The sequence below is a fragment of the Rhizobium sp. NZLR10 genome, from assembly GCF_019685125.1.
Taxonomy (GTDB): domain Bacteria; phylum Pseudomonadota; class Alphaproteobacteria; order Rhizobiales; family Rhizobiaceae; genus Rhizobium.
This window is the reverse complement of the sequence record NZ_JABDWE010000004.1, coordinates 1-56170: the sequence shown is the minus strand read 5'-3', so window position 1 is coordinate 56170 and position 56170 is coordinate 1. Positions and strand designations below refer to the sequence as shown.

Below are 56170 nucleotides of genomic sequence, written 5' to 3'. Positions count from 1 at the left end.
TCCATTCCATCCCCTCCTCAGGCGCAGTAACGAGCGCCGAGAAGAAACCGCCGAACTGCTTCTGGCACATGCGGCAGTGGCAGATCGAGGGTCGCCCCAGTCCGCCTGAAATGCGGAAGCGCACGGCGCCGCATTGGCATCCGCCTGTTTTTATCGTGTCCGTCATGAGATTTCTCCGAGGGGCCAGCTTTTCGTGTCGTGGTCGGGGTGCTGATGGTTGCTTGCCGCAATCGCGTCCTCGCGGTCGGGTGTTTCAGCCTGTGGTTCCAGCGGCAGACCGTCCAGCGCGTGAAACCAGGACATCTTGCGGCCAGTGTTCGATTGCATCACGGGCTTGACCGTGTCGGGATTATCAAGCGAGCCGAGCGTGATGTTGATGAAATTCATCTCCGGAATGTCGTAAAACAGCGGCGTGCCGCAATCGCCGCAGAAGCCGCGCCGCACCAGATCCGATGACTGAAACCATTTCGGCGCGCCGCGCGTCAGCTCGAAATCTTGACGCTTCGCCGCTGCAAGCGGCATGAAATAATTGCCGGCCGCCTTCTGGCACATGCGGCAATGGCAAAGGTGGGGATAACCGAGTTCGCCTTCAGCGCGGTAACGCACCGCCCCGCATTGGCACCCGCCGCTTCTGTCTGCGTGCACTGTCATCTGGGCTCCTTGCGCGGCCATGCCAGCGACTCATGATCGGGATGCTGGAAGGAGACGAGTTCGAGCACGAAGGGGGCGGCTTGCGCATCCTCTTCCGTCCGGTGCCCCGGCAATTCGTGCAGATGATCGACGAAGCCGATCTTGCCCTCGATGCCGAATTGCACCACCGGCGGGAGCGCCGAAGGATCGTCGAAGGCACCCGCGGCAATCGCAACCCCGTCAGGCGCCTCGTAGGAAAGCGGCGTGCCGCAATCGCCGCAGAAGCCGCGCTCGACGAAATTGGAAGAGCGGAATCTTTTCCGCTCCCCGCGCGTCCACGCAAAATCGGCGCCACGCACCGACACCAGCGGCGCATAATAAGCCCCGAACGCCTTCTGGCACATGCGGCAATGACAGATCGACGAATCCTTGATCTCGCCGCTGACGCGAAAGCGCACCGCACCGCACTGGCAGCCGCCGGTATAGGTGGTCATGGACAATCCCTCCGCAACAATGTGGGGAGGGGTTGGGGAGGGGCCTTATCCCCAGACACCACTCTCACCGCTTGACCTCCCACGTCGTCACCCGCTCGCCGGTCGCCGTATTCTTGCCGTCCTTCAGCTGGATGCCTTTCGCGGTCAGCTCGTCGCGGATATTGTCGGCCTCGGCGAAGTTCTTCGCCTTCAGCATCTCCAGACGCATGGCGACCAGTGCATCGACTGCCGCTGCGACGACCGCGTCGATTTCTGCTTTCCTCGGCAGCAGCCCGAGGAGGGCAGCGGTTGCCGCGAAGGCGGCGCCGGCGGCGGGATCCGTATGGGCAGCTTGCGCCAGCGCATGCAATGCCTGCACCGCCGCCACCGTGTTGAGGTCGTCGGCCAGCGCATTGAGCACGGTTTCGTCGGGTGCGGTATCGCCGGCTTCGGTCGCCGGCCATTTGGCGAGCAGACGTTCGGCCTCTTCCAGCCGCTTGATCGAGAAATCGATCGGCTCGCGGTAATGCGTCATCAGCATGGCAAGGCGCAGCACCTGGCCCGGCCATTTCCGGCCGCCGAAAACCGGCGTGTACAGCAACTCGTGGATGGTGACGAAATTGCCTTCGGATTTCGACATCTTGCGGCCTTCGACCTGCAGGAAGCCGTTATGCATCCAGACATTCGCCATCACCTCGGTGCCGTGGGCGCAACGCGACTGGGCGATCTCGTTTTCATGATGCGGGAAGATCAGGTCCAGCCCGCCGCCATGAATGTCGAAGACATCGCCGAGATAGCGCTTGCTCATCGCCGAGCACTCGATATGCCAGCCAGGCCGGCCGCGGCCCCAAGGGCTCTCCCAGCCGGGCTCGTTGTGGCTCGACAGCTTCCAGAGCACGAAATCGCCCGGGTTCTTCTTGTGCGCGTCGACGGCGATGCGGGCGCCGGCCTGCTGCTCGTCGAGCGGGCGCTTCGAAAGTTGGCCGTAATCCGCCATGGACTTGGTGTCGAACAGCACTTCGCCGGCTGCGACATAGGCATGGCCGTTGCCGATCAGCTTCTCGATGATCTCGGTCATCCCAGTAATATTCTCGGTCGCCCGCGGCTCGAAGGTCGGCTCCAGGCAGCCGAGTTCGGCGACATCGGCGTGAAATTGCGTCTCGGTCTTTTCGGTGACCGCCCGGATCGCTTCGTTGAGCGGCAGGCCGGGATGATCCCGGAGCGCCCGCGCATTGATCTTGTCGTCGACGTCGGTGATGTTGCGGGCATAGGTGACGTGGTCTTGGCCATAGACATGGCGCAGCAGCCGGAACAGCACGTCGAAGACGATGACCGGCCGGGCATTGCCGATATGAGCGAAATCATAGACGGTCGGGCCGCAGACATACATGCGGACATTGTTGGGATCGATCGGCGAAAGAACCGATTCTTCCCGTGTCAGCGTGTTGTACAGCCTCAGTTCCGGCATGCCGCCCATTCCACTCTCCCATAAGTACAATCAGAAATATCGCGACCGGCGGGCCGGGGCGTTTCGCATCTTGACTATTTGGGAGACGAAAACGGCCGGGCCAGCGCTTGCGCTAGCGAATAATCTTTCCGCAGATAATGCAGATAACCGTTTTCATGCCGCGTTTTATGGCGTGGGAATGACGTTTGGTCAAGAGGGGCGAAGAACGATCCCGCGGTACGGTTCGTCCGCCATTTTCGCGGCACAAATCGTTTATCGTCAAGCTACTGAAAATGGGGGGAATGTCAGAAGCTTGGTTCGGTGGACGATTGCGGCGACTGCAATTCTGGCAGTCGCATTGGCTGCATATTTCGCATACGATTTCGGGATGCTTCGCTTCAACAATCCATCCTTGAGCCGCTATCCGATCCAGGGCATCGATGTCAGCCATCATCAGGGCGATATCGATTGGAAGATGGTGGCCGCGCAGCCGAATGTCCGTTTCGCGATCATGAAGGCGACCGAAGGCGGCGACCACAAGGATTCCAGGTTCGCCGACAACTGGCGGCGCGCCGGCGATGCAGGAGTGGTCAGGGGCGCTTATCATTTCTTCACCTTCTGCCGCCCGGGCAAGGATCAGGCGCAGAACGTCCTCGCCACCGTGCCGAAGGAACCGGGAACCCTGCCCATCGCCGTCGATCTGGAGTTTGTCGGCAATTGCAACAAGATCCCGACGCTCGAGGAGATGGCCACCGAACTGAACGCCTTCCTCATCGAGCTGAAAGGCACCTTTCCGGAAAAGCCGATCTTTTACGTCACGCAGGAATTCTTCGATCGCTATCTGAAAGGCAATGAATACCGCTTCCCCGACCATTTCCTGTGGCTGCGAAGCGTGTTCCAAGAACCGACGCAGGAAGATTGCGGTGGTTGGTCGATCTGGCAATTTGCCGACAACGGCACTGTCGACGGCATTCAGGGAGCGGTGGACCTCAATGCGGTGTGCCCGTCGGAAACGGGCTTCGCACATCTGTTCCCAGCCGTTGCTGTCAAATGACGCTACTCCGGCAGGCGGTAGTCGACGAGCTTGTTTTCCCGCACGATGAACAGTTTGCCCGTCTCGGTCACACCAGGCCCCGTCAATGGCAGGATCGCCTTGGCGATCTCGGAGGGATGCGGCAGCGTCTGCGGATCTTCGCCCGGTACCGCCTGGGCGCGCATCGCCGTGCGGGTGGCGCCCGGATCGACGCTGGTGATGCGCAGCGGCGTCGATTGGCTCTCGCCGGCCCAGGTCCGAGCCAGCGCCTCGACGGCCGCCTTGGAAGCGGAGTAGGCGCCCCAGAAGGGCCGGCACTTGTGGGCGGCACCCGAGGACAGGATGACGGCGCGGCCGGCATCCGAGCGGGTCAGCAGCGGATCGACCGACCGGATCAGCCGCCATGTGGCAGTGACGTTGATGGTCATCACCTTTTCGAACACCTTCGCCTCGATATGACCGATCGGCGAAATGACGCCGAGCACGCCGGCATTGGCGACGAGGATATCGAGTTTGCCCCAGCGCTCGAAGATCGAGCCGCCGAGCGCGTCGATCGCATTCATGTCGGCCAGGTCGAAGGGGACGAGCGTCGCCGTGCCGCCGACCGCCTTGATCGCATCGTCGAGATCCTCGAGCCCGCCGACCGTGCGGGCGCAGGCGATCACATGGGCGCCGGCTTTCGCAAGCTCCAGCGCCGTGAAATAGCCGATGCCACGCGATGCACCGGTGACGAGTGCGATCTTGCCCTCAAGATTGATGTTCATCTGTTCCGGTTCCGGATTTGCTTGCGATGGCGAGGGGCGCACGAGCCCCTCGGAAGGGAAGTCAAAGCAGCGGCGGCTCAGCCGTTGCTGGCAAGCATCGAAAGCTTGTTGCCCATCGACTCGCCGTTCTTGTCGAGCAGGCGGGTCGGATAGTCACCGGTGAAGTAGTGGTCGGTGAATTGCGGCCGGGCAGGATTGCGGTCCTCGCCGCCGACGGCGCGGTAAAGCCCGTTGATCGACAGGAAGGCAAGCGAGTCCGCGCCGATATATTTGGCCATGGCGTCGACATCGGCATACTGGTTCGCCAGGAGCTTTTCGGCATCGGGCGTGTCGATGCCGTAAAAGTCGGGGAAGAAGATCATCGGGCTGGCGACGCGGAGATGGACTTCGCGCGCGCCCGCTTCACGGATCATCTGGACGATCTTGAGAGACGTCGTGCCGCGCACGATGGAATCATCGACCAGCACCACACGCTTGCCTTCGATCATCGCCCGGTTGGCCGAATGCTTCAGCTTCACCCCAAAGGCGCGGATCTGCTGGGTCGGTTCGATGAAGGTGCGGCCGACATAGTGGTTGCGGATGATGCCGTATTCGAAGGGAATGCCGCTTTCCTGTGCGAAGCCGAGAGCCGCCGGCGTGCCGCCGTCCGGCACCGGCACGACAACGTCGGCCTCGACGGGCGATTCCTTGGCGAGGTTCATGCCCATATTCTTGCGCGTCGTATAGACGTTGCGGCCGCCGACGACCGAGTCCGGCCGGGCGAAATAGACATATTCGAACAGGCAGAGCCGTTCCGGCTGCCGCTTGCCGGGCTTGCGGGCATCGATGCTGATCGAGCCGTCGGGCTGGATTTCGCAGATGACGACCTCGCCATTTTCCACGTCGCGGATGAACTTGGCGCCGATGATGTCGAGCGCGCAGGTTTCCGAGCAGAAGATCGGCTTGCCGTCGAGTTCGCCCATCACCAGGGGGCGGATGCCGGTCGGGTCACGCGCGGCAATCAGCTTGGTGCGCGTCATCGCGAGCATCGAATAGCCGCCTTCCATCTGGCGAATGGCGTCGATGAAGCGGTCGGACGTGGAAGCGTGGCGGGAGCGGGCGATGAGATGGAGCACCACTTCGGTATCGGACGTCGACTGACAGATGGCGCCGGTCGCGATAATCTGGCGGCGCAGCGTCAGGCCGTTGGTGAAATTACCGTTATGGGCAATGGCGATCCCGCCTTCCTCAAGTTCGGCAAACAGCGGCTGCACGTTGCGCATGGCGACTTCGCCTGTCGTCGAGTAGCGGGTATGACCGATCGACATGCTGCCGGGCAGGCGGGCGAGCGTCATCGGATTGGTATAGTGGTCGCCGACCAGGCCCATATGGCGCTCCTGATAGAAGCGCTTGCCGTCGAACGAGACGATGCCGGCTGCTTCCTGTCCGCGATGCTGAAGCGCATGCAGACCAAGAGCCGTCAGTGCCGCGGCATCGGGATGTCCCAAAATTCCGAAAACCCCGCATTCCTCATGCAGCGTATCTCCGTCGAGCGGATCGTCGGTCGGGAAGGAATGGGACTGGTTCATTTCTGCGGGCCTCTGCTCTCACAAGAATGGATCGGCATTTCCAGAAATAACTGAAGCCCGGCAGAGCTGGAATGCCCGGCCGGACCCCTTATTTGACATCCCGCTCAAATGGCAATTGCCGGAGGGCGGGTCAAGCTCTTGAACACTGTGTCAATTCGCTGGCTGCTGTGCAGGCGCGGTCGGTGCGTCTTCTGCCGGTGCCTGGTCGCCCGTCGGCGGATTGGTGCCTTCGGCGCCCTGGGCCGGCGGCTGAAGCTTATCACGGATGCTCGCCGGTATCATCTGGGCAAATTGCTCCGGCAGAACCGATTTCAGCTTCACGACCATCGAATCCAGGAAGGGTTTCGATTTTGCTTGGTTGACCCAGGCCGGGCGGTGGTCGACATCGACCAGCCAGTTCCAGAAGGCGACGGCGACGACCAGCAGCAGCACGCCGCGCGCTGCCCCGAACAGGAAACCGAGCGTGCGGTCGAGCGCGCCGACGCGGCTGTCGATGATGAAATCGGCAATCTTCATCGTGATGAAAGAAATGACGATGAGCGCGATCAGGAAGACGACCGCTGCCGAACCGACGATCGCGATGCGGTCGTCATCGGTATATTTCTTCGCGTAGGGCAACAGGTACGGATAGAGGTAATAGGCCGCCGCCGCCGATCCGCCCCAGCTCGCGATTGAGAGGATCTCGCGCGAAAAGCCGCGGACCATCGCCAGCACGGCGGAGAAGAGCACGACGCCGATGACAATACCGTCGAAAATCGTAATGGGCATGTAAATCCAACTCCAGGACTGCCGCTTGGCGGCCGTGTCGTGCCTTATCGTGTGCCTCCTATATCATTACCAATCTTGGCAATGAAAGGATCAAACCTCGTCTTCCACACGCAGCGCTCCCTTCGAGCCGGCGATGCGCGCCACCAGATCCGGCAGGCTTTCGACCTCGCTCCACCGCCCGCCGGAGCCCTTCGGCAGTTCGGCGGAGGCGGATGGAAGCAGTGCTGCGGAAAAGCCCAGCTTCTCGGCTTCCTTGAGGCGCTGGGCGGTGTGCGCAACCGGCCGGATGGCGCCCGACAGGCTGACTTCGCCGAAATAGACGCAATCGGCGGGAAGGGCAATACCGGCAAGCGAGGAAACCAGCGCCGAGGCGACGGCGAGATCGGCCGCCGGTTCGGTGATGCGGTAACCGCCGGCAACATTGAGGTAGACGTCATGCTGGCCGAGCCTGACGCCGCAATGGGCTTCCAGCACCGCGAGGATCATCGACAGCCGGGCCGAATCCCAGCCGACCACGGCGCGCCGTGGTGTGCCGAGCGAGGTCGGCGCCACCAGCGCCTGCACCTCGACGAGAATGGGACGCGTGCCCTCCATGCCGGCAAAGACAGCGGCGCCCGGCGATTTTTCGTTGCGTTCGCCGAGGAAGAGTTCCGAGGGATTGGCGACTTCGCGCAGCCCCTTGTCGGACATTTCGAAAACGCCGATCTCGTCGGTCGGGCCGAAGCGGTTCTTGACCGTGCGCAGGATACGGTAGTGATGGCCGCGATCGCCCTCGAAATAGAGCACGGCGTCGACCATGTGCTCGACGACGCGCGGGCCGGCGATCTGCCCGTCCTTGGTGACATGCCCGACCAGCACCATGGCGGCGCCGGTCTGCTTGGCGAAACGGATCATCGCCTGCACGCCGGTGCGCACCTGCGTCACCGTTCCCGGCGCGGATTCGGCCAGTTCGCTCCACAGCGTCTGGATGGAATCGATAATGACGAGATCCGGCCGCTTGCCCTCGGCAAGTGTCGCCAGAATATCCTCGACATTGGTTTCGGCCGCCAGCATCACGTCGGTATCGGCCGCCGCAAGGCGCTGTGCCCGCAGCCGGACCTGCGCCACAGCTTCTTCGCCGGAGACGTAGATGATCTTGTGGCCACGCCGCGCAAGAGCGGCGGCCGCCTGCATCAGCAGCGTCGATTTGCCGATACCGGGATCGCCGCCGATCAGCACCGCCGACCCGCGCACGAAGCCGCCGCCAAGCGCCCGGTCGAGTTCCGACATGGCGGTATGGATGCGCGGCGCCTCCTCGATTTCACCGGACAGCGCCGTCAGCGCCACCGGCCGGCCCTTCTTCGGCGTCTTGCCGGGGCCGGAGCCGATCCCGCCCATCGGGTCCTCTTCGACGATGGTGTTCCACTCGCCGCAGTTCTCGCATTTGCCGGCCCAGCGGTTGTGGATCGTGCCGCAACTCTGGCAAATGAATTGTGTCCTGGCCTTCGCCATCAATCACTCTTTCAGTCCGGGTTCCCGAGTGAAGCAGTCGCGCCGCTTCATCGAATCATTGTCGTGCTTGAGATAATGGCTATCGCGACGGATCAAAACTAATGATTTTCCCATCAGTGCCTCCCGTGCCTATGCTTTGCCTCTGCTCATTCTGAACGGTGGAAGATGTTCGATTATTCGTTTGCGCACTGGTTTGCATTTTTCTCGGCGGCGGTCCTGCTCAACCTGTCACCCGGCCCCGACATCGCCTTCATCCTCGGTCACACGATGAAAAGCGGAAAACGTGCCGGTTTTTCCGCGCTGTTCGGCGTCTGGTCCGGCGCCTGCCTGCATGTTCTGATGGCAGCGCTCGGCCTTTCCGCCGTGCTCGCCGCTTCGGCCGTCGCCTTCTCCGCGGTCAAATGGATCGGCGCCGCCTATCTCGTCTGGCTGGGCATCCAGGCTTTGCGCGCCGGCGGCGGCAATGGTCTGATAAAGACTGCCGGTGAAAAAATGCCGGCAGCAAGGATCTACCGACAGGGCATTCTGGTTTCATTGCTCAATCCGAAAGTGGCGATTTTCTTCCTGGCCTTCCTGCCGCAATTCGTCGTTGAAGGGGCAGGGCCGGCATGGGCCCAGCTCATGCTGCATGGCGGGCTGATCATCGTCGTCGCTGCCTTCATCGAGCCGCCGCTCGTCCTCCTCGGAGGGCGCCTTGCCGATGCGCTCAGGCATAATCAAAAAATTGGGTTATGGCTCGATCGCGGCCTCGGCGCGCTTTTCCTGGCGCTCGGCGTCCGCCTTGCGCTCAGCAGCCGCTGACGGGTAGGTTATTCCTCGTCGACGACATAGCGCCGCTCGTGGCGGAGCCCCATGCTGGTCAGGATCTCGTATCCGATCGTGCCTGCCGCCCGCGCCACATCGTCCAGGGCCATGTTCTTTCCGAACAGCTCGACATAATCCCCGGCGCGCACGGCGTTGTCAGGCAGATCCGTCACGTCGAAGATCGTCAGGTCCATCGTGATCCTGCCCGCGACCGGCACCTTACGTCCGGCGATGAAGCCTTGCCCACCCTGCGGTACGGTCTGGCGCAGCGGCACGCCGCCGCTCGACAGGCTGCGCATGTAGCCGTCGGCATAACCGGCCGAAGCGATCGCCAGCCGGCTTTTGCGGCCAAGCTGCAGCGCCCGCCCGTAGCTGACGGTCTCGCCGGCCTCGACGCTGCGCACCTGGATGATGCGGGCTTCCGCGGTTGCCACCGGCCGCATCGGATTGGCCAGGCCGCAGACCGCCTCGGCGCCATAAAGCGCGATGCCGGGACGGGTCAAGTCGAAGTGATAATCCTCGCCGAGGAAAATGCCGGCCGAGGCGGCAAGGCTTGAATCGATGCCTTCATAGGCGGCGCTAACCCTGTGGAATGATTCGAGTTGCTGCCGGTTCATCGCATGGCTGGGATCGTCGGCGCAGGCGAGATGGCTCATGACAAGCACCGGTGCGAAGCTCGCCGGACGTGAGACGTCGTCGGCGAGCGCGATCGCATCGTCCATATGCAATCCGAGCCGATTGAAGCCGGTATCGACATGCAGCGCGCAGGGGTAGTCACCGTAATCGGCAAGTACCGCCATCCAGAAGGCGAGCTGCTCGTCAGAGGAGATCACCGGAACCAGATCGTTTTCGAAGAAGCGCCGCTCGGTGCCCGGCCATATGCCCGAGAGCACGAAAATGCGCGCCTCGGGCGCATAGAGGCGAAGCGTCACACCCTCGTCGACGGTCGCGACGAAGAAGTCGCGGGCGCCTGCCATGTAGAGCGCTTCGCCGGCATCCTCGATGCCCATGCCGTAGGCATCCGCCTTGACGACCGCCGAGGCGCGCGCCGCACCGGAGCGGCGCGCCATGTCGCGCCAGTTCTCCGTCAAGGCCGTCAGGTCGACGGTCAGTCGCAGGCCTGCCGAGGCAAATTTATCGTCTTCGGGGGCGTCGAGAAAATCGCTCATGATCCACATCGAAAAGAGGCCGGAGGAGGATTCTCCGGCCAGTTTAAAGGTCGATTTTGTCAATGGAAAGCCCGGCGCTGCAGCATCGCTGCGCGATCAGTGCTCTTCATATTGGGTGAAGGACGGATCGGCGAGATCGGCAAAGCGGGTGAATTCCGCCTGGAAGGCGAGCTTCACCGTGCCGGTCGGCCCGTGGCGCTGCTTGGCGATGATGACGTCGGCGGTACCCTTCACCTTGTCGAACAGCGCTTCCCATTCCGGATATTTCGGATCGTGGATGTCGCGCGGTTCCGAATTCTTGACGTAGTATTCCTCGCGGAACACGAAGAGCACAACGTCGGCGTCCTGCTCGATCGAGCCGGATTCGCGAAGGTCGGAGAGCTGCGGCCGCTTGTCGTCGCGGCTTTCCACCTGACGCGAGAGCTGCGACAAAGCGATGATCGGAACGTTGAGTTCCTTGCCGAGCGCCTTCAGGCCGGTGGTGATCTGGGTGATTTCCTGCACGCGGTTGTCGCTGGATTTGCCCGAGCCGGTCATCAGCTGAATGTAGTCGACCACAAGCACGTCGAGGCCGCGCTGGCGCTTGAGACGGCGCGCGCGCGCCGAAAGCTGGGCAATCGAGATACCACCGGTCTGGTCGATATAAAGCGGCACCTTCTGCATCATCATCGAGCAGGCGACGAGCTTTTCGAAATCGGCATCGTTGATGTCGCCGCGGCGGATCTTCGAGGAGGAGACTTCCGTCTGCTCGGAGATGATACGGGTGGCAAGCTGTTCCGACGACATTTCCAGCGAATAGAAACCGACGACGCCGCCGTTCTTCGCCTTCGTGCTGCCGTCCGACTGGACTTCGCCTTCGTAGGCGGCAGCGATATTGTAGGCGATATTGGTCGCAAGCGAAGTCTTGCCCATGCCGGGACGTCCGGCAAGAACGATCAAGTCCGAACGCTGCAGGCCGCCCATCTTGGAATCCAGCGAATGGATGCCGGTGGAAATGCCGGAAAGCCCGCCGTCGCGTTCCTTGGCGACGGCTGCCATGTCGATCGCCAGCGCAACCGCATCATTGAAGGCCTGGAAGCCGCCGTCGTAGCGGCCGTTTTCCGCCAGTTCGAAGAGGCGGCGTTCGGTATCCTCGATCTGCGACTGCGGCGGCATGTCGAGCGGCGCGTCGTAGGCGATGTTGACGACATCTTCGCCGATGGTGATCAGCGCCCGGCGCAGCGCCAGATCGTAGATCGCCCGGCCGTAATCCTCGGCATTGATGACGGTGACGGCATTGCTGACGAGGCTCGCCAGATATTGCGAAACCGTCATGTCGCCGACCTTCTCGTCGGCCTTCAGGAAGGTCTTGATCGTCACCGGATTGGCGATTTTGCCCATGCGGATGATATCGCCGGCAACCTCGAAGATCTTCCTGTGCAGCGGTTCATAGAGATGAATCGGCTTCAGGAAGTCCGACACCCGGTAATAGGCGTCGTTGTTCATCAGGATAGCACCCAGAAGCGCCTGCTCGGCTTCGATATTGTTGGGTGCTTCGCGATAATGCTGCTCCGAGGGAGCAACGGCTGCAATCTTTCGAGCGGCGTCGTTCATCATCATCCGTTCTGTCTTTTTCCAGCTCCGGATTTGCAATTCCGGACGCGAAAATCAAGAGGCTGCGAGGGGAGCGGGGGCTCGCTTCGCTTAAATCCTGAACGCTGTGCACGTTGTTCGACTTCTCCACAGTCCTGGGCGACGCAAAGGAGAAATACCGGCAGTGTCACCCGCACGACACGGTATGGCGCCGACTCAGCCCATCCGTTTCGGAGAACTCTATTTTAGCGCGATGCGATAAGGCTCGCAGCAAAAACATCCGAAACATCCCCAACGAAAAAGCCCGGCGCTGTGGCCGGGCTTCCTGTCGTGGATTGCTCCGACGATATTATGCTTCGTCTTCGTCGACGCCGTCGGCTTCCGGATCGAAGAAATCTTCAGGACGCAGAGCGTCTTCGTCGACGCCGTAGATGGCGTCGACCGAGGTGAGTTCTTCGCCCTTGGACTGGCGCTCTGCCTCTTCGGCAGAACGGGCAACGTTCAGCTGGACGTGGATTTCGACTTCGGCATGCAGCTGCAGCTCGACCTTGTGCAGGCCGATCGCCTTGATCGGCGTGTTGAGGTGAACCTGATTGCGCCCGATGTTAAAGCCTTCGGCGGCGAGAATATCGACGACGTCACGGGCAGCGACCGAACCATAGAGCTGGCCGGTTTCGCCGGCCGAACGCACGACGATGAAGGACTTGCCGTCGAGAACGTCGGCAACCTTCTGGGCTTCCGACTTGCGCTCGAGGTTGCGGGCTTCGAGTGTCGAACGCTCGGCTTCGAAGCGGGTCTTGTTGGCGGCGTTGGCGCGCAGCGCCTTGCCGAGCGGCAGCAGGTAGTTACGGGCAAAGCCGTCGCGAACCTTTACGGTTTCGCCCATCTGGCCGAGCTTGGAGATGCGTTCGAGAAGGATGACTTGCATTTTCTTTTGCCTTTCTTGTGTCTCAAATTTTCGTGTCGGATTGTTTGGGGGCATCAGCATCTTTCGTCGGGGTCAGCGCGATCGCCTTGCGCGTATCGCTGAGACCGAGGACGAGGATGAGGAGAGCTGGCAGCAGCATGAGCATCGAAGCCAGGTAGCTAAGGATGAGGGCCGGGATGCGCCAGTCCTTGCCGCGCGTGCGGAAATGCAGCGAGGCGAAACCGGAAAGCACGAAGCCGGCGCCGAAGGTGCCGATCACCGTCGCGCCGACCAGCGCCGGAACGCCGCCGAAGAAGCAGGCGGCAAGCCCGGCGAGGAAGATGAAGATCGAGTTGCGGTTCATGCGCAGCGACGAGGGAATGTCCTCGCGCGGGCGAAGGCCGCGACCTGACGCTGCGACGATGCGCACGGCGAAATAATAGGCGGCAAACAGCATGCTGACCCACATGCCGCCCTGCAAAGCCGGCAGCATCAGCAGGATCAGCGACTTGGTCTGCGCGGTGGCTGCCGGATCGGGCATGAATTCCGGCTGCTGCTGCTTGACCGAGGTGATCAGCAGATCGACGATCGGATCGGTGATCTCCGGCCCATAGCCGATCATCACGCCGATGACGATGACGGCGATCGTCACCAGGCCGCAGAGATGCAGCAGAATATCGGAGAGCGGATACCAGGCAAGCAGGTGGTCAGGGCCGCCGAGTTCGGAGGCGGGGCGAGCGAGATTGGCGAGGTGGCTGAGCCAGCCGGCCGGCAAGAGCGTCACCAGCGTCATGATCAGCGCAAAGGAAGGCGAGATGAAGATCGCGCCGAGCGCCGCTGCAGTGGCAACGGCCGAGATCGCCGCGGCATTGCCCCAGCCGAGCCCGACGATCAGGATCGGCAGCGCCGAGGCCGTGTAGAGGAGCGCGCTGAAAAACGACGGCTGCACGCTCGCGCCCAGCACCAGCAGGGCGGCGGTCAATCCGGCGAGTGCGCCGATCAGCAGCGTTTTAAGATCCGGTCGTTTCAAGGTCGCTGTCCTGCTTCATCAAGCAGTTAGAGGATGTTGCTGAATCGAATTCAGAAACGTCTCAACATGGGTTTTAAGAGTTCCGATCCGCGCCCATCGCAGAAGGGAGGCAACCCCCAGATCAGGAATCCGGGGGTCACATATTCTATTAGGCTACGACGTACGGCAGCAGGCCGAGGAAACGGGCGCGCTTGATCGCCTGGGCGAGTTCGCGCTGCTTCTTCTGGGAAACAGCCGTGATGCGCGACGGAACGATCTTGCCGCGCTCGGAAATGTAGCGCTGCAGCAGACGTACGTCCTTGTAGTCGATCCGCGGCGCGTTGGCGCCGGAGAACGGGCAGGTCTTGCGGCGGCGATGGAACGGGCGGCGGACCGGAGCGGAGGAAGTTTCAGACATATCTCGGATCTCCCTTATACACGGTCTTCGCGCGGACGGCGCGGACGGTCGTCGAAGCCACCTTCACGCGGCGGACGCGGGCCGCGGTCACGATCGCCGAAGCCGCCTTCACGCGGGCCACGGCCGCCTTCGCGCGGACGGTCGTCGCGGTCGCGCTTCTGCGTCATGGCAGACGGCCCTTCTTCATGCTTCTCGACGGCGATCGTCATGTAGCGAAGAACGTCTTCGCTGATGCGCATCTGACGTTCCATTTCCTGGACGGCAGCAGCCGGTGCATCGATGTCCATCAGGGCGTAGTGCGCCTTGCGGTTCTTCTTGATGCGATAGGTAAGGGACTTGAGGCCCCAGTTCTCGATACGCCCGACTTTACCGCCGTTAGCTTCGATCACACCCTTGTACTGTTCTACGAGGGCATCGACCTGCTGAGCGGAAATATCCTGCCGGGCAAGGAATACATGTTCATAAAGAGCCATGACAGCTTTGCCTTTCTTGCGTTTGGTTCAACCCGATATTCGGCGGCTAAGCCTCAACGACTGCTCCTGATTGGGCGGACCCAGGCAAGAAAGCGTTTCCGAGACGGTCGAGAGCGGAGACACGGGAGGCTGGAACGCTTCCGTTCCGAACGATTTCCAACAGGAAACCGGCCCTCCGTTCAGCCACCAGCCAGAAGACCGGGTTAACGAACAGGGCGGCTTATACGGATTTTTCGGGCAAACGCAAGCTCAATCGGACACTCGAGCCCGACGCAGACCAATCGGTAGCGTCTGGCTATTGCATAATTCCTTAAATCGAAATCAAGGAATATAATCAGAGCGGCAGCGGATACTGCCGATGCACCTTGGCGATCTCCGCCAGCACGTCGTTAGAAAGCGTCAGCTCGGCCGCGCCGATATCGACTTTCAGCTGCTCCATCGAGGTTGCGCCGATGATGGCCGAGGCCATGAAGGGCCTCGACAGGCAGAAGGCGATCGCCATGGCCGTTGGGTCGAGGCCGTAACTGGCCGCGATCGCCAGATAGGCTTTGGTCGCCGGCTCCTGCAGCGGCTGCAGGCGGCCGCCGATATCGTGGTTGATCGAGCCGCGCGAACCTTTCGGCCTGAGGCCATCGACATATTTACCGGACAGGATGCCGCCGGCGAGCGGCGAATAGGCGAGCAGCCCGACATCCTCATGGTGCGAGAGTTCGGCGAGATCGAGGTCGAAATGGCGGTAGAGCAGATTGTATTCGTTCTGGACGCTGGCGACGCGCGGCAGGCTCTTCTGTTCTGACAGTGTCAGGTATTTCTGGATGCCCCAGGTGGTTTCGTTGGAAAGGCCGATCGCCCGGATCTTGCCTTCCTTCACCAGTGCGCCGAGGGTTTCCAGGATGTCGAGCATATTGGCGACGGTCTGGTCGCGATCCTGGTTGAAGGGATTGTAGCTCCAGTTCTGGCGGAAATGGAAATGACCGCGGTTCGGCCAGTGGATCTGGTAGAGGTCGACGTAATCCGTCTTCAGCCGCGTCAGGCTGGCCTCGAGCGCCAGCCGTATATTCCTGGCATCCGCACCTTCGCCGCCGCGCAGATAATCGCGGCCGCGGCCGGCGACCTTGGTGGCGAGCACGATATCTCCTCGCTTGCCTGATTTGCCGAACCAGCTGCCGGTATAGTCTTCGGTCCGGCCCTGTGTTTCCGGCGAAACGGGCGTGGTTGGGTAGAGTTCGGCGGTATCGAAGAAATTGACGCCCTTTTCGACGGCGTAATCCATCTGCGCGTGAGCGTCGGTTTCGCTGTTCTGCGAACCCCAGGTCATGGTGCCAAGGCAAATCTCTGAAACGGAAATGCCGGTGCGGCCTAGTGAATTGTACTGCATGGGAAAACCTTGGGAGAGAGGTGAAGCCTTAGGGAGGGTCCGCGCAAATCTAGGCTCGATTTGGCGGAGCGCAAGAGCAAAAACCTGGCTTTTGCGCCGGGGAGAAAGGCTTTGCGGAGAATGAGCCGCCACTTGACTCTGCCCGAAAGAATGTCAATTGGAGGCAAAACAGCCTCATGGGGCGCAATCAGGGGCATCAGCCAGGGACACGAGAATGACCATTGCTTTCACTTTTCCCGGTCAGGGCAGTCAGGCCGTCGGCATGGGCAAGGATCTCGCCGAGAATTTCGCCGAAGCCCGCGTCGTTTTCGAAGAGGTCGATGCGGCGCTCGGTGAAAAGCTTTCGGACGTCATGTTCAGCGGTCCCGAGGATACGTTAACCCTGACGGCGAACGCCCAGCCGGCGCTGATGGCTGTCTCGATCGCCGTCGTCCGCGTCCTGGAGGCCAAAGGGCTGGATCTGAAGTCCAAGGTCGCCTACGTCGCCGGTCACTCGCTCGGCGAATATTCGGCACTTTGCGCCGCCGGAACCTTTTCGCTCGCCGACACCGCGCGGCTGTTGCGCATCCGCGGCAATGCCATGCAGGCGGCCGTCCCTGTCGGTGCCGGTGCTATGGCCGCGATCATCGGCCTCGAACATGCCGACGTCGTCGCCGTCTGCGAGGCAGCGGCCGTCCTCGGCGCCTGCCAGATCGCCAACGACAATGGCGGCGGCCAGATCGTCATCTCGGGTGAGAAGACAGCTGTCGAAAAGGCCGCCGGCCTGGCGACCGACAAGGGCGCCAAGCGCGCCATTCTGCTGCCGGTCTCCGCTCCGTTCCATTCGACACTGATGGCGCCCGCCGCCGAGGCCATGCGCGAAGCGCTGGCAACGGTCGCCAAGGCCGATCCCGTCGTGCCCCTCATTGCCAATGTCCGTGCCGCGCCCGTGACCAGCGCCGATGAGATCGCCGGCCTCCTAGTCGATCAGGTGACCGGTCAGGTGCGCTGGCGCGAGACGGTGGAATGGTTCGCCGGCAATGGCGTGACGACGCTTTATGAACTCGGCTCCGGCAAGGTGCTGACCGGCCTTGCCCGCCGCATCGACAAGACGATCAACGGCATCTCCGTCAACGGTCCGGCGGATATCGACGCGGCCGTCGCCGCCCTCATGGCCTGATTGGTATTTCCAGATATCCAAAGATCCAGATATCCAAAGATAAGGAACGTTTCCATGCTCGATCTTTCCGGCCGCAAGGCTCTCGTCACCGGCGCATCGGGCGGTATCGGCGAGGAAATCGCCCGCCTTCTTCATAAGCAGGGCGCTATCGTCGGTCTGCACGGCACCCGCGTCGAGAAGCTGGAAGCGCTGGCCGCCGAACTCGGCGAGCGCGTCAAGATCTTCCCGGCAAACCTTTCCGACCGCGATGAGGTCAAGGCGCTTGGCCAGAAGGCCGAGGCCGAACTCGAAGGCGTCGATATCCTCGTCAACAATGCCGGCATCACCAAGGACGGCCTGTTCGTTCGCATGAGCGACGAGGATTGGGATGCCGTTCTTGAAGTGAACCTGACGTCGACCTTCCGGCTGACGCGCGAATTGACGCATCCGATGATGCGTCGCCGCTATGGCCGCATCATCAACATCACCTCCATCGTCGGCGTCACCGGCAATGCGGGCCAGACCAATTACTGCGCCTCCAAGGCCGGCATGATCGGCTTCACCAAGTCGCTGGCCCAGGAGATCGCCACCCGCAACGTGACGGTCAACTGCGTGGCGCCAGGCTTCATCGAAAGCGCCATGACCGGCAAGCTGAACGACAAGCAGAAGGAAGCGATCATGGGAGCGATCCCGATGAAGCGCATGGGCACGGGCGGTGAGGTTGCTTCGGCGGTCGCTTATCTTGCGTCCTCCGAGGCTGCCTATATGACGGGCCAGACGCTGCACGTAAACGGCGGCATGGCGATGATCTGAAACGACAAACCGCTGGCATGGGGATATTTCCGCCAATAGCATGTTGAGCAATCACGAACCGTTGATTTTCTCGCTTTGCGGCAGACATAAAGCATGTTAAGCGGGCCATGACTGTCAACAGTCGTCCCGAGAAAGCAGACGGACCGGCCGGCTTTTTGCAAGCCTGGACATCTCTGAAGCCGGGTAAAAGAGTTTGCCGAGGATGTCTGAAAACATCGCAGGCTGAAACAGGGTAGGGGTGCCGCAACGGCATTCCGATCAGGACATAAGGTCGAGGAAACCGACATGAGCGATATCGCAGAACGCGTAAAGAAAATTGTTATTGATCATCTTGGCGTCGATGCCGACAAGGTCGTCGAGAGCGCCAGCTTTATCGACGATCTGGGCGCCGACTCGCTCGACACGGTCGAACTTGTCATGGCTTTCGAAGAAGAATTCGGCGTTGAAATTCCTGACGACGCCGCCGACTCGATCCTGACGGTCGGCGATGCCGTGAAGTTTATCGAGAAGGCCCAGGCCTGATCCTGTAATTTTAAGAAAGGGCGGGCCTGGAGTCCGCCCTTTTCTTTTCGGCATATTTCTCCATAGAACATAAGAGACGGGGGAAAGCACGCGATGAGACGTGTCGTCATAACGGGTACCGGCATGGTATCACCCTTAGGATGCGGAACCGAGGTGACGTGGTCCCGGCTGCTTGCCGGTCAGAACGGCGCCCGCCTGGTCACCGAATTCGAGGTCGACGACCTTCCCGCCAAGATCGCCTGCCGCATTCCCGTCGGCGACGGCACCGACGGCACCTTCAATGTCGATCAGTGGATGGAGCCCAAAGAGCAGCGCAAGGTCGATCCCTTCATCATCTACGGCATGGCTGCCGCCGACATGGCGCTTGCCGATGCCGGCTGGCATCCCGAGACCGATGAGGACCAGATCGCCACCGGCGTGCTGATCGGCTCCGGCATCGGCGGCATCGAAGGCATCGTCGAGGCAGGGTACACACTGCGCGACAAGGGCCCCCGCCGCATCTCCCCCTTCTTCATTCCCGGCCGCCTGATCAACCTCGTCTCCGGCCAGGTTTCGATCCGCCACAAGCTGCGCGGACCCAATCATTCGGTCGTCACCGCCTGCTCGACAGGCGCGCATGCGATCGGCGATGCCGCGCGGCTGATTGCACTCGGCGATGCCGACGTCATGGTCGCCGGCGGCACAGAATCCCCGGTCAGCCGCATTTCGCTCGCCGGCTTTGCCGCCTGCAAGGCGCTGTCGACTCAGCACAACGACGATCCGCAGAAGGCCTCGCGCCCCTATGACCGCGACCGCGACGGCTTCGTCATGGGCGAGGGCGCCGGCATCGTCGTGCTCGAAGAGCTTGAACACGCCAAGGCGCGCGGCGCCAAGATCTATGCCGAAATCGTCGGCTACGGCCTGTCGGGCGACGCCTATCACATCACCGCTCCGTCCGAAGACGGCGAGGGCGCCGGCCGCTGCATGGCGATGGCGCTGAAGCGCGCCGGGCTGACGGCGGCCGATATCGACTACATCAACGCCCACGGCACCTCGACCATGGCCGACACGATCGAACTCGGCGCCGTCGAGCGGCTGGTCGGCAATGCGGCGTCGAAGATCTCCATGTCTTCGACAAAATCGGCAACCGGGCATCTTCTCGGTGCTGCCGGCGCGATCGAGGCGATTTTCACCACGCTTGCCATCCGCGATAATACCGCGCCGCCGACGCTCAATCTCGACAATCCCGAACGCGAGACGGCGATCGATCTTGTTCCGCACAAGGCACGTGAGCGAGAAATCAATGTGGCGCTATCCAACTCGTTCGGATTTGGCGGCACGAACGCGTCGCTCGTCCTGCGCCGTTACGCGCAATAACGGTCCTGTCCGCGCGGTGTAATGGGTGTCTCTTGCGCCGCAACCGTCCTCTGCGTTGCGTAGCGGGGCGCGCGAGCATAACGAGCGGAAGCGCCGTTGAACGGCGGCAGAACCTGCTTTTGCCGCATTGCTTCGCGAAATAGCGAAGTGAGGGTCAAGTTTTAGAGGATTGCCGGTGAGCGATACGACGAACCAGAGCAACGATACCCAGGCGCAGAAGGGGCCGATCATCCCGAAGTCGCCCAGCGAAGCCCTGCGTCCGGAGCGCGTTCCGGAGCCGCCGAAACGGTCCAAGAAAGCCCGCGGCCAGGTGGTTCTTTTCCTGAACTTCATCATGACGATGGCAGTTGTGGTCTGCGTTGTCGCCATCATCGCCTTCTACTACGCCACATCGACCTATCGGAACCCCGGTCCGCTGCAGACCAATACCAATTTCATTATCCGCAATGGCGCCGGTCTGGCCGAAATTGCGACGAACCTCGAACGCAACGCGATCATCGGCGATGCCCGCATCTTCCGTTATCTCACGGCAACGCATCTTTCTGCCGGCGAGAGCCTGAAGGCCGGTGAATATGAGATCAAGGCCAGAGCCTCCATGAGCGATATCATGGAGCTTCTGAAATCGGGCAAATCCATTCTCTATTCTGTTTCCTTCCCCGAAGGCCTGACGGTCCGCCAGATGTTCAACCGCATGCTGGAGGATCGGGTGCTGGAAGGCGACCTGCCGGCCGCCCTTCCGGCCGAGGGCAGCCTTCGCCCGGATACCTACAAGTTCTCGCGCGGCACCAAGCGCTCGGAAATCATCGAGCAGATGGAGGCGGCACAGCAGAAAATCGTCGATCAGATCTGGGACAAGCGCGACTCTTCGCTGCCGCTGCGGTCCAAGGAAGAACTCGTGACGCTCGCCTCGATCGTCGAAAAGGAAACCGGCGTTGCCGACGAACGTGCCCATGTCGCCTCGGTTTTCCTGAACCGCCTCGGCAAGGGCATGCGCCTGCAGTCCGACCCTACGATCATCTACGGTCTCTTCGGCGGCGACGGCAAACCGGCCGACCGGCCGATCTACCAGTCGGACCTGAAGCGGGACACGCCATTCAACACCTATGTCATCAAGGGTCTGCCGCCGACGCCGATCGCCAATCCCGGTAAGGATGCGCTGGAAGCCGTCGCCAATCCCTGGAAGACCCAGGATCTCTACTTTGTCGCCGACGGCACCGGCGGCCATGTTTTCGCTGCTACGCTCGAGGAGCACAACGCCAACGTCAAGCACTGGCGCAAGCTCGAAGCCGACAAGGGCTCGGATCCGAGCATCGCCGTCGACGGCCAGCCGGAAGAACAGCCGGCGGATGACGGCGCGACCGTCGTGCCGCCGAAGAAAAAGAAGATTAACTGATAGTTTCTGGAGGCTCGGATGGCTTTGCAGTCCATGACCGGTTTTGCGCGGCGCGAGGGAACGAGCGGCCGCTGGCGCTGGGCATGGGAACTGCGCTCGGTCAACGGCAAGGGCCTCGATCTGCGGCTGCGCCTGCCACCCGGCCTCGAACGTATGGAGGCAGACGTCCGCCGCCTCGCCGGCGAAAGCTTCAGCCGCGGCAACCTGCAGGCATCGCTGTCCGTCACCGCCGACGAGAACCGCTTCGATGCAGTGCTGAACAAGCAAGCGCTTGCCGCCGTGCTTGCCATGCGCGAACAATTGGACGGGATAATTGATCCGGCGCCGCTGAAGCTCGATACGCTGCTTCTGGTGCGCGGCATCGTTGAATTCCGGGAAAGCGAGGATGGCGAGGAAGCGCTTGCCGCCCGTGATGCCGATATCGCAGCCGGCCTGTTGGCCGCGCTTTCAGATCTGAGAGCCATGCGAGAGCAGGAAGGGGCGGCGCTGACCCGCATTCTCCTCGACCATGTCACGACAATCGACGGTCTGACGCGCACGATCGCGGCCGATCCCTCACGCTCGCTGCAGGAGATCGCCGCACGGCTTGCCGCGCAAGTCGCCTTGTTGATGGACGGCATGGCCGCGCTCGACCGCGACAGGCTGCATGCCGAAGCCGCATTGCTGGCGACCAAGGCGGATCTGCGCGAGGAAATCGATCGTCTGAAGGCGCACGTCGCCGCAGCGCGCGATCTCCTGGTGAAAGATGGCCCTGCCGGGCGCCGGCTCGATTTCCTTGCACAGGAATTTAACCGCGAATCGAATACCATCTGCTCGAAGTCGAATGCCTCGGCGGTTACCGCCGCCGGCATCGAGCTGAAAGTTGTGATCGACCAGTTCCGCGAGCAGGTCCAGAATTTGGAGTAGGACATGAAACCGGCGAAACCCTCGCCCGTCCAGATCGCCCGCCGCGGTCTGATGCTTGTCATCTCGTCGCCGTCGGGCGCCGGCAAGTCCACCATCGCGCGTACGCTGCTGGAGCAGGACAGGCAAATAGGCCTCTCCGTCAGCGTCACCACGCGCCAGCGCCGCCCGAGCGAAGTCGAGGATGTGCATTACCACTTCAAGAGTGTGCGCGAGTTCGAGCGGCTGCGCGATAGCGACGCGCTGCTCGAATGGGCCGAGGTGCACGGCAATTTCTACGGCACGCCGCGTGAGCCGGTCGAGCAGGCGATGGCAGAAGGCCGTGACATGCTCTTCGATATCGACTGGCAGGGCGCCCAGCAACTGCAGGAGAAGATGTCGGCCGACGTCGTCTCGATCTTCGTGCTGCCGCCGACCATGACCGAGCTCCAGTCGCGCCTGCACCGCCGCGCCGAGGATTCCGAGGAGGTCATTCAGACGCGCCTCGCCAACAGCCGCGCCGAGATCGCCCACTGGCGCGAATACGACTACGTCATCATAAACGACGATCTTAATGCCGCGTTCGACGCCGTCCAGTCGATCGTCAAAGCCGAACGCCTGCGCCGCGACCGCCGCCATGGCATGTTCGACTTCGTCCGCGAGCTGCTGGAAGAGACGCCGTCGCTTTAGGGGTAGATCCTGAGAAGCTTGAGCGGTCCTAGCCGCTCTGGGTAAGAAACGTCAGATGCCAGCGACGGCCACCGCTAACGTTACGGCGACGGTTTCACTGAGCCTGTTGCTATAGCTGCAGCTGCGCTTAGAGAAGCATGGACGCGCCGCGATCGAGATAGGTGTCTAGGAACTGCTCCAGACGCGGATTTCGCGGTTTCTTGAACACGTCTTGCGGCGCCCCTGTAAACAGTACCTTGCCATGGTCGAGGAAGATGATCTGCTGACCGACCGTCGCGGCGAAGCCGATCTCGTGTGAGACCACGACCATGGTCATGCCCTCGGCCGCCAGATCGCGCATGACATTCAGCACCTCGCCCGTTAGCTCCGGATCGAGCGAAGAGGTTGGTTCGTCAAACAGCATGATCTTAGGCTTGAGCGCCAATGCGCGGGCAATGGCGACACGCTGTTGCTGGCCGCCGGAAAGCTGCGAGGGATAGTGCCCGGCACGCGCTTCCAGCCCGACTTTCACAAGCTGAGCCAACGCCAGATCCTCGGCCTGTTTGCGGCTCAGCCTGTGAACCATCTTTAGTGCCTCGCTGACATTGCCGAGCGCCGTCATGTGCGGCCAAAGATTAAACTGCTGGAAGACCATGCCGATCTGGGCGCGGATTGTTCGGTTCGTAGCCGCAGGAACGCGCTCCCGCACACCCTCGGCGTTCTCGCTGAAGCCAAGTACCTCGCCATTGATGGCAATCGTGCCGCGGGTTGCCTCTTCGAGAAAGGCCATGCAGCGTAAAAGCGTGCTCTTGCCGGAGCCGGAAGGGCCGATCAGGCAGGAGACTTGTCCCTGCGCTATCTCGAGGTCGATGCCTTGCAGGACAGTGGAATCCCCGAACTTCTTGACAAGATTGTTGACTGCGATTGCGGGAACGCTCATGCGTTGAAAAACCTGAATCTGGAAAGTTTCGTTTCGGCGAGATTGCCAAGCCGGCCGGTGAATTCGACCAGCACCCAATAAAAGAGCGCCAGCGCGGAAAGCGCTTCCACGAAGGCGTATTGCTGCGAGCCTATGGCGCTCAATGTCGCCGTCAGTTCCGGCACGGTAATGATCGACAGTACTGCCGTCTCCTTCATGAGGATCACCGCCATGTTCACCGACGGCGGCAGCACCAGCATGGTCATTTCCGGCAGCAGGATGCGCCTGACGATCTGCCCTTGCGTGAGGCCGACGCATTCACCGGCTTCGATGTGCCCCCTTGGGACTGCCCGAAAGCCGGAGCGGAAAATTTCGCTAAAATAGGCCGCACCATAGATCGAGATGCCGATCAGCCCGGCGGGTAGGGGATCGAGCGACAGACCGACGAAAGGACCGCCATAATAGACTAGGAATATCTGGATCAGGAAGGGTGTACCGCGCAGGACCGCGACAATAAGACCAAGCGCCTTATCGACTACCAGACCGCCATATTGCCTGGCGACAGCCAGCAGAAAGCCAAGGGCGGCGGCGGCAATCGTGCCGAAAACCCAAATCATGATCGTGACGCCCGCGCCGCTGACGATCGCAGGCCATTGCTCGATGAGGACGTTGATGTCGAAGCTCATCGGGGTGCTCCAGGAAGAGAGCGTTCGATCAGGCCGCCGGCCAATGCGACGATCCAGTTGATCACCAGATAGATCAAGCCGGCTGACGCGAAGAGCTGCAGGGGCAGAAAGGTGCTGCCGGCGAGATCCTGCGCCATGCGCGTCAATTCGACAATGCCGACAACGGAGACGAGAGACGACGCCTTGAGAATGAGGATCGCTTCGTTGACGAGGGCAGGCAATGTCAGGCGAAGGGCGGTCGGAACCTTGATGCGGCGAAAGATCTGACCGGGCGTCAAGCCGACCATTTCAGCGGATTCGACCAGCCCGACGGGAACACTGGCAAAGCCGCCCCGCAGGTTCTCCGCTTGATAAGCGGCGGTACAGAGCGACAGGCCAATGACCGCCGCCACAACGCTTGGCACATTGATGCCAATAACTGGCAGAAGATTGTAAATCAGCAGCAATTGCACGAGCAGCGGCACACCGCGAAAAAAGCTGATAAAAATCCGGGCAGGCAGCACCAGATGGCGCCGCAGCGAAAGCAGCATGCCCGACAGCAGGATCGCGATGGCGAAACCGATCAGGATTGATACGACGCTGATCGTGACCGTATAGATCGAAGCCTGCAGCAGCAATTCGAAGAGTTTGAAGGACATGAGGGTTGGATGTCGTCCCCTTGGCGGTCATGAAACCGGATATGCTTCCAATCATGCCCCGGCACATCCGGGGCATGATTGGTGATGACGATCAATCGATCAGAATGCTGGGTCCTTGACCGAATCCGGGGTGTCGAAGGTCGCGCCGAACCACTTCTTCTGCAGCGCGGCCATTCTGCCGTCCGCCTTTATCTTCAGCATCGCGGCATCGATCGCATCCATTAGCGGCGTGTGATCGGTATCCTTCAGGCCGATAAAGCCGAAATAGGATTTTTTGCCGAAGGGCGGCAGCACGACTTCGAAGACACCCTCACGCTGCTTGGCGACGAATGCGATGTTCGGCAGAGAGTTTGCCACGCCGGCGATGCGACCGGCGGCAAGATCGGCATAGGATTCGGTAAAGGCCGGATATTCACGAATGTCCGCTTTCGTCGGCAATGTCTCGGAGAATTCCTTGAGCTGATCGAGCTGCGAGGTTGCCTTGCCGACGCCGATCTTCTTGCCAGCGATGTCTTCCGGCTTGCTGATGGTTTGATCGCCCGCCTTTTTGAGAATGGCTATGGTCGCTTCGGCCAGCGGCGGCGTAAAGCGATAGCGCTCCATGCGTTTCTTGGTAATCGTCGCCGGGCCGGCCACCACGTCGAATTTTCCGGCTTCCAAAGCAGGGAAAACGCCGTCCCAGGGCAACGTCACCCACTCGATCTTCACACCGAGCTCCTTGCCGATCTCGTCGAAAAGATCGACGTTCAATCCGACATGCTCACCAGCGTCGATGAAGTCAAAGGGTGCGAAGGCCGTCTCGGTGCCGACCTTCAGGGTGCCGGCGGCCTTGACCGTCGCCAGCGTATCTGCAGCGTGCGCGGAAAGTGTCGCCCCGAGCAGGAACGCGGCGCTCATCAACCCTTTGAGCAATGAATTCTTCTTCATGATCTTCTCTCCAGTTTTGCCCTTCCAGCGGAAGAGTCCAGGTTCCCCAGCGTTTCCCGCCGAACGAGCTTCTCTGGCCCGCTTTTGTCTATACAAATAGATATAGCTCGGCATACAGTGTCAATGTAAAAGTCTTGAAAAGCAAAAAACGTGCCGGACCTTTGGCCGAAGCCGCCTCGCATTGAGGCCAGGATCTGAACGCCGTCGCGGGATCGAGGTGAGTGTTGGTCTCAATTCATCATAGAATCTTCGGAGACATCGAGGCGAAGATCATGAATGGCGACTGGAAACCTGGCCAGCGTATCCCGATCGAGCATGAACTCGCCGACCAATACCAATGCTCGCGGATGACCGTGAACAAGGCGCTGTCGGCGCTCGCCGAGCGCGGCATGATCGTCCGGCGGCGCAAGACAGGCTCCTTTGTCGCCTCGCGGCAGATCGATCGCACGGTCATGGATATTCAGGATATCAGTACCGAGGCGGAGCTTGCCGGACACGAGCACGACCACCGCATACTGAAGCGGCAGATAGAGAAACTGGATACGTCAGGGGCCGTCTTATTGGGTGAAAGTCCGGGTGCGGAGGTTCTCAAGCTGCAATGTCTGCACCTCGTCGACGGCAAGCCGAACGCAATCGAGCGACGCATCATCATGCTTGATGCCGTACCGCTTGCCAGGAATGAAAACTTCGCATCCGTTCCGCCGGCCAAATGGTTGCTGGAGCAGGTGCCGTGGTCGAAGGCAAGGCACATCATTCGCGCCGTTTCCGCAGATCCGGCCACCGCCAGGCTGCTCGAGACCGAGCGTGGTGACGCCTGCCTGACGCTCATTCGCCAGACATGGCAAAATGGCCGGACCGTCACCTATGTCGAAATCACCCATCCCGGCGACCGCTTTCAATTCGCCGGTGACTTTCAGCCAACCGAGCAGGAAATGTCCGACTATTCGTCCCGGAGAAACGCAACGTGAGTGCGCCGCGCCGCTTCAAAGCCATTCCGCTTAAAGGCTTGCAGGCCTTCGAAGCCGTCGGCCGCTGCGGCAGCGTGACGGCCGCTGCCCTGGAATTGAACGTTTCGCCCGGCGCGATCAGCCAGCAGGTGCGCAAGATCGAAAGCTTTCTGGGCGTGACGCTTCTGGAGCGCAACGGCCGCACCACGGAGCTGACCCTCTGGGGCAGGCTTTATCATCAGGAGATATCCAAAGGCTTCGAGCAATTCGCGATTGCCGAACGCATGCTGGAGCGGGCACGCAATGAAAATGCCCTCGTCCTGAGTGCCTTGTCTTCCGTCGTCAATAAGTGGATCGGTCGGCTTATCTTCGGCTGGCAGGCGCTTCATCCGGATGCCCATGTCCGGATCATCGGTCGCGACAGTGAGCCACGTATGGGCTTCGACGAAATCGACTTTCGCATCAGCTACGGATCGAACGTGCTGCAGCACGAGCATTACAGTGAACTATTCCGCGACTGGGTCGTGCCCGCCTGCTCGCCGGCGCTCATTCAAGAGCGTAAGCCGTCGGCATTTGAACTTTTCGACTATCCGCTATTGCATGTCGAATGGGAAAGGCACTTCACCCCGTACCCCAGTTGGGTCGACTTCGCCGCGAAAGTGGGCGCGACTCTCAGGGAAACGACGCCTGGACTGTCCTTCACCTTATCAAGTAGCGCGATCGACGCTGCCGTCAAAAAACGTGGCATCGTCCTCGCGCAAATGTCGATGATCGCCGATGAGCTGGAAGCTCAGGCGCTGGTCATCCCCCTCGATATCCGGATCCCGCTTCGCGAAAGCTATTTCCTGGCCTGGGATAGGTCAGCGCTGCAGAAATCCCATGGTGCCGCCTTCCGCGATTGGCTGATGACGATTTCGCGGCAGCAGGCGCGGATTTCCGCCCCGCAATGAAAATCTTGCCAATCTTTTAGAAAAACTAAAATGAAAGATAGTTCAGCACTATTGCTCGAAAAATCGGCGCGGCGATAATTTGCACAATCATCAATCTTGGAGGCTGGAATTTTATGGCGCGTAAGATGAAGCTCGGCACCTTTGTCTACACGTTCGGCTTCCATCCGGCATCGTGGCTTCATCCTGCCAGCGATATCAACGGCGCCAACGACTTTGCCCATCTTCTTGAGGTTGCCAAACGGTCGGAGGCGGCAAAGTTCGACTTCATGTTCATGGCGGATTCACCCGCCGCAGCCGTCGGCGATCCTGATGCTCTCGCCCGTATTCCCACTAAGATGAACCGCTTCGAGCCGCTTTCACTGCTATCGGCGCTTTCGGTCACCACACGGAACCTTGGTCTGGTCGCAACCGTGTCGACGAGCTACTACGAGCCTTATAACGTCGCGCGCCTCTTCGCCTCGATAGATCATCTGAGCGGCGGCCGCGCCTGTTGGAATGTCGTCACCTCCGACCATGACGAGACCGGCTACAATTTCAATCGCGAGGGCCTGGATCCGCATGCCTTGCGCTATGAGCGAGGCAACGAATTCGTCGATGTCGTCTTCGGCCTGTGGGATAGTTTTGAGGACGGCGCCCTACTTCTCGACCGCAAGAACGGGGTCTATTACGACAAGACTAAGCATCATACGCTGAACCACAAGGGTAAGCATTTCCAAGTGCGCGGTCCCCTCAATATCGCCCGGACACCCCAGGGCCGCCCGGTTATCGCGCAGGCCGGTGGCTCCGAACCCGGCATGGAAATGGCGGCGCGCACGGCGGAGATCGTCTTCAGCCTCGCGTCCAACATCGACCGCAACCGGGCCTTCTATGAAAATGTGAAAAAACGTATGCCGGCCTACGGACGCGACCCGAATGATCTCAAGATCATGCCGGGCGTCGTCATCAATGTCGGTGAGACCAGAGCCGAAGCGCAGGCGAAGGTCGATTATCTGATCGACAAGATGCATCCCGATGTTGGTCGCCTGATGCTTTCGGAATTCCTGGAGGCGGATCTGCGCGGCGTGCCTCTCAACAAGCCTTTTCCGATGGACCGGCTGCCGGACGCGCCGAAGGGCTCGCGGGCGCTCTTCGACGAACTGGTCGACTTCGTCAAGAACGGCCGCACCGTAGGAGAACTCATCCGCCATTATGCGGAAAAGCATACGGGCAACGGCATGACCGGCACGCCGGCCGAAATCGCTGACTTCATGGAGGAATGGTTCGAGACGCGCGCCGCCGACGGCTTCATCCTGATGTTCCCGACCTTGCCGGCAAGCCTCGACGATTTCGTGACGCTTGTCTTGCCGGAACTGCGTCGCCGCGGATTGTTCCGCGAGGAATATGAAGGTTCGACACTTCGCGAGAATCTCGGGCTCTCCATGCCCGCAAATCGGTTCGCGACCCCCGCCTGATCAGCGCAGGCGTTCACCGAGCAGGCCGATCGAAGCCGTATCGGCGTTGGCAAAGGCCAGGCGCAGATATCGCTCCTGCCCTTCGCCGAAATAGGCGCCGGGGATCGAAATGATACCTGCCTGTTTTGCAAGCCGCTCGGCGACCACCGTGGATGGCTGATCGGCGAACGGATGGCGGATGAAAGCAAAATAGGCGCCGATCGCGGCGATATCCCAGCCGGGCAACTCAGCGATCACCGCCTTCAACGCATCCGCCCGCCTGGCGATTTCCAGCCGGTTGTCGGCCCGCCAGGTGGCCAGCACCGGCAAGGCCTCGGCGACGGCATGCTGCGCTGAGCGCGGCGCGCAGATCTGCATATTGTCCATGACCTTGGTGATCTCGGCGAGCAGCTTCGGTCCCGCCGTAATTGCGCCGAGCCTGTGGCCGGGAATGCAGAAGGACTTCGAGAAGCTGTAAAGGAGAACGAGCGTTTCCTTCCATCCGGGCTCGGAGAGCAGCGCGTGCGGAGGCCCGTAACCCGCCGCCAGGAAATCGCGATAGGTCTCGTCCAGGATCAGCCAGGCGCCGTGTTTCCGGCACAACAGGAACAGATCATGCAACAATGCCGGCGGATAGACTGCGCCGCTCGGATTGTTGGGCGTGACGATCGCCAGGGCGCGCGCTCCGGCAGCCAGCGCTTGTTCGGCGGATGCGAGATCGGGAAGAAATCCATTGGCCGCATCACATGCGACCAACGCACGCTTGATCCCGAGCATTGCCAGTGTCGTATCGTGATTGAAATAGAAGGGATTGGTCAGTGCTACGGTTTCGCCGGCGCCTGCAAGTGCGATGGCCGCGCACATGAAGGCTTGATTGCAGCCGGAGGTGATATGGACATTCTCAGCACCGACGGGCGCACCGTAAAGCCCGCTCACATGTCGCGCATAGGCCGTCCGCAAGACCGCCTCTCCCTCGATCGGTCCGTAGCCGGTCATGGCCTGCGATGCGGCGGCCTCGCCGAGCAGTCGCAGCATCTCCGGATGCGCCGGATAGCCCGGCACTGCTTGCGAGAGATCGATGAGCGCGCCCTTTCCACCGGTATATTCGCGGCTCCAGGCGATGACAGAGGGAATTGGTGGGGGTGAAAGACGAGCAACGAGCGAATTGGCGGCAGCGATAGGCATATCGATTATCCTTTTGAAATCGATTGCTACACCGATATCGATCGCCTTCTCAACCGCTTTGTCGAAGACCATAAGACAGGCGCTCACAAGCCCGCCGCTCATTCCATTTCCACCCGATGTTGCCCCGCGCTATTTCACCGAGGGGCTGAAAACCATCAGGCTCAGGATTTCGAACAGCGTCTGCGCGCCCGCGTGGGCCGTGTTGGTCGTCGCATCATATTGCGGCGCCACCTCGACCACATCGCCGCCGACCAGATTGATGCCTTTCAGGCCGCGGATGAGCTCCAGCACCTCCCGGGTGGTCAGACCGCCGACCTCCGGCGTTCCGGTGCCAGGCGCAAAACTCGGATCGAGGCTGTCAATATCGAAGGAAAGATAGGTCGGGCCGTCGCCGACGATCTGTCTGGCCTTCTCGACGATGGCCGGGATGCCGAGGCCGGTCACCTGTTCTGCATGAATGACCGTCATGCCGGATTCATAGGAGAATTCCCAAAGATATTCCGCCGATCCCCTAATCCCGATCTGGATCGTCCGCGTCGGGTCGAGCACGCCGTCGAGGACGGCATTTCGGAACGGACCGCCATGATGGAACTTCGTCTGGTCGAAGGAGCCGCCGGTATCGCAATGGGCGTCGATATGAATAAGACCGACCGGCGCCTTCTTGCCGACGGCCTTCAGGATCGGATGCGTGATCGAGTGATCGCCGCCGACGGACAGCGGCAGCACGCCGGCATCGACGATCTGGTTGATGCGCTTTTCTATATCGTCTTGGCTGAGTTCGAGACGATAGCGGCTCTGGAACGGAACATCGCCGATATCGGCGACGTTGAGATCGAAAACGGGCGCGCAGCCGAGAACGTGATTATAGGGACCGATGCGCTCGATAGCGCGCAGCGCGCGCGGTCCAAAGCGGGAACCGGGCCGATTGGTCACGCCGAGATCCATCGGCACGCCCAGGATCGCGACCTGCAGATTGCCAAACTCCGGATTTTCCGCATAGGCCGGCATATGGGGTGCCGACAGGAAGGTCGGGATGCCGGCATATGGCGCAAGCCGGGTGCCGCTCTTCGAGAAGATCTTATCCGCCACGTTACGGAAATTGGCATCGAAAAATTCTCCGCCGTGGCTTTCGCCATACTTCTTGCGCAGAGCGATTAATTTTTCCTCATTGAATGTCATCGATTACCTCGGTCAATTGATCGCTGTCTCTTGGTATCTGGGCATTGGCATTTGATCAAAGTTCAATCCGGCCTACAGCTCGGAACCCTTGTACGTGGATCTCACTTGACGCTCCGCCGTTACAGAGGGTGATTAGCTCGTCACCAACCAGCTCAAAGGCAAAACCGACGCCTGTTGTTCGCTGTGCTCGCACAGGTCATGGGTCGCAACCAAGGGCGTGTCATGGATGCTCACGCGTCTCCCGACGTTTAGAAAATCTAAAAATGAACGCATTTGTTGCCGCCTTGTTGCCTTGGCAGGCGCAGCCTATTGAATGTCATGGGAGCTGCCGAAGACGATCAGCAACCCAAAGTCTCTGAAAGGTGATTGCATGCCTCGGCAGGACAAACCGAAACTTGGCACCTTCGTTTATCATCCGGCTTCATGGCTGCATCCGCAAAGCAATGTCAACGGTGCAAATGATTTCAATTACTTGCTGAATGTCGCGGATGTCGGCCGCCGGATGCTGTCTGAATTCCTTGAGGCTAATCTCGGGGCTTGTTCAGAGAGGAGTATAAAGGAAAGACGCTGCAGGAGAACCTGGGTCTCTCTATGCCGGTCAACCGCTACGCCGCCGCACGCAAATCCGTCTGAGCCAGGAGCGATGTCTCGGAGGCTCCGGTCGGGGCTTCCCGAAAGCCTATCGAGGATCCCCGATGACAGTTTCAATAACGCTTCCCGAGATCCCTGCCGAGTTGCAGTTGGTCGACAAGGACCTTTTCAAGGCATCGATGCGCCATCTCGCCGGCGCCGTTAGCGTCATCACCGTGGGTATTGGTGATGACCGGACCGGTTTTACGGCGACATCGGTGTCATCGTTGTCGGCCGACGTCCCCTCCGTCATCGTCAGCGTCAATCGCGGATCGTCCTCGTGGCCGGCGCTGCAGCGCCACAGACACTTCTGCGTCAACGTGCTTGCGCATGATCAGCAGAGCGTGGCGCAATCATTTTCCGGTTACGGGGGAAGAAGCGGCGTTCGCCGCTACGAGGGTGCCGCGTGGTCGGCGATTAGCACCGGCGCGCCGATGCTCGACGGCGCGCTGACGGCTCTCGATTGCGAATTGGACGAAGCCATCCCCATGCATTCCCACGCCATATTGATTGGAAGGGTGAGGGCGATCACGCTGCGGAGAGGGGCTGAGCCGCTTCTTTACTGGAACGGCGCCTTTCGCCATCTCGCGGGCGTTGCCCCGGCCTCCTGAACCAAGACTGCCCGCAGCAATCCCGCTCCCCTGGTAACCCGTTCCATGGAAATTCGAAAGCGCTCGATCGATGTCAGTCAATGAATCCGCAAGGCCAGGGATCGTCCCTAATCCGCATATATCGGCCTTGCCGATTTACAATGCGGGCATGAATATCAGGCTTGCGCGTCAGTTGAGCGGCCATGACGACATCGCGGCACTCGCCAGCAATGAAAATCCGAACGGCTGCTCGCCGAAGGTGATGGAAGCAATGGCATCGTCGGCCTTCAACCCGTCGCGCTATTCGGATCCAGCCTGCACAGAACTGAGAAACGCCCTGTCACGCCTGCTTGACCTGCCGCCCGGCCAAATCGTCGTCGGCAATGGCTCGGAGGAGATGGTCGCCGCCATCTCCCGTGCCTTCCTCGTCCAGGGCTCATCGGCATTGACCGTGACGCCGAGCTTCGGCTTGCACGAGATCGAGCCGCTTGCGGCGGGAGCACGGGTCACCAAGGTGCCGATGACATCGGATATGGGCTTCGACATCCCGGCTCTGGAAGCGGCGCTTGCAACCGGCCCGGCGCTTTTCTTCCTTCCCTCTCCGTCGAACCCGGTCGGTGCGGCGCTGACCCGCAGCGAGCTTGACAGACTGGTGGCCGCCACGCGGCCGCAAACGCTCTTCGTGCTGGACGAAGCCTATTTCGAATATATGGAAGAAGGGCAGGCGGACGGGATGGCGCTGGTTCGCAGCGGCAATTTCCCTTCGATCGTGCTGCGAACTTTCTCTAAGGCCTATGGACTTGCAGGCCTCAGAGTGGGCTATGCGACCTGTTCCAACCCCGAGATCGCCCGTATCGTTGCCGCTGCAAAGCCGCCGTTCAACGTGAACGCTGCAGCCCAGGTCGCGGCAGTCGCCGCGCTTGCCGATCAACAATGGATGAAGCAATCCGTCGAGCGCACAAAAACCGAGCGAGCACGGTTGGCGCGAGGTCTGGACGAGCTCGGCGTCTTCACCGCGTCTTCCCAGACTAATTTTCTTTTCTTCCGGACCACCCTTCCGAGCGAGCATGCCGCCAAGGCGCTGCTCGCAGACGGGATCATCGTAAAGCCGTGGCGCGAGGCGGGCTACGAAAATTGGGTGCGCGTCACCATCGGGACGCCCAAGCAGAATGATCGCGTTCTCGCTTCGCTAAACCATATTCTCAATGGTGCATCGTGAATCAGTATCCGAAACTGAATTCGCCTCGAATTTCCTTGCCGAAATTGCGGCAGCCGTCGGCCACAGCCGGTTATTTGGCATTTTTTTGCCGTGGCTTCCAAGAGCCGTCCGAGGCCTAGGTGCCGACTTCGCGGCTTGCCTTCGTCATCACTAAGCTGTTTGCGAGAAGGCAGAATTCCTCGACGGACAGGGTCTCCGCCCGCCGGGCCGGATCGATGCCCGCCTTGACGAGCAGGCTCTCACCGCCGAGCGGTTTCAGGCTTTGACGCAGCATCTTGCGACGCTGGCCGAAGGCCGCCTGCGTCACCTTTTCCAGATTGCTGACAGCGCAGGGGATGGGGTTTTCGCGGGGTGTCAGATGGACGACCGTCGACGTTACCTTCGGTGGCGGCGTGAAGGCCTGCGGCGGCACGTCGAAGGCCATGCGTGCCTCCGTCCGCCAGCCGCAAAGCACGCCGAGGCGGCCATAATGGTCGTCGTCTTCGCAGGCGACGATCCGCTCGCCGACTTCCTTCTGAAACATCAGCGTCAGCGACTGCCAGAATGGCGGCCAGGCTTTCGGCAGCAGCCAGTTGACCAAAAGCTGCGTGCCGACATTGTAGGGCAGGTTGGCAATGATCTTGATCGGGCCTTCCGGCGCCAAGGCCTCGAAATCGGTCTTCAGCGCATCGCCTTCGATCACCTCCAGCCGGCCCGGATAATGATCGGCGATCTCGGCGAGTGCCGGCAGGCAGCGTGTATCCCGCTCGATGGCGATAACCTTCCTGGCGCCGAGCGCCAGGATCGCCCGCGTCAGCCCGCCGGGACCGGGGCCGACCTCGAACACGGTCGCCTCTTCGAGAGCGCCCGCCGTCCGGGCGATCTTCTGCGTGAGGTTGAGGTCGAGCAGAAAGTTCTGCCCCAGCGCCTTGCGCGCGTCGAGGCCGTGACGCTGGATGACATCGCGAAGCGGCGGCAGGCCATCGAGTGCTGCCATCAGCGGCGGCTTTCCGCGCTGCGGCCGAGCTGGGCGGCAAGCTTCAGCGCCGCAACAAGGCTCTGCTCGCGCGCCAGTCCCTTGCCGGCAATGCCGAAAGCGGTGCCGTGATCCGGCGAGGTGCGCACGAAGGGAAGCCCGAGCGTCACGTTGACGCTGTCGTCGAAACCCAGCGCCTTGGCCGGAATCAGCGCCTGATCGTGATACATGCAGACGGCGACGTCATATCGCGCCCGCGCCTCGTCATGGAACATCGTATCGGCGGGAAGGGGGCCGATCGCATCGATGCCCTCGTCGCGCAGGCGCTCGATCGCCGGGCGAATGACATCCTCGTCCTCCTTGCCGATCGTCCCGCCTTCGCCCGCATGCGGGTTGAGGCCGGCAACCGCGAGCCGCGGCGCCTCGATGCCGAAGCGTTGCCTCAGGTCTTCATGAGCGATCCGGCAGGTTTCCACGATCAGTTCGCCGGTCAGTGCCTGCGGCACGTCCCGAACCGGGATGTGGATGGTGACGGGAATGGCCCTGAGCTTCGGTCCTGACAGCATCATCACGGGCGTCACCGGCCTGCCGGTTGCCCTGGCGGCGAGATCGGCGAGAAATTCGGTATGGCCGGGAAACCGGAAACCTGCCTCGTAGAGCACGGCTTTGGAAATCGGGTTGGTAACGACCGCGAGCGCCTCGCCGTCGATGACAAGCGAGACGGCTTTTTCGATTGCCGCGATCGTGCTCTTAGCCGTTGCCGCATGCGGCTCGCCGGCCACCACTTCGATACCGACAGGTACTGTCATGACGGGCAGCGCCTCGGCAAACATCCCGGCGGCCTCGCTGGCCTTATCCGCCTCGCCGATCGAAACCGAAAGGTTGAGCTGGCGGGCTCGCAACGCCAATACCTCGGGATCGCCGATCAGGAAGAAAGGCGGCAGCCCGAGTTCACGCCGCCGCAGCCAGGCCATCAGCGTAATATCCGGCCCGATGCCGGCGGGGTCGCCCTGGCTCAGCGCAAGCGGTCGCGAAAACGGTATCGTCATCGTCGGTCAGCGATAGGCGATCTGCGCCTTTTTGCGCAGTTCATCCAGATACTTCTTGCTGTTATCGTTTTCCGGGCTGGCGTCCTTGTCGGCCTTGGACTTGCCGAGATCTTCCTGACGGAACACCATTTCGGCCGCCTGGTCGTCGGAAACCTGGCGCTGGCTGCAGATTGCCAGATATTCGACGCCCTTGTCGGTGACGCGGGTCCCCGTCGTATTGCCTTTGGCCTGCTCGACCAGCGGCTTCCAATCCGGCGGGATCTCAGGGGCGAGCATGCGGCCGAGATCGCGCACGGAAACGTCGCGCATCGTTGCGGCAAAGACCTTCGCCTGATCGCAGCCCGGAAATTTCGAGCGCGACGCCTCGGCCTCACCCTTGCGCTTGCCGGTGATGGCATTGCGCTTGGCTTGCGGAACGACGAAGATGATCTGCTGCAGCATATATTCGGTGGTCACCGGCTTCTGCTTGTTGTTCTGCATCATGCGCGAGACGAGATCGTAGTTCGACAGCCGCGAGGTCGAACCGTATCGCGCGTTGACGACCCGCGGCCAGCTCATCTGCACGGCGATGAAACCCTTGAAATGGTCGACGCCAACGCCCGCGCGATCGAGGATCTGCGACATCTGCTCGACGGAAAGCTTGTTGCCGCTCGAAAAGCGGGCGAAAGACGCGTCGACGTCCTGTTGCGAAACCGACATATGGACTCGGGAAACTTCCTGGCGCTTGAGCGCCTCGTCGATCAATTGCTCCTCGGCAGCCTTGGCATCGGGTTTCGTATGCTGCAGGCGCATAAAGGCCTGGCGCTTGGCGACATCGCCGCTGGTGATGGCGGTACCGTTCACCACGGCCTTGACCTCACTTGCTGCAAGCGCTGGAGCGGCAACACCCGTCAGCAAGGCAATCGCTGCCCCGGCGAGGAACGTAGCTATAGCTTTTTTTGCGTCAATCATCTGTTGTTGACCTCCCAATAGCGCCGCGAGACGTTGTTCGCGGCGTTCTTACCATAGTGCGAGACACGCGGACATTCGCTTCCATCACGGCGCGAATCCCCTATGCCTCAGATATCGACTGGCGGCAATGTCCTGCACAGGCTTACGGCGAAAGAATGGCTTCAGGCCATGTTTGCGCTGTCCGCCCATCACTCGAGGGTGTCTGAGCCGATCTTGATGTCGCCGAGCGTGCGGAAGGTCAGCCGTGCGCCGATCGTCCAGTCGCTTGCCGTCTCGTCGCCGGAATCCCTGCTGTCGGTATACGCAATCGTGAAGATCGTGCATTCGTCGTCATAGGACAGGCCAAGCGTCCGGCGGCTGATCACATCATTATTCAGATCCCAGGCGATGCCGCCGAAAATCGACCAGTAATCCTTGAACTTGATTTTGCTGCTGGTCTGGAGCTCGTCATTGTCCGAGGCAAAGCCATATTCCGGCTGGGCGCTGAGATGGGTGAATGTCATCTGCGTGGAGAAGGTGTCGTTCTGGTAGGCCGTCGTCAGGTCGCCGCGGCGGAACTCGAAATTCTTCTCGTCGAGCCTGTACGAGCCCGTTACGGAAACGCCGAACGGTGTCTCGATACCGCCGAGGCCGACATAGTCGGAGCGAGTGGTTTCAAGGCCCGAATCCGCGCCGACATTGACAAGATCGTCGGTGGCAAACGAGTTCTGGCCGGCGATCTGATAAGACTGGCCGAAGATGCCGTGCAGCTTGTAACCGCTGTCAAACGTACCGGTGTACTGGACGCCGAGATTGGCGCGGGTGCCACCTTCGACGCGGTCGTAGCCCGAGAATTTGTCGCGGTCGAACAGTGAGGTGGCGTCGAAGACGAAGCTCTGCGCATCTTCGTTCGGCAGGCGGCCTGCGAGCTGCTCGTCGGGGCGGGCATAGATCTGCGCGATCGGCTCGAGGATATGGGTGCTGTTATCCGTCGTCATCAGGATCGGATAACGCATCTCCAGCCCGGCGGTGAACATCGAGCGGGTGGCGGAATTTCCGTCGCTGTAGTTGCCGGCGTAGCCTGTGGGGTCGTCCATATTCAGCGCGAAGGCGTCGCCGCGCGCCGCAAGCAGCGGCGTGATGACCAGGCCGGTCGGCGTGACGTAGGTGCGCTTCCACTGCAACTCGGTGGTCAGTCGCGACGTCTGGCCCTTCAGGCCGCGGAAGCGATCGAATCCGTCGACGGTATAAAAGTCGTCATGGGTGCGCGAAATATTCGTCAGGTTGACATCAGCCGACAGTTCGCCGCCTGCAAGCGGCTGCGGCGCTACATAGTGATAGTCGAGCGAGGGATAGACGATCGCCTGCTGTTTTTCGGCCGTGTTCGTTCGATCGGCATCCTGGACGTCGAAATAGAACGCCCGCATGTCGAAATAATTGCGTTTGCCAAGTCCGGTCAGGTAGATCTGGTTGGTGCGATCCGTGCCGGTGAAGTCCCGCAGCTTGTAGGTTTTCGAGAAATTGTTGTCGCTCTGCATCATGACGTCCCAACCGAACGTCCAGCGCGGATTGATACGGAATTCGGCCTTCGAGGCCACCATGCCACGCTGACTGGCTTCGGCATCGCTGGTGCCGGAGCTGAAATTGTCCGGCTTTGCCTGATCTATGCCGGCGACGCGCAGGATATGCGTGCCGTTTTCGAAGCGCTGGCGGAATTCACCTTCGATGAGGAAGCCCTGGGCGGTGTAGCCGGTGCCGGTCACCGTCGCGTCCATGCTCGGCGAGATCACGTAATAATAAGGAACGGAAAGACCGAAGCCGAGATTCTGCGACAGGCTCATCGTCGGGAAGAGAAAGCCCGACTTGCGCTTCACCGTATTGTCGGGAACTTCGATGAACGGCAAGAAGGCGATCGGATGGCCGAGCAGCTCGAAGCGTGCCCTCTCCAGACGGATCGTGTGCGTCACGCCGTTCTGGATCACGCGCTTGGCCTTGACCTGCCAGAACGGCGCGCGCTTCGGATCTTCGGCGCAGGGAAGGCAGGCGGTGTAAACGCCCTTGTTGAGAATCATCATCGTGCCGCCGACGCGCTGGCCGCTTTCAGCGACTATGCGGGTATTGTCGGCGGTTTCAATGCGCAGCGAGTTCAGGAACCCGTCGGCAAAATTGTCGGTCACGTCTAGGTTGTCGGCATAGATGCGGTTGCCGTCGGGGCTGACCAGCTCGACATTGCCGACCGCCATCATCCGGCCGGTCTTCTGATTGTATTCGACCTTCTGCGCGACCATTTTGTAGCCGGCATAATTGATCTGCACGCCGCCGACCGCCGACACCAGATCGGCGTCACGGTTATAGACGAGTTCATTGGCCGAAAGCAGAAGCTTGGCCTCTGCAGGAATTTTCTTTCCAATCGTTTGGTCGGGCGCGCTGACCTGGCCGTAGGAGACCGGGGCGCTGCCGAAATAGGAATATAGAGTCGCGCCGACGAGCAGGGCAACCAACTGTTTACTAAAATACTTGCGGTCGCCTGCCGCCACTAGCCGTCCTCCTGATGAAGCAGAATTGTCGCACCTAAAGCCAGCGCGACGATCACCGGTATCCACGTCGCCACGAAGGGGGGCACAACTCCACTGCTTCCGAATGCCTTTACAAGCACGGTGATGACATAAAGCATGAAGCCCGAAAGGATGCCACCCAGAATCACGGAGCGAGATTGGTTGAACCGGCTAAATTTCAGGGACACTGTTGCGGCAATGAAAGTCATCGCCACCAGCAGCAATGGCTGGGACAACAGAGAGTTGAATTGCGTCTCCAGCGCCTTGGTCGAGATACCGAAGGATTTGGCCGCGGCAATGCGGTTGGAAAGGTCAAAGAAACCAATTGTTTCCGGCGCCGTCAGCCGCTCCTGGACGAAGTCCTGTTTCAGATTGGTGCGAAGTTGAACCGAAGCTTTACGCACGGGGATTTCGCCAGCCTTACGCTCGACAACGTTGTTAAGTTGCCAGTAACCATCTTCCAATTTTGCCGTCGCGGCGTCCTGTCTCAGAATGACCTGGCCGCTTGAATCGAAATGGATCAGCACCGCGTCGATCAGCTTGGTTCCGTTCTCCTGAACCGTCTGGGCGCCGATGATGACGTCGTCCCGGCCACTGATCTGGCGCAGCCACGGAATCTGCGGCGCCTTGCGCAGAACCGCGTTCTCACCGCGCCAGTCCGATTCGACCAGCAGCGCCTGGCGTTGTCCCCAGGCGGCAAGCGGATTGAGCGCCGTCATCGTCAGCAAACCAAGCAGCAGCGACCCGGCGATGAAGGGGAACATGAACTGCCAGACCGAAATACCGGCTGCGCGCGTGACGACAAGCTCATATTTGCGGTTGAGCCCGATCAGCACCGTCATGCCGACGAACAGCGCGATGAAGGGTACCGTCTGCTGCAGGATAAGCGGCAGGCGCACGGCGGTCATCAGAATGCCGCCGCCGATCGTGTAGCCGGGCAGGCCGGACATGCGGCCTGCCGTCTCGCTGAAATCGAGGAGGAAAGAAATCGCCGAGACGCCGATCAGGAACCAGCCCATCGTCACCAAGTAGCGGCGAAAGAAATAACGCGACAATGTCCCGAATATCATTGGGCCGTATCCCCGTCGGTCCTGCCGGTCGCGGCAAGCAGCCTTTCCTGTCCCCGTCTCCAGAAAGACGAAATCCGGTCCCGGATGAACGATGGAATGGCCAGTCGTTTGTGCAGGCCGAGGAAGACGATCGAGACGATGCCGCTGACGATCGGTATGGCATAGAGAACGACGATATATTCAGGGTCGGTGTCGATCTGATTGGCCGCATAAAATGCCGCCCATCGCAGCGCGAAGGCATAGGCGAGCGCGCTCACCATCGGATGCAGCCGCGCTTCGCGGTGCGAGCGCGCATCGCCGGCGATCGCCAGCGAAAACAGGGCAAAGACGACAGGCAGGATCCAGTCCGTCAGCCGGCGATGCAGTTCGGCGGTGTAGCTCAGCGGCCGGATCGTATAATCCTTGTCGGCCGGATCCGGATTGATCAGGAACCACAGGTCACGGTCGCTGGCGCGCAGCGTCGCCTGGCCGCGGCTTTCCGTCATGTCCGAGAGGTCGAAGGAATAGGAATCGAAATTGATCACCGAGACATTGCCGTCGGGCGTTTTGCGGTGCACTTCACCCTCATGCATGATCAGCGTCGTGCCCGTATCGTCGACGGCGCCTTCCTTCGCATAATACACCAGCTCGTAGGCGGGGTCGCGCTCGTCGGCGACGAAAAGTCCCTTCAGCATGCGGCCGGCCATCCGCTTCGAGATCTGCACATAAAGGCCTTCATCAAGCTTGCGGAAGGTCTTTTCTTCGATCACCGAAGACAGCAGGTCGGCATAGGTCTCGGCGATCATCTGGCGCACGACGGTTTTTGCGCGCGGCTCGACGACGTTGTCGACAAAGAAGGAAAAGACGCTGACGACGGCGGCAAGCAGCAGGATCGGGCGGATCAGCACGCTGCGCCGCGCCCCGGCCGCGTCGATGACGGTGAGCTCGGAATCATTGTTCATCGTCGTCAGCGTCTGAGTGATCGCGATAACGAGGGCGAAGGGCAGCACGACGGGAATGATCGACGGCAGGATCATCGTCGCGAGCTTGGCGAACGTGCCAATCGACTGGCCGCTGTCGGTGACCAGATTGATGCGCTGCAAAACCTGAGTCGTCCAAATGATCGCCAGAACGGGCAGGAGCGCCACGAGAAACATCTGGCCGACGCGCCGCAATATGTATGTCTCGAGTAGTTTCATGCCTGCCCTTGAAAGCACCTGCAAGCCCAAACGGCTTTGCAGGAGAATCCCTCTACGCTCTTTGTCGCGCTTTTGCGACAAGCTGGTGTCAAAAATTCATTCAAATTTCAGAATTTTTTCGATGCTGTTGCGACTCAGTTAACGCTAGCAACGCGGCGAAGACGACAAGCGACGAAAGCCATCCGAGAACGACGTCGGAGAGGTAGTGCGCGCCGAAGGATAGCCGCATCGCCGGAGTGAGAATCGCGATTGCCGCCACAGGTGCAGCCAGTGCATAACGCAGGGATTTTGGAACGAAGAGCAGAAGGCAGAAAAGCCATCCGGCGCTCGCAGCCTCACCTGAGATGAACGAGCAGTTCGAAACGCATTTTCCGGCAAGCGAACCGGCTTCGACGAAATGCAGGGCACCGCCAAAAATGTCCGTCTGTATCGGCCTCGGCCGACCCCAATGTTCCTTGAGGACAACATTGACGAGCAGCACCGGCCCAATCAGCAGCGTTCCGAGCGCGACGTTCAGTTTGCGCGCCCGTTCGGCGTTGAAGGTTGCGCCATGCTGCTGGTGGCATTCGATGAGTTTCCACACCATCACGATCGCCACGACATAGGGCAGACGGAAGAAGACGGTGCGCAGAAGGTCGAAGTTCCCCGAGTCGCGATAGGGAAAGCCGCCGCAGATGCTGCCGGCGGCGGCAGCCGCGTCGCAATCTGCACGCACGAAAAAAAGCTGGGAAAAATAGATGTCTATCCCGGGGAAGGCGCGGAAGACGATAAGCAGCGCCCACCACGTCCAGAACAGCAGCACGAATGCACCGAAAGTCGTTTTCGGCAGGCGGATTGCTGGGCCCCGCCATCGATTTTTCGAAAAAATTGTCAACGCGAATATCTATGAAACTGACGAAAACACGAAGGCCCTGATGGCCGCGGGCGACCATAACAATTGTCGCAAGCCATTGACAGACCCGCCAAACGCGAAATTATCCGCCATGGACGGATTTCAAAGAATCCCAGCGGAGAAGACATGTCAGCAAAGTTCGAAATTGCATTCTCAAAATCGGCAAAGCTCAATGGCGGCCTGGCGATCCTGTTGAAGACTGCGGAGGCCGACAGCGCCGCAGGCACCGAAACGGTCGACCCTGCAGGCGTGATCGCCAAGGCTGCTAGGATCGCCCGATTCTCCGCGAAATCCATGAGCGCGCTCGATATCGTCGCCCCGGAAGGCGCATCCGTCGAGCGCATCGTCGTCATCGGGCTTGGCAAGGCCGCCTACCTCACCGCCCATGACTGGCTGAAGGCCGGCGGTATTGCGGCAGCGAGAATCAAGAATACCGACAAGGCCGCCGTCTTCATCGACGTGCCTGGCCTTGAGACGAGCGCGCGGGCAGCTGCCGATTTCGCGCTCGGCATGCTGCTGCGCGCTTACAGTTTCGATACCTACAAAACGAAGAAGAGTGACGACGAGGAAAAGGCGGCGAAATCCGTCAAGGTGACGATCGTCACCGCCGATCCGAATGGTCCCAAGAAGGCGTTTTCCGATTCCGAAGCGATTGCCGGCGGCGTCAATCTTGCCCGTGATCTCGTCAACGAGCCACCGAACGTGCTCGGCCCCGTCGAGTTCGCCGCTAAAGCGAAGGAGCTGGAAAAGCTGGGCGTCGACGTGGAAATCCTGACGGAGAAGGAGATGCGCCGTCTCGGCATGGGCGCCCTTCTCGGCGTCGCCCAGGGCTCCGTGCGTCCGCCGCGCCTGGCGGTCATGCAGTGGAAGGGCGGCAAGGGCAAGGATCGTCCCATCGCCTTCATCGGCAAGGGTGTCGTCTTCGATACCGGCGGCATTTCGATCAAGCCGGCCGCGGGCATGGAGGACATGAAGGGCGATATGGGCGGTGCCGCAGCCGTCACCGGCCTCATGCATGTTCTCGCCTCCCGCAAGGCCGCCGTCAATGCCATCGGCATTATCGGCCTGGTCGAGAACATGCCTGACGGCAACGCCCAGCGTCCTGGTGATATCGTCACCTCGATGTCCGGCCAGACGATCGAGGTGATCAATACCGATGCCGAAGGCCGCCTCGTGCTCTGCGATGCCCTCTGGTATTGCAACGATCGTTTCAAGCCGCAGTTCATGATCAATCTCGCCACGCTGACCGGCGCCATCATCGTGGCGCTCGGCAATGTGCATGCCGGCCTGTTCTCCAATGACGACCAGCTTTCCGCCCAACTGACGGCAGCCGGCCTTTCGACCAACGAGAAGCTCTGGCGCATGCCGCTTGGCAAGGACTACGACAAGCTGATCGATAGCAAGTTCGCCGACATGAAGAACACCGGCGGCCGACAGGCCGGCTCGATCACCGCGGCGCATTTCATCAAGCGCTTCGTCCAGGACACACCCTGGGCGCATCTCGATATCGCCGGCACGGCGATGGGCTCGCCGCAGGATGAGATCAACCAATCCTGGGGTTCCGGTTTCGGGGTGCGCCTGCTCGACGAGCTCGTTCGCGCTCATTATGAAGCCTGATGACCGACGTTCTCTTTTATCATCTGACCGAAACCAGGCTGGAGGACGCGCTTCCGCCGCTGATCGACAAGAGCGTCGAGCGCGGCTGGCGTGTCGCCATCCAGACGCGCGAGCCGGCGCGGCGCGATGTTCTCGACGCGCATCTTTGGACGTTCCGCGAGGAGAGCTTCCTGCCGCACGGCACCGACGAGGGCGATTTCGCCGAAAGCCAGCCGGTACTTTTGACGGTGACACCTGATAATGCCAATGCTGCGACCGTGCGTTTTATCATCGACGGCGCCGAGCCGCCGCCGGTCGATGGCTATGAGCGCGTGGTCTTCATGTTCGACGGTCACGACCAGGAGCAACTGGAGGCCGCGCGTGCACAATGGAAGAAGCTGAAAGGCGAGGGGCATAACCTCACCTATTGGCAGCAGACTTCGGAGGGACGGTGGGAGAAGAAGGCTTGAGCGGTTCACCGCGGTGGTGGCGCGTTACCGCCTCGAGCCTTTGTCGTCGTCGAGATTCGTGAGGATATTGAGCGGCACGATCCCCCCCGGCTGGGTGAGCCAGGCCGTTGCCCGTCGCTGTTGACGGGCAACTCCTCGGCAAAGATTGCCAAATGGCTCAGTCGTGGAACGCGTCCACGAACTTCCGCTTGCCGAGCATGAAGGCGTCGGCGACGTGGCGCAGCGGCGCGAGATCGACATCAGAATTGCCGGCTTTGATGATTTCGGCGAAGCGACGGTAGAGCGAGGGATATTCCTGCTCCGGCTCGGCGAATGTCAGCGCTCCATCGATAGAAAGCTTGGCGCCGCCCTCGGCGAGAACCATCTGGCCTGCTGCCGTGTCCGCCACGATGTCCCAGCTCTGCTTGCCGGTCTGGCGCCAGTCGAATTCGGCATGAACCGGCAGGCCGTCGGCATCGCGGAAGCGAATGTCGGAAGCGATCGGCGCATCGCGGTTGTCGGGAAATTCGAGCACGGCCTCGGTGATGAAGATCGGCCGCGGCAGGATGTGGGTGACGATCGACAGCGCGTTGATGCCGGGATCGAAAACGCCGAGGCCGCCGGCCTGCCAGATCCAATCCTGGTTCGGATGCCAGTGGCGGACATCCTCCTTCCAGATCACGTGCACGCTTTTGATCGTCGTCGAAGCCAGAAACGCCTTGGCCGCCTCGACGGCCGGCGCATAGCGCGAATGCCAACTGGCAAACAGCGACGCACCCTGCTTGCTCGCAAGCGCCTCGAGATCGGCCACTTCGCTCAGCGTTGCGCCGGGCGGTTTTTCCAGGAAGACGTGTTTGCCGGCGACGAGGGCCTTATAGGCTGCCTCATAACGATATTGCGGCGGCATGCAGAGCGAGACGGCATCGACCGACGGCTCGGCGTCGAGCATCGCCTCGATCGTCGTATAGCTCCTGATGCCTTCGACCGTGCCGTGGCGGCTCGCCGTGGCGACAAGCTCGAAATCCGCGTTCTTGGCGATGGAGGGGAGGTGCTGGTCGCGGACGATCTTGCCGACGCCGACGATGGCGAGGTTGATTGGGGACATGGTATTTTCCAGCCTGTATGAAAAGTATGATTTATTGCGCTTTGTAGCAGAAAGAGGCGTGCCGACAAGCTCTCCTCCTCCATTCTGTTGGATACTAGCCCATGATGGTCTGGCGAAGGAAGCTGTAACCCATTGCCGCGCGGGCGGCGCGTTCTTCGGAATTGCCGTCGCCGCCATGCCCGCCTGAGCCGAATTCATGGAAGAGCGGCCGGTGTCCTTCTTCCTCCAGCCGCGCGGCGAAGCGGCGCGCATGCGAGGGATGCACGCGGTCGTCATTGGCGGAGCTTTCGATATAAATCGGCGGGTAGGTGATCTCGGTCGCCGGCCTGACATTGTGAAGCGGCGAATAACCGAGCATGAAATCCCGGTCCGCCGGCGTCTCCGGATCGCCGTATTCGTCCATCCAGGCTTGCCCTGCGCTGAAAAGGTGAAAGCGTGTCATGTCGAGCACCGGTACCTGGCACCAGACGGCGCCGAAATCTTCAGAGTAACGCGTCAGCATCACGCCCGTCAGCAGGCCGCCATTGCTGCCGCCCTGGCAGGCGATCCGCGACGGCACGGTATAGCCGCGGTCGACGAGGTCGCGGGCGATGGCGACGAAATCGGCAAACGCCCGGTCTCGCCCCTGCCGCTTGGCACTGCGATACCAGTCGGGCCCGAATTCGCCGCCGCCGCGGATATAGGCCTGCACATAGGCGCCGCCTTGTTCCAGCCAGCGTCCCGTCACCCCGGAATAGTTCGGCGACAGCGAAACATCGAAGCCGCCATAGCCGTAAAGCAGCACCGGCAGCGCGCCCTTGGTCCACTGCTTCGGCAGGACCAGCCGGTAGGCAACCCTGGTTCCGTCCTCGGAAACCGCCTCCAGCAGCTCGGATGACATATCGGCCGCATCGAAATAGCTGGGCGCCGCGGCGACGAAAATCGGCTCGGCCTCCTTGCTGCGATCCGACAGCTCGAGTCGGTAACAGGCCGGCGGTTGCAGGAAGCCCTGGCCGACGATGCAGAGCGTATCGTCGCCAAGATGCAGATCCGCATGCAGCGGCCTGAAATGGACCGTCTGCATGTCGGCAGGGAGCGCGATCTCGCGCTGTTCGGCATCGGGCTTCGTCAGGTCAAGAACCATGAGGCGGGGACGCAGCCGATCGGAGATGATGAAGACGCACCACTCGCGCATCAGCATCATCTGCGAGATCGACTGGCCCTCGCCAGGCTGAAACAGGATCCGCGCCGGCCCGAGCGGAACTGTCTCCGAGCCGGGATCGAAGCGCTGCAGCACGAGGCTGCCGGTGGGAACGCGCTCATCGGTCTTTGCCCGCCAGAGGCAATGATCGTGATTGAACTGGAAGTCCGCTTCCTTGGGCAGATCGATGCGCCGCCGCGTGCCGTCGGCGGCGATCAGGAAAGCACTGGCGACGCCGATCTCATGGGCGGCGACGAAGATATCGATCAATCCGGCATCCGCCGAAGCGCCCGACAGGGCAGGGTCGATGATGAGATTGAAGCCGTAGACGTCCTCGTTCGCGGCTTCGAACATGACGGCGGCATCTTCCGGCCGCTGCCCGCGCTCCAATCGCCGCCCGACCCGTGGCCATCCGGAGCGGGTCGCCGAAAATCGGTCGATCGAACCGAAATAGCAGATCTCGTCGCGGCTCAGCCAATTGGCATGCGATCGTGCGGCCGGCGTATCGAAACCGCCCTCGACGATCTCTTTCCTCTCGGCGTCGAATTCGAGTAGCCGGAGAAGATCGGAGCCGCCGTCCGAAAGCGTGAGCAGCACCCGCGTCGGCTCCCACGGGCAGGTGACGGCGCCGCGCCAGTTCCAGCGCTTGCCTTCACTGACGCAAAAGGCATCGAGATCGAAAACCGGCTCCCAATCGGCGTCCGGCAGCGGCTGCTGGTCGGCAGGCAGACGGAGCCAGACGCCGAGAGGATTGTCCTTGCTTTGCCGGAAGTCGAACAGCCACCCGCTGCGGCGCATCGGCACGATCAGCCTGTCCTGCCGCTCGATCAGCGCCTTGATCGCGTCGCGATCCCTGGTGAATTCGGCTGTTCTCAACGCCGCATCGGAAACCCGGTTACGATCGTCGATGAATTGGCGGGTGCGCGGATCGTCGTCCGTTTCGAGATGAAGGTTCATAGCTGACCTGCCGGCTTTCGTTAACGTCGAAGAGATCTAGGCAGCCGGTTCGGACTTGGCAACCCGGCTTTACCGGGTCGTCACCAAATCGGCCGAGGCGACGAGGTTGTTCGGTGCCTGCGTCTTCTTGAACTTCAGCGTCACCACCTTGTAGCCTTCGGCCTCGAGTTCCGAGAGCAGGGTCGGCAGCATCGTTGCCGTGCGTTTGTGGATGTCGTGCATCAGGATGATGCCGCGGCCGCGGCTGTGCAGCAGGTCCATCGTCCGCTGCGTCACGGAAGCCGGCGTGGCGGCGAAATAGTCCTTGCTGTCGATATCGACATCCATGACCACCATGTCGCGCGTGGCGATCGCGGCACGCAGTCTGTGGCTCTCGGCAAGATAGGGGAAGCGGAAGAAGGAGACGTCGGTTCCCGTCGCCTTGGTCACCGCCAATTCGCCCTTGATCACCTCGGCCATCGCTGCGTCGAAATCAAGCGAAGTCAGGTCGGCGTGGTCGTAGGTGTGACTGCCGATCGTATTGCCGTCGTCGGCGACCTTGCGGGCCAGCGCCGGATGCATTTCGGCCATTTCGCCGACCATCATGAAGGCGCCCTTGACGCCGAACTGGTCGAGGATCGCCAGCACCTTGTCGGTCCGGCCCGGGATCGGGCCGTCGTCGAAGCTCAGGATCACTTCCTTGTCCTGCAGCTTGAGATCGGCGAGCGAGGAAACCTCAAGCGTCCGCCCGGCCAGACGGTGCCAGCCGGTCATGCGCGGGCCCGCATCGCCGCCGGCATAGCCAAGTTTCCGCCCCTCGGGCGCAATCACCGAGGAGGTCTTGATCGATGTGTCCGGGGACTGTTTGGTGGTGCTGCAGGCAGACAGGGCGGCCGTGAGGGCCACGCAAAACAGAATGAAAAAGCGATACATCGAAAGGGCTCAACAAATCGGTAACGAATGTTGAGACAACCTTTCGAATTATGGTTAACGATTGGTTGATGGTGGCCGGAATTGTGCCGATGCGCGGCACTTCGCCGCGTTTCGGCGACAGCTGTGGCTATCCCGCCATCGCCTCTTCGTATTCGGCCGAAAGCATCAGCCAGTCTTCCTCGGCAGCGGCGAGTGTTGCCGCAGCCTCGCCACGCTGCTTTGCCTTTTCGGCGGCTTTGGCCGGCGTCTTCTCGTAGAGAACAGGATCCGCAAGTTCCGCGTCAAGCGCCTGAATCTGTTTCTCCAGCTTCGCCGTCAAGGATTCGATTTCGTTGATCTTTTTCTTCAGCGGCGTCAGCGACGCCCGCCGTTCGGCATTGAGCTTGCGTTGCTCCGCCTTCGACGTCGCGTCTTCAATTAGCTGCGGTTTTTCTTCTTTTTTTTTACCTGAACTGACGATCAGGTCGCGATATTCGTCCATATCGCCTTCGAAGGCGGTGACCGTGCCGGCGTTGACCAGCCACAGCCGATCGACCGTCGCTTCGATCAGATGGCGGTCGTGCGAAATCAGGATGACGGCGCCTTCGTAATCGTTCAGCGCCTCGATCAACGCGCGGCGGCTGTCGATGTCGAGATGGTTGGTGGGTTCGTCGAGGATCAGCAGGTTCGGCGCATTGAAGGCGGCAAGCCCCATTAGCAGGCGGGCCTTTTCGCCACCCGAAAGATCCTTGGCGGCCGTCGCCATCTTCTCGGTGGCAAGCCCCATCTGCGCGACGCGGGCGCGCACCTTGGCCTCCGGCGCGCCGGGCATCAGCCGGCGCACATGTTCGACCGGCGACTGCTCGGGAATGAGGTCGTCGAGTTGGTGCTGCGCGAAGAAGCCGATCTTTAGGCTCGGCGCGATTTTCACTTCGCCGCTATCCGGCGCAAGCCGGCCGGAGATGAATTTGGCGAAAGTCGACTTGCCGTTGCCGTTCGAGCCGAGAAGAGCGATGCGATCGTCATTGTCGATGCGCAGGTTGAGGTTCTTCAGGATCGGATTGCCGGGTTCGTAGCCGACGGCGCCGCTCTGGATCGCGACGATCGGCGATGCCGGCTGCTTTTCCGGCTCGGGAAAAGTGATTGGCGTTACGTGGTCCTCGATCACCGCGGCGACCGTTCCCATGCGCTCCAGCGCCTTGACGCGCGACTGTGCCTGCCGCGCCTTGGAGGCTTTGGCCTTGAAGCGATCGATGAAGCCCTGCAGATGTTTGCGGGCCGCGTCGTTCTTCGCCTTGGCCTTCGTCTGCAGCTCGTCGGCCTCCGCCTTCTGCCGCTCGAACTGGTCGTAACCGCCGCGATAGAAGGTAAGCTTCTTCTGGTCGAGATGCACGATCGAATTGACCGCGTTGTTCAGAAGGTCGCGATCGTGGCTGATGATGATGACGGTGTGCGGGTAGCGGCGGATATAGTCTTCCAGCCACAATGTGCCTTCGAGGTCGAGATAGTTTGTGGGCTCATCGAGCAGGAGCAAGTCCGGCTCGGCAAACAGCACGGCTGCGAGCGCGACGCGCATGCGCCAGCCGCCGGAGAAGGAGGAGGCGGGGCGGGCTTGCGCCGCCTGGTCGAAGCCGAGGCCGGCGAGAATGCTCGCCGCCCGCGCTTCGGCCGAATGCGCGTCGATATCGACGAGGCGCATCTGGATTTCTGCGATGCGGTGCGCATCGGTCGCCGTTTCCGCCTCAGTGACGAGCGCCGTGCGTTCCTTGTCGGCGGCAAGCACGATCTCGATCAGGGCGTCCTCGGTCGCCGGCGCTTCCTGCGCCACCTGGCCGATGCGGGCGGCCTTCGGGATCGATACCGATCCGCTCTCGGAGCCGAGATCGCCGGTGATGACGCGAAACAGCGTCGACTTGCCGGCGCCGTTGCGTCCGACCAGCCCCGCCTTGGTGCCCGAAGGCAGCGAGACGCTGGCATTGTCGAGAAGCAGGCGCCCGGCGATGCGGGCGGAAATGTCGGTAATCGTGATCATGGCGGCGTTTTGGCCGAAAGCGCCCGTCAAGGCAAGAGCGCTTAAGCATACTTGCCCTGCGCCAAGGAATGCTTGTGTGCCTCAGTGGCCGAAAGCCTGCACCGGCCGTCGAGGATTGGACTGCGCTGCGAGAAGCGCCACGCGGGCATTGGCCTGCAATTGCCCCGGCGTTGCCGCATCGGTGCTGAGTGCTACGCCGATCGAGATGGTCAGCCGGCCGCGATCGGCCTTGTCGGATGTCGCGAAGACCAGATTGTCCTCGACCGAGGCGCGCAGCCGCTCGGCGATAGCGATTGCGTCCTGCATGCCGACGTTGGAAAACAAGACAGCGAATTCGTCAGCCTCGGTGCGGGCGACGAAGTCGTTTTTCTTGACCGATTTGCGGAAGAGGCCGGCGAGCTTCTTCAGCAGCTTGTTGCCGGCCTGGGTGCCGTATGTGCAGTTGAGATCGGCGAAATTGTCGATATCGACCATGATCAGCGCGCTGCCGGCGAACCCCTCTTCGCGCTGATAGAGATCGGCTATCTCCCGGTTGAACGCGATGCGGTTGGGAAGGCCGGTAACCCGGTCGGCCACAGTGGCCGATTGCATCGCCGAAATGCCGCGCTCCAGCGTTTCCAGCCTCTTGATGTCTTCCTGCAGCCTGGCGCCGATTTCCATCTCCGCCGATAGCACCGTCGAAAGCGAGGCGGAGAGGTAGTCGACCTCGCTGATAAAGGCGGCAAGGCTCTGGTCGTCATTTCCGGAAACGGATTTCAGGATCGTGGCGCAGGCGCGCGCAAAGGCATCTCTGTGCCTCAGCCCTTCGGTAAGCCTCTCGGCCACCTCGCGCAGCATCCGGCTCGCCTCGTTGCGTGACGTCTCGCCGGCCAGCCCGCAATGGCTGACGAGCCGGTATTTCAGGCCGAGTTCATCGAGCATCGCCTGCTGCGGCTGGGACCCAAGTGCTGCAATATCCTGCGCAAGGCCGGCATTGAGCCCGATAATCGCCTCGTGGAAGAGTTCGTAATTGCGTGGCAAGGCGGCGACGTTGAGGCGTGCCAGGTGCTGGGCGATCCTCTGAATGTCCGTCATGGGCGCCGGGCGCACCGCTTCGCGCGGCACCAGTGCGTTTGCGCTTGCATTCTGCATGACGATCCCTCGCTGCCCGGCCTCATTTCCTGCATTCATGCCTGCAAGCTTTTAAAAGAGGCTGAATTTTCAACGGGAAGCCCGGGATTTACGGCATAAGCGGTTAATGCAGTCTTGATGGCACCCGCCACCTGCCTTTGCGCGTGCGGACAGAAGACCTTCCTCGCGATAGAGCCGGTAGATACGATCGGCGCCGGACGGCTCTCCGTCTCGCCGAAGCAGGGTGAACAGCCATCGGTAGTCGAAACGCTGTCGCGCTACTCACCATCAATCTCCTCACGCCAAATGAAAAATGTGAGAATCGGATTTTTGGGTAGGAACTCCCTATTTTCTTTATTTTTGCGCAGTTCTCGCCAGGACCGCGTAAGGAGATAACTCCCGACGCTGAATGGAAGCAACGCAACGATAAAAAACCAAAATACCGTGTATACAGACCTGTAAATCCCGTGTGTGTTTTCTACACCGCCATTCAACAGCTGCACAGCATACGCTCCTGCGAAGCAGAAGAAGAAAGCTACCAGACAGATAAGATTTAGGCGTTTTGTCACAGCGTCGTCCGAAGAACCCCGCGCTCAAGCATGCGGTGTCCGCTCTATCCAATCTGCACTACGCCCCGCCCCAACCGCAGCCTATATAGGCGGCAAACATCCTGTAATGCCTGAGCATCCGACCCCTCCTGCTGTCGTATCGGCAGTCTATGCCGTTTGTCCAGAAATCGGAGTGATGGCGCCCATGAAATTTCCTGATTTGATTACGGGCGCTTTCTGTCGTGCAATGGATGAAGCTGCGATCTCGAAAGGACTGGTATGACCAGAGCTCTCTATTCTCTTTGCGGCGCCGACGAGCGGCGCTTCTTTTCGCCCCATTGCTGGAAGGCGGTGATGGCGCTGGCGCATAAGGGGCTCGATTTCGAGGAAATCCCGACGACCTATACCCGCATCCGCGCAATCGGTGGCGGTGTCTCGCAGACCGTGCCCGTTCTCGACGACAACGGCCGGCTGATCCCCGACAGTTTCGACATCGCCCTCTATCTGGAAGAAGCCTATCCCGAGCGGCCGTCGCTGTTTAACGGCGAGGGCGGCAAGGCGCTGTCGCGCATGGTCGAGGGTTATTCGCAGATGATCATCCATCCCTCAATCACGCGCATCGCCCTTCTCGACATCCACGCCAACCTCGACGAAGGAGACAAGGCCTATTTCCGCGAGAGCCGCGAGGTCAGGCTCGGCAAGCCGCTGGAGGTGATTGCCGCCGACAGCGAAGCGGAGAAGGCCGCCTTCGGCGCCAAGCTGGAGCCGCTCCGTCACATGCTGAAGTTCCAGCCCTTCATCGGCGGGCAGACGCCGCTCTTTGCCGACTATATTGTCTTCGGCGCGCTGCAATGGCTGCGTGTCTGCACCGGCCTCGCGATGCTGGCCGCCGACGATCCCGTCATGCTCTGGTTCGAGCGCTGCCTCGATCTCCATGAAAGCCGCGGCAGGACTGTGACAGCGGCGTGAAATTGCCGTCGACCCCTTGTTTTCGGGCGTTGGGGCGGGTAAAGACCGCCCACTTTTCCCGAGAAAACAGAGGATTTGACTATGGCGATTGAACGCACCTTCTCGATGATCAAGCCGGATGCAACCAAGCGCAACCTGACGGGTGCCATCACCAAGATGCTCGAAGATGCCGGCCTGCGCGTCGTCGCCTCCAAGCGCGTCTGGATGAGCCGTCGCGAAGCTGAAGGCTTCTACGCCGTTCACAAGGAGCGTCCCTTCTTCGGCGAACTCGTCGAAGGCATGACCTCCGGCCCGACCGTCGTTCAGGTTCTGGAAGGCGAAGGCGCCATCCTCAAGAACCGCGAAATCATGGGCGCGACCAACCCGGCAAACGCTGACGAAGGCACGATCCGCAAGGTCCATGCCCTGTCGATCGGCGAAAATTCCGTTCACGGCTCGGATGCTCCGGAGACGGCTGCCCAGGAAATCAAGTACTGGTTCTCCGATACCGAAGTCGTCGGCTGAGGCAACGTTTCTGCATTGCCCGGCAATGCCTTGAATTGACTCTTAAAAGCCGGGGCCTCGCTCCGGCTTTTTCCATGCCGAATAGCCTCTATGCGGGGCACTTGTCGGTATTCGAAAAATCGACGCTGCCGTCAGGCTTGAAGACCTCCGGGTTTTTGTCATAAAGCGCACCGAGGACGAGCGGCTTGCTCGGCAGCACAGTCTGGTCAAGGTCGGAGCGGAACTGCGTCTTCAATTCCTGCAGGACCTTGCCGTCCTTGTCGACCAGCCGGACACTGACGGAATAGGGACGGTCCTTGCGCACGCAGTGGAGTTTTTCGCTCTGCAGCGCAATTTTGTCGTCGATCGGGTAGATTTTCTGGTTCAGCACCAGCGGATCGCCGCCCTCAGGATTTTCGAATTCGGCGATGATGAGAGAACCGTCGGGGATGGGACCCGTCTTCTTCAGCGTCAGCAGATAGGTGGCGCTTGCCACGCGATAGTTGAAGACGAAGAGATGGCCGGTGACTTCGACCAGGTCTTCAGCCTGGCGCTGGCAGGCAGACATCAGAAGGCTGGCCGCTGCCGCCGTTATGATCAAATGTTTTCTCATGGCGTCTCCTCCTTCTTGCGGCGATAATACCGGTTCGCCTTGGCGCGGTTGCCGCAGACCGCCATGTCGCACCAGGCGCGGCTCCTGTTCTTGCTGCGGTCGATGAACAGCCAGCCGCAATTGCCGCAGATCTTCATGCGTTCCGGATCGGGCATGGTGATCAGCCGCAGCACCGAATGCGCGGTCGCCGCCGCCAGGCTGCCGCGGCCTGCTTCGCGCAACACCTTCGCCAGCGCTTCCAGCAGCAAGGCCAGCAATTGGTCATCGCCGCCCTTGAGTATACGCTTGCGAAAATAGAGGTCGATCGCTTCCCGCAGCGCGATGAAATCCGTCTCGTTTTCCGCCGCCACCGGGGCGATATCGCCGAAGAGGGCGCGTTCGGCGCAGAATTCGGCGGCGGCATGCGGAAAGTCCCGCATCTGGTCCCGAACCGCGAAGCGGTCGATCCGCCGCGTCGCATCATGGCGCAGCACGACGCTGTTGGCGACATCGAGCGCCAGGGCGCCGCCGGCAAAGCGGTGAGGGGTCCAGGAAAAGCTCATGGTGAAATTATAACTGGTGAAATAACTTTTGCCAGTTATAATTTTGGTGACGTGGAGTGTCTGGAATGGCCTATCTTCTGCAGCAGTTGGCGAATGCGGTTCCGCTCGCTGCTCTCTATGCCGCGCTCGCCTTCGGTTATGCCGTAGCCTTCGGCGTGACGAAGCGGGCCGATATCACCTATGGGGCGATTTTCGCCTTCGCAGGCCAGATCCTGCTGCTCTTCACCGAACTCGCCTTCAACCGCCTCTGGCTGGTGCTGCCGGCCGCCCTTGCCGTCGGCGCCTGCGCTTCCATCGCCTATTCGCTGGGGGCGGGCTTGTGGATCGGCCGGTCGATCATGCTGCCGCTGGTCAACAAATCGCCGAATACGGTCATCGTCGCCGCCCTCGGCATCATGATCGTGCTGATGGAGACCGCCAGGCTTGCCGCCAATACCCGCATCATCTGGCTGCCGCCGTTTCTGAACGATACGGTGATCTTCTGGAGTGACGGCCCGTTCAAGGTAACGCTCACCTATATCCAACTGATCGACACCGCGCTGATGTCAGCCATCGTCGCTGTTGGAACGCTGATCCTCAGGCGCACAGCCTGGGGCCGCATCTGGCGCGCCGTCACCGACGACCCGCTGGCCGCCGAGCTCTGCGGCACCAGCGCCAACCGCGTCTTTCTCGTCGCTTATGCGGCAGCTAGCCTCGTCGCCACGATTTGCGGAATCCTCGCCACCTTCTATTACGGTTCGATGGATTTCGGCGCCGGCCTGATGTTCGGGCTGAAGGTGCTGCTGATTGCGGCTGTCGGCGGCTATTCCGATCCGCTACGCTCGGCAGGCGGCGCCGCCGGCCTCGCCGTCGTCGAGACCATGTGGGGGGCCTATGGCCCCTTTGTCTGGCGGGATCTGGTGATCTTCTCGCTGCTCGTCCTGGTCTTGGTCATGAGCCGCAGGGAGCGAGTCACGCTCTAACAGGCTGCTGAAAAACCCACTGGCTTTTGGGCTGGACACATGATTCCATCTTGCAAGTGATTTCGAGGGAATTTGGATGCGCGGCGGGGATGATCGGACGGGGTCGCTGTTTTCGTATGTCGACCTT

The 56170-nt window shown here is 61.0% G+C and carries 54 protein-coding genes and 1 pseudogene (1 of these 55 cut by a window edge); 19 read left to right on the top strand and 36 right to left on the bottom strand.

Annotation, left to right across the window (positions count from 1 at the left end):
* The 4 genes from HJB82_RS07845 to cysS all read right to left on the bottom strand — a co-directional run.
* Positions 1-166: the beginning of a GFA family protein gene (locus HJB82_RS07845; RefSeq protein WP_207583640.1), read on the bottom strand. 311 nt of this gene lie to the left of the window's left edge; the window shows 166 of its 477 coding nt (coding positions 1-166); its start codon is at positions 164-166; its stop codon lies off the left edge, out of view.
* The gene (locus HJB82_RS07840) at positions 163-651 is read right to left on the bottom strand and encodes a GFA family protein (RefSeq protein WP_221139790.1); all 489 of its coding nucleotides are present in this window, start codon (positions 649-651) and stop codon (positions 163-165) included. Before HJB82_RS07840 ends, HJB82_RS07845 begins: the two co-directional genes overlap by 4 nt.
* Complete coding sequence (locus HJB82_RS07835; protein WP_221139789.1) at positions 648-1124, bottom strand: GFA family protein; 477 nt, start codon at positions 1122-1124, stop codon at positions 648-650. Before HJB82_RS07835 ends, HJB82_RS07840 begins: the two co-directional genes overlap by 4 nt.
* 64 nt (positions 1125-1188) lie before the next feature.
* Positions 1189-2580 carry a cysteine--tRNA ligase gene (cysS, locus tag HJB82_RS07830; protein WP_221139788.1) on the bottom strand — a complete coding sequence of 464 codons (1392 nt, stop codon included), beginning with the start codon at positions 2578-2580 and terminating at the stop codon, positions 1189-1191.
* Positions 2581-2818: 238 nt separating this feature from the next.
* Between cysS and HJB82_RS07825 the strand changes: the two genes are divergently transcribed.
* Positions 2819-3604: a GH25 family lysozyme gene (locus tag HJB82_RS07825; RefSeq protein ID WP_221139866.1), complete on the top strand. Its 786-nt coding sequence runs from the start codon at positions 2819-2821 to the stop codon at positions 3602-3604.
* A 2-nt stretch (positions 3605-3606) separates the two neighbouring features.
* Here the strand turns inward: HJB82_RS07825 and HJB82_RS07820 are convergent, their stop codons facing one another.
* From HJB82_RS07820 to radA, 4 genes are all read right to left on the bottom strand, one after another.
* Positions 3607-4347: an SDR family NAD(P)-dependent oxidoreductase gene (locus tag HJB82_RS07820; RefSeq protein WP_221139787.1), complete on the bottom strand. Its 741-nt coding sequence runs from the start codon at positions 4345-4347 to the stop codon at positions 3607-3609.
* Between the two features lie 77 nt (positions 4348-4424).
* Positions 4425-5915 carry an amidophosphoribosyltransferase gene (gene purF / locus HJB82_RS07815; RefSeq protein ID WP_207583646.1) on the bottom strand — a complete coding sequence of 497 codons (1491 nt, stop codon included), beginning with the start codon at positions 5913-5915 and terminating at the stop codon, positions 4425-4427.
* Between the two features lie 150 nt (positions 5916-6065).
* Positions 6066-6683, bottom strand: coding sequence for a CvpA family protein (locus HJB82_RS07810; protein ID WP_164008666.1), 618 nt, complete (start codon positions 6681-6683; stop codon positions 6066-6068).
* Positions 6684-6773: 90 nt separating this feature from the next.
* A complete protein-coding gene (gene radA, locus HJB82_RS07805; protein WP_221115283.1) occupies positions 6774-8174 on the bottom strand; it encodes a DNA repair protein RadA in 1401 nt (466 codons plus the stop codon).
* A gap of 165 nt (positions 8175-8339) precedes the next feature.
* On the opposite strand from radA, the gene HJB82_RS07800 reads away from it, so the two are divergent.
* Positions 8340-8975 carry a LysE family translocator gene (locus HJB82_RS07800; RefSeq protein WP_207583648.1) on the top strand — a complete coding sequence of 212 codons (636 nt, stop codon included), beginning with the start codon at positions 8340-8342 and terminating at the stop codon, positions 8973-8975.
* Between the two features lie 8 nt (positions 8976-8983).
* Here the strand turns inward: HJB82_RS07800 and alr are convergent, their stop codons facing one another.
* The 7 genes from alr to HJB82_RS07765 all read right to left on the bottom strand — a co-directional run bounded on the left by alr (position 8984) and on the right by HJB82_RS07765 (position 15904).
* Positions 8984-10156: an alanine racemase gene (alr, locus tag HJB82_RS07795; RefSeq protein ID WP_409201845.1), complete on the bottom strand. Its 1173-nt coding sequence runs from the start codon at positions 10154-10156 to the stop codon at positions 8984-8986.
* 87 nt (positions 10157-10243) lie between these two features.
* Positions 10244-11740, bottom strand: coding sequence for a replicative DNA helicase (locus HJB82_RS07790; RefSeq protein ID WP_207584280.1), 1497 nt, complete (start codon positions 11738-11740; stop codon positions 10244-10246).
* Between the two features lie 328 nt (positions 11741-12068).
* Positions 12069-12647: a 50S ribosomal protein L9 gene (rplI, locus tag HJB82_RS07785; RefSeq protein ID WP_207583650.1), complete on the bottom strand. Its 579-nt coding sequence runs from the start codon at positions 12645-12647 to the stop codon at positions 12069-12071.
* A 22-nt stretch (positions 12648-12669) separates the two neighbouring features.
* On the bottom strand, positions 12670-13656 hold the full coding sequence (locus HJB82_RS07780) for a DUF2232 domain-containing protein (RefSeq protein WP_164008680.1): 987 nt from the start codon (positions 13654-13656) through the stop codon (positions 12670-12672).
* Positions 13657-13804: 148 nt separating this feature from the next.
* Positions 13805-14053, bottom strand: a complete 249-nt coding sequence (gene rpsR / locus HJB82_RS07775) for a 30S ribosomal protein S18 (RefSeq protein ID WP_003547038.1) — start codon at positions 14051-14053, stop codon at positions 13805-13807.
* Between the two features lie 14 nt (positions 14054-14067).
* Positions 14068-14526 carry a 30S ribosomal protein S6 gene (rpsF, locus tag HJB82_RS07770; protein ID WP_207583651.1) on the bottom strand — a complete coding sequence of 153 codons (459 nt, stop codon included), beginning with the start codon at positions 14524-14526 and terminating at the stop codon, positions 14068-14070.
* Between the two features lie 334 nt (positions 14527-14860).
* Positions 14861-15904, bottom strand: coding sequence for an aldo/keto reductase (locus HJB82_RS07765; RefSeq protein ID WP_221139785.1), 1044 nt, complete (start codon positions 15902-15904; stop codon positions 14861-14863).
* Positions 15905-16118: 214 nt separating this feature from the next.
* On the opposite strand from HJB82_RS07765, the gene fabD reads away from it, so the two are divergent.
* The 7 genes from fabD to gmk all read left to right on the top strand — a co-directional run bounded on the left by fabD (position 16119) and on the right by gmk (position 22698).
* Positions 16119-17063: an ACP S-malonyltransferase gene (fabD, locus tag HJB82_RS07760; protein WP_207583653.1), complete on the top strand. Its 945-nt coding sequence runs from the start codon at positions 16119-16121 to the stop codon at positions 17061-17063.
* A gap of 54 nt (positions 17064-17117) precedes the next feature.
* Complete coding sequence (gene fabG / locus HJB82_RS07755; RefSeq protein ID WP_207583654.1) at positions 17118-17855, top strand: 3-oxoacyl-[acyl-carrier-protein] reductase; 738 nt, start codon at positions 17118-17120, stop codon at positions 17853-17855.
* Between the two features lie 285 nt (positions 17856-18140).
* Complete coding sequence (locus HJB82_RS07750) at positions 18141-18377, top strand: acyl carrier protein (protein ID WP_003547058.1); 237 nt, start codon at positions 18141-18143, stop codon at positions 18375-18377.
* 93 nt (positions 18378-18470) lie between these two features.
* Positions 18471-19733, top strand: a complete 1263-nt coding sequence (fabF, locus tag HJB82_RS07745) for a beta-ketoacyl-ACP synthase II (RefSeq protein WP_207583655.1) — start codon at positions 18471-18473, stop codon at positions 19731-19733.
* 175 nt (positions 19734-19908) lie between these two features.
* A complete protein-coding gene (gene mltG, locus HJB82_RS07740; protein ID WP_207583656.1) occupies positions 19909-21126 on the top strand; it encodes an endolytic transglycosylase MltG in 1218 nt (405 codons plus the stop codon).
* A gap of 18 nt (positions 21127-21144) precedes the next feature.
* The gene (locus HJB82_RS07735; protein ID WP_221131494.1) at positions 21145-22032 is read left to right on the top strand and encodes a YicC/YloC family endoribonuclease; all 888 of its coding nucleotides are present in this window, start codon (positions 21145-21147) and stop codon (positions 22030-22032) included.
* 3 nt (positions 22033-22035) lie between these two features.
* Positions 22036-22698: a guanylate kinase gene (gene gmk, locus HJB82_RS07730; RefSeq protein ID WP_207583658.1), complete on the top strand. Its 663-nt coding sequence runs from the start codon at positions 22036-22038 to the stop codon at positions 22696-22698.
* A gap of 127 nt (positions 22699-22825) precedes the next feature.
* Here the strand turns inward: gmk and HJB82_RS07725 are convergent, their stop codons facing one another.
* The 4 genes from HJB82_RS07725 to HJB82_RS07710 all read right to left on the bottom strand — a co-directional run bounded on the left by HJB82_RS07725 (position 22826) and on the right by HJB82_RS07710 (position 25847).
* Complete coding sequence (locus HJB82_RS07725) at positions 22826-23617, bottom strand: amino acid ABC transporter ATP-binding protein (protein WP_207583659.1); 792 nt, start codon at positions 23615-23617, stop codon at positions 22826-22828.
* Positions 23614-24282, bottom strand: coding sequence for an amino acid ABC transporter permease (locus HJB82_RS07720; protein WP_207583660.1), 669 nt, complete (start codon positions 24280-24282; stop codon positions 23614-23616). The genes HJB82_RS07725 and HJB82_RS07720 overlap by 4 nt, the downstream gene beginning before the upstream one ends.
* A complete protein-coding gene (locus HJB82_RS07715) occupies positions 24279-24920 on the bottom strand; it encodes an amino acid ABC transporter permease (RefSeq protein ID WP_164008695.1) in 642 nt (213 codons plus the stop codon). The genes HJB82_RS07720 and HJB82_RS07715 overlap by 4 nt, the downstream gene beginning before the upstream one ends.
* A 99-nt stretch (positions 24921-25019) precedes the next feature.
* Entirely contained in the window at positions 25020-25847 is an 828-nt protein-coding gene (locus tag HJB82_RS07710) for a transporter substrate-binding domain-containing protein (protein WP_207583661.1), read from the bottom strand.
* A gap of 224 nt (positions 25848-26071) precedes the next feature.
* Between HJB82_RS07710 and HJB82_RS07705 the strand changes: the two genes are divergently transcribed.
* The 3 genes from HJB82_RS07705 to HJB82_RS07695 all read left to right on the top strand — a co-directional run bounded on the left by HJB82_RS07705 (position 26072) and on the right by HJB82_RS07695 (position 29195).
* Positions 26072-26815 (top strand): UTRA domain-containing protein, encoded by a 744-nt coding sequence (locus HJB82_RS07705; RefSeq protein ID WP_207584281.1) that lies wholly within the window; start codon positions 26072-26074, stop codon positions 26813-26815.
* On the top strand, positions 26812-27744 hold the full coding sequence (locus HJB82_RS07700) for a LysR family transcriptional regulator (protein WP_207583662.1): 933 nt from the start codon (positions 26812-26814) through the stop codon (positions 27742-27744). The genes HJB82_RS07705 and HJB82_RS07700 overlap by 4 nt, the downstream gene beginning before the upstream one ends.
* 113 nt (positions 27745-27857) lie before the next feature.
* Entirely contained in the window at positions 27858-29195 is a 1338-nt protein-coding gene (locus tag HJB82_RS07695) for an LLM class flavin-dependent oxidoreductase (protein ID WP_207583663.1), read from the top strand.
* On the opposite strand, the gene HJB82_RS07690 is transcribed toward HJB82_RS07695, so the two are convergent.
* Positions 29196-30359, bottom strand: a complete 1164-nt coding sequence (locus HJB82_RS07690; protein ID WP_207583664.1) for an aminotransferase — start codon at positions 30357-30359, stop codon at positions 29196-29198.
* Between the two features lie 129 nt (positions 30360-30488).
* Entirely contained in the window at positions 30489-31538 is a 1050-nt protein-coding gene (gene speB / locus HJB82_RS07685; RefSeq protein ID WP_207583665.1) for an agmatinase, read from the bottom strand.
* Positions 31539-32233: 695 nt separating this feature from the next.
* Between speB and HJB82_RS07680 the strand changes: the two genes are divergently transcribed.
* Together HJB82_RS07680 and hisC are read left to right on the top strand one after the other, a co-directional pair.
* Positions 32234-32779 (top strand): flavin reductase family protein, encoded by a 546-nt coding sequence (locus tag HJB82_RS07680; RefSeq protein ID WP_207583666.1) that lies wholly within the window; start codon positions 32234-32236, stop codon positions 32777-32779.
* Positions 32780-32849: 70 nt separating this feature from the next.
* Positions 32850-33977, top strand: a complete 1128-nt coding sequence (hisC, locus tag HJB82_RS07675; protein ID WP_221115277.1) for a histidinol-phosphate transaminase — start codon at positions 32850-32852, stop codon at positions 33975-33977.
* A 115-nt stretch (positions 33978-34092) separates the two neighbouring features.
* Here hisC and rsmA read toward each other — a convergent pair whose 3' ends face one another.
* The 7 genes from rsmA to HJB82_RS07640 all read right to left on the bottom strand — a co-directional run bounded on the left by rsmA (position 34093) and on the right by HJB82_RS07640 (position 42588).
* A complete protein-coding gene (rsmA, locus tag HJB82_RS07670) occupies positions 34093-34953 on the bottom strand; it encodes a 16S rRNA (adenine(1518)-N(6)/adenine(1519)-N(6))-dimethyltransferase RsmA (protein WP_207583668.1) in 861 nt (286 codons plus the stop codon).
* Positions 34953-35981: a 4-hydroxythreonine-4-phosphate dehydrogenase PdxA gene (pdxA, locus tag HJB82_RS07665; protein ID WP_207583669.1), complete on the bottom strand. Its 1029-nt coding sequence runs from the start codon at positions 35979-35981 to the stop codon at positions 34953-34955. The genes rsmA and pdxA overlap by 1 nt, the downstream gene beginning before the upstream one ends.
* Positions 35982-35987: 6 nt before the next feature.
* Positions 35988-36932 (bottom strand): peptidylprolyl isomerase, encoded by a 945-nt coding sequence (locus tag HJB82_RS07660; RefSeq protein ID WP_207583670.1) that lies wholly within the window; start codon positions 36930-36932, stop codon positions 35988-35990.
* 188 nt (positions 36933-37120) lie between these two features.
* Positions 37121-39448, bottom strand: a complete 2328-nt coding sequence (locus HJB82_RS07655) for an LPS-assembly protein LptD (protein WP_207583671.1) — start codon at positions 39446-39448, stop codon at positions 37121-37123.
* Positions 39448-40536: an LPS export ABC transporter permease LptG gene (lptG, locus tag HJB82_RS07650; protein ID WP_207583672.1), complete on the bottom strand. Its 1089-nt coding sequence runs from the start codon at positions 40534-40536 to the stop codon at positions 39448-39450. The genes HJB82_RS07655 and lptG overlap by 1 nt, the downstream gene beginning before the upstream one ends.
* The gene (gene lptF / locus HJB82_RS07645; protein WP_207583673.1) at positions 40533-41714 is read right to left on the bottom strand and encodes an LPS export ABC transporter permease LptF; all 1182 of its coding nucleotides are present in this window, start codon (positions 41712-41714) and stop codon (positions 40533-40535) included. The genes lptG and lptF overlap by 4 nt, the downstream gene beginning before the upstream one ends.
* Positions 41715-41814: 100 nt before the next feature.
* A complete protein-coding gene (locus HJB82_RS07640) occupies positions 41815-42588 on the bottom strand; it encodes a phosphatase PAP2 family protein (RefSeq protein WP_207583674.1) in 774 nt (257 codons plus the stop codon).
* A 144-nt stretch (positions 42589-42732) separates the two neighbouring features.
* Between HJB82_RS07640 and HJB82_RS07635 the strand changes: the two genes are divergently transcribed.
* Both HJB82_RS07635 and HJB82_RS07630 read left to right on the top strand, forming a co-directional pair.
* Positions 42733-44223, top strand: coding sequence for a leucyl aminopeptidase (locus HJB82_RS07635; RefSeq protein WP_221139784.1), 1491 nt, complete (start codon positions 42733-42735; stop codon positions 44221-44223).
* Positions 44223-44672, top strand: coding sequence for a DNA polymerase III subunit chi (locus HJB82_RS07630; RefSeq protein WP_221115275.1), 450 nt, complete (start codon positions 44223-44225; stop codon positions 44670-44672). The genes HJB82_RS07635 and HJB82_RS07630 overlap by 1 nt, the downstream gene beginning before the upstream one ends.
* A gap of 157 nt (positions 44673-44829) precedes the next feature.
* Here the strand turns inward: HJB82_RS07630 and HJB82_RS07625 are convergent, their stop codons facing one another.
* The 6 genes and pseudogenes from HJB82_RS07625 to HJB82_RS31985 all read right to left on the bottom strand — a co-directional run.
* Complete coding sequence (locus HJB82_RS07625) at positions 44830-45756, bottom strand: Gfo/Idh/MocA family protein (RefSeq protein WP_207583677.1); 927 nt, start codon at positions 45754-45756, stop codon at positions 44830-44832.
* A gap of 94 nt (positions 45757-45850) precedes the next feature.
* Positions 45851-47893 (bottom strand): prolyl oligopeptidase family serine peptidase, encoded by a 2043-nt coding sequence (locus tag HJB82_RS07620; protein WP_221139783.1) that lies wholly within the window; start codon positions 47891-47893, stop codon positions 45851-45853.
* 69 nt (positions 47894-47962) lie between these two features.
* A complete protein-coding gene (locus HJB82_RS07615; RefSeq protein ID WP_221139782.1) occupies positions 47963-48805 on the bottom strand; it encodes a polysaccharide deacetylase family protein in 843 nt (280 codons plus the stop codon).
* Positions 48806-48932: 127 nt separating this feature from the next.
* Positions 48933-50816, bottom strand: coding sequence for an ABC-F family ATP-binding cassette domain-containing protein (locus HJB82_RS07610; protein ID WP_221139781.1), 1884 nt, complete (start codon positions 50814-50816; stop codon positions 48933-48935).
* Positions 50817-50897: 81 nt separating this feature from the next.
* A complete protein-coding gene (locus HJB82_RS07605; protein ID WP_221139780.1) occupies positions 50898-51947 on the bottom strand; it encodes a diguanylate cyclase in 1050 nt (349 codons plus the stop codon).
* A gap of 132 nt (positions 51948-52079) precedes the next feature.
* Positions 52080-52202: pseudogene (locus HJB82_RS31985) on the bottom strand (IS3 family transposase); the annotation flags it as partial.
* A gap of 551 nt (positions 52203-52753) precedes the next feature.
* Here HJB82_RS31985 and HJB82_RS07600 point away from each other — a divergent pair.
* A complete protein-coding gene (locus HJB82_RS07600; protein WP_221139779.1) occupies positions 52754-53443 on the top strand; it encodes a glutathione S-transferase family protein in 690 nt (229 codons plus the stop codon).
* A gap of 81 nt (positions 53444-53524) precedes the next feature.
* The gene (ndk, locus tag HJB82_RS07595) at positions 53525-53947 is read left to right on the top strand and encodes a nucleoside-diphosphate kinase (protein ID WP_179610847.1); all 423 of its coding nucleotides are present in this window, start codon (positions 53525-53527) and stop codon (positions 53945-53947) included.
* Between the two features lie 88 nt (positions 53948-54035).
* On the opposite strand, the gene HJB82_RS07590 is transcribed toward ndk, so the two are convergent.
* Together HJB82_RS07590 and HJB82_RS07585 are read right to left on the bottom strand one after the other, a co-directional pair.
* Complete coding sequence (locus tag HJB82_RS07590; protein WP_207583683.1) at positions 54036-54539, bottom strand: hypothetical protein; 504 nt, start codon at positions 54537-54539, stop codon at positions 54036-54038.
* A complete protein-coding gene (locus tag HJB82_RS07585; protein WP_207583684.1) occupies positions 54536-55081 on the bottom strand; it encodes a CGNR zinc finger domain-containing protein in 546 nt (181 codons plus the stop codon). The genes HJB82_RS07590 and HJB82_RS07585 overlap by 4 nt, the downstream gene beginning before the upstream one ends.
* A 65-nt stretch (positions 55082-55146) precedes the next feature.
* Here HJB82_RS07585 and HJB82_RS07580 point away from each other — a divergent pair, with 65 nt between their 5' ends.
* Positions 55147-56043: a branched-chain amino acid ABC transporter permease gene (locus tag HJB82_RS07580; protein ID WP_221139778.1), complete on the top strand. Its 897-nt coding sequence runs from the start codon at positions 55147-55149 to the stop codon at positions 56041-56043.
* Positions 56044-56170: the final 127 nt, after the last annotated feature.

What these genes read in the sequence shown, in the direction of transcription:
- HJB82_RS07840 (WP_221139790.1), bottom strand. Translation starts at nt 651, where the DNA reads ATGACAGTGCACGCAGACAGAAGCGGCGGGTGCCAATGCGGGGCGGTG.
- HJB82_RS07835 (WP_221139789.1), bottom strand. Translation starts at nt 1,124, where the DNA reads ATGACCACCTATACCGGCGGCTGCCAGTGCGGTGCGGTGCGCTTTCGC.
- cysS (WP_221139788.1), bottom strand. Translation starts at nt 2,580, where the DNA reads ATGGGCGGCATGCCGGAACTGAGGCTGTACAACACGCTGACACGGGAA.
- HJB82_RS07820 (WP_221139787.1), bottom strand. Translation starts at nt 4,347, where the DNA reads ATGAACATCAATCTTGAGGGCAAGATCGCACTCGTCACCGGTGCATCG.
- purF (WP_207583646.1), bottom strand. Translation starts at nt 5,915, where the DNA reads ATGAACCAGTCCCATTCCTTCCCGACCGACGATCCGCTCGACGGAGAT.
- HJB82_RS07810 (WP_164008666.1), bottom strand. Translation starts at nt 6,683, where the DNA reads ATGCCCATTACGATTTTCGACGGTATTGTCATCGGCGTCGTGCTCTTC.
- radA (WP_221115283.1), bottom strand. Translation starts at nt 8,174, where the DNA reads ATGGCGAAGGCCAGGACACAATTCATTTGCCAGAGTTGCGGCACGATC.
- HJB82_RS07800 (WP_207583648.1), top strand. Translation starts at nt 8,340, where the DNA reads ATGTTCGATTATTCGTTTGCGCACTGGTTTGCATTTTTCTCGGCGGCG.
- alr (WP_409201845.1), bottom strand. Translation starts at nt 10,156, where the DNA reads ATGTGGATCATGAGCGATTTTCTCGACGCCCCCGAAGACGATAAATTT.
- HJB82_RS07790 (WP_207584280.1), bottom strand. Translation starts at nt 11,740, where the DNA reads ATGAACGACGCCGCTCGAAAGATTGCAGCCGTTGCTCCCTCGGAGCAG.
- rplI (WP_207583650.1), bottom strand. Translation starts at nt 12,647, where the DNA reads ATGCAAGTCATCCTTCTCGAACGCATCTCCAAGCTCGGCCAGATGGGC.
- rpsR (WP_003547038.1), bottom strand. Translation starts at nt 14,053, where the DNA reads ATGTCTGAAACTTCCTCCGCTCCGGTCCGCCGCCCGTTCCATCGCCGC.
- rpsF (WP_207583651.1), bottom strand. Translation starts at nt 14,526, where the DNA reads ATGGCTCTTTATGAACATGTATTCCTTGCCCGGCAGGATATTTCCGCT.
- HJB82_RS07765 (WP_221139785.1), bottom strand. Translation starts at nt 15,904, where the DNA reads ATGCAGTACAATTCACTAGGCCGCACCGGCATTTCCGTTTCAGAGATT.
- fabD (WP_207583653.1), top strand. Translation starts at nt 16,119, where the DNA reads ATGACCATTGCTTTCACTTTTCCCGGTCAGGGCAGTCAGGCCGTCGGC.
- fabG (WP_207583654.1), top strand. Translation starts at nt 17,118, where the DNA reads ATGCTCGATCTTTCCGGCCGCAAGGCTCTCGTCACCGGCGCATCGGGC.
- HJB82_RS07750 (WP_003547058.1), top strand. Translation starts at nt 18,141, where the DNA reads ATGAGCGATATCGCAGAACGCGTAAAGAAAATTGTTATTGATCATCTT.
- fabF (WP_207583655.1), top strand. Translation starts at nt 18,471, where the DNA reads ATGAGACGTGTCGTCATAACGGGTACCGGCATGGTATCACCCTTAGGA.
- HJB82_RS07735 (WP_221131494.1), top strand. Translation starts at nt 21,145, where the DNA reads ATGGCTTTGCAGTCCATGACCGGTTTTGCGCGGCGCGAGGGAACGAGC.
- gmk (WP_207583658.1), top strand. Translation starts at nt 22,036, where the DNA reads ATGAAACCGGCGAAACCCTCGCCCGTCCAGATCGCCCGCCGCGGTCTG.
- HJB82_RS07725 (WP_207583659.1), bottom strand. Translation starts at nt 23,617, where the DNA reads ATGAGCGTTCCCGCAATCGCAGTCAACAATCTTGTCAAGAAGTTCGGG.
- HJB82_RS07720 (WP_207583660.1), bottom strand. Translation starts at nt 24,282, where the DNA reads ATGAGCTTCGACATCAACGTCCTCATCGAGCAATGGCCTGCGATCGTC.
- HJB82_RS07715 (WP_164008695.1), bottom strand. Translation starts at nt 24,920, where the DNA reads ATGTCCTTCAAACTCTTCGAATTGCTGCTGCAGGCTTCGATCTATACG.
- HJB82_RS07710 (WP_207583661.1), bottom strand. Translation starts at nt 25,847, where the DNA reads ATGAAGAAGAATTCATTGCTCAAAGGGTTGATGAGCGCCGCGTTCCTG.
- HJB82_RS07695 (WP_207583663.1), top strand. Translation starts at nt 27,858, where the DNA reads ATGGCGCGTAAGATGAAGCTCGGCACCTTTGTCTACACGTTCGGCTTC.
- HJB82_RS07690 (WP_207583664.1), bottom strand. Translation starts at nt 30,359, where the DNA reads ATGCCTATCGCTGCCGCCAATTCGCTCGTTGCTCGTCTTTCACCCCCA.
- speB (WP_207583665.1), bottom strand. Translation starts at nt 31,538, where the DNA reads ATGACATTCAATGAGGAAAAATTAATCGCTCTGCGCAAGAAGTATGGC.
- HJB82_RS07680 (WP_207583666.1), top strand. Translation starts at nt 32,234, where the DNA reads ATGACAGTTTCAATAACGCTTCCCGAGATCCCTGCCGAGTTGCAGTTG.
- hisC (WP_221115277.1), top strand. Translation starts at nt 32,850, where the DNA reads ATGTCAGTCAATGAATCCGCAAGGCCAGGGATCGTCCCTAATCCGCAT.
- rsmA (WP_207583668.1), bottom strand. Translation starts at nt 34,953, where the DNA reads ATGGCAGCACTCGATGGCCTGCCGCCGCTTCGCGATGTCATCCAGCGT.
- pdxA (WP_207583669.1), bottom strand. Translation starts at nt 35,981, where the DNA reads ATGACGATACCGTTTTCGCGACCGCTTGCGCTGAGCCAGGGCGACCCC.
- HJB82_RS07660 (WP_207583670.1), bottom strand. Translation starts at nt 36,932, where the DNA reads ATGATTGACGCAAAAAAAGCTATAGCTACGTTCCTCGCCGGGGCAGCG.
- lptG (WP_207583672.1), bottom strand. Translation starts at nt 40,536, where the DNA reads ATGATATTCGGGACATTGTCGCGTTATTTCTTTCGCCGCTACTTGGTG.
- lptF (WP_207583673.1), bottom strand. Translation starts at nt 41,714, where the DNA reads ATGAAACTACTCGAGACATACATATTGCGGCGCGTCGGCCAGATGTTT.
- HJB82_RS07635 (WP_221139784.1), top strand. Translation starts at nt 42,733, where the DNA reads ATGTCAGCAAAGTTCGAAATTGCATTCTCAAAATCGGCAAAGCTCAAT.
- HJB82_RS07630 (WP_221115275.1), top strand. Translation starts at nt 44,223, where the DNA reads ATGACCGACGTTCTCTTTTATCATCTGACCGAAACCAGGCTGGAGGAC.
- HJB82_RS07625 (WP_207583677.1), bottom strand. Translation starts at nt 45,756, where the DNA reads ATGTCCCCAATCAACCTCGCCATCGTCGGCGTCGGCAAGATCGTCCGC.
- HJB82_RS07620 (WP_221139783.1), bottom strand. Translation starts at nt 47,893, where the DNA reads ATGAACCTTCATCTCGAAACGGACGACGATCCGCGCACCCGCCAATTC.
- HJB82_RS07615 (WP_221139782.1), bottom strand. Translation starts at nt 48,805, where the DNA reads ATGTATCGCTTTTTCATTCTGTTTTGCGTGGCCCTCACGGCCGCCCTG.
- HJB82_RS07610 (WP_221139781.1), bottom strand. Translation starts at nt 50,816, where the DNA reads ATGATCACGATTACCGACATTTCCGCCCGCATCGCCGGGCGCCTGCTT.
- HJB82_RS07605 (WP_221139780.1), bottom strand. Translation starts at nt 51,947, where the DNA reads ATGCAGAATGCAAGCGCAAACGCACTGGTGCCGCGCGAAGCGGTGCGC.
- HJB82_RS07600 (WP_221139779.1), top strand. Translation starts at nt 52,754, where the DNA reads ATGACCAGAGCTCTCTATTCTCTTTGCGGCGCCGACGAGCGGCGCTTC.
- ndk (WP_179610847.1), top strand. Translation starts at nt 53,525, where the DNA reads ATGGCGATTGAACGCACCTTCTCGATGATCAAGCCGGATGCAACCAAG.
- HJB82_RS07590 (WP_207583683.1), bottom strand. Translation starts at nt 54,539, where the DNA reads ATGAGAAAACATTTGATCATAACGGCGGCAGCGGCCAGCCTTCTGATG.
- HJB82_RS07585 (WP_207583684.1), bottom strand. Translation starts at nt 55,081, where the DNA reads ATGAGCTTTTCCTGGACCCCTCACCGCTTTGCCGGCGGCGCCCTGGCG.
- HJB82_RS07580 (WP_221139778.1), top strand. Translation starts at nt 55,147, where the DNA reads ATGGCCTATCTTCTGCAGCAGTTGGCGAATGCGGTTCCGCTCGCTGCT.